The 56,275-nt window shown below is 74.4% G+C and carries 54 protein-coding genes and 2 pseudogenes (2 of these 56 running past the window's edge); 24 read left to right on the top strand and 32 right to left on the bottom strand.

The window, feature by feature from the left end; genetic code table 11:
- Positions 1–758, bottom strand: the 5' portion of a protein-coding gene (gene xylA, locus ACI8AG_RS07980; protein WP_456589437.1) for a xylose isomerase. Its footprint begins 403 nt before the window's first position; the window shows 758 of its 1,161 coding nt (coding positions 1–758); it begins with the start codon at positions 756–758; its stop codon lies off the left edge, out of view.
- Between the two features lie 145 nt (positions 759–903).
- Positions 904–2,187 (bottom strand): ROK family transcriptional regulator, encoded by a 1,284-nt coding sequence (locus ACI8AG_RS07975; protein WP_456596591.1) that lies wholly within the window; start codon positions 2,185–2,187, stop codon positions 904–906.
- A gap of 229 nt (positions 2,188–2,416) precedes the next feature.
- On the opposite strand from ACI8AG_RS07975, the gene ACI8AG_RS07970 reads away from it, so the two are divergent.
- Positions 2,417–3,835 (top strand): xylulokinase, encoded by a 1,419-nt coding sequence (locus ACI8AG_RS07970; RefSeq protein ID WP_456596590.1) that lies wholly within the window; start codon positions 2,417–2,419, stop codon positions 3,833–3,835.
- Between the two features lie 171 nt (positions 3,836–4,006).
- Here the strand turns inward: ACI8AG_RS07970 and ACI8AG_RS07965 are convergent, their stop codons facing one another.
- On the bottom strand, positions 4,007–4,627 hold the full coding sequence (locus ACI8AG_RS07965; protein ID WP_456596589.1) for an alpha/beta fold hydrolase: 621 nt from the start codon (positions 4,625–4,627) through the stop codon (positions 4,007–4,009).
- A 130-nt stretch (positions 4,628–4,757) separates the two neighbouring features.
- Between ACI8AG_RS07965 and ACI8AG_RS07960 the strand changes: the two genes are divergently transcribed.
- Positions 4,758–6,185: an NAD(P)/FAD-dependent oxidoreductase gene (locus ACI8AG_RS07960; protein ID WP_456596588.1), complete on the top strand. Its 1,428-nt coding sequence runs from the start codon at positions 4,758–4,760 to the stop codon at positions 6,183–6,185.
- Between the two features lie 71 nt (positions 6,186–6,256).
- Positions 6,257–7,579 (top strand): DUF2254 domain-containing protein, encoded by a 1,323-nt coding sequence (locus ACI8AG_RS07955; protein WP_456596587.1) that lies wholly within the window; start codon positions 6,257–6,259, stop codon positions 7,577–7,579.
- A 10-nt stretch (positions 7,580–7,589) separates the two neighbouring features.
- On the opposite strand, the gene ACI8AG_RS07950 is transcribed toward ACI8AG_RS07955, so the two are convergent.
- Genes ACI8AG_RS07950 through ACI8AG_RS07940 form a run of 3 tightly spaced genes read right to left on the bottom strand, consistent with a single transcriptional unit; the run spans position 7,590 to position 10,679 of the window.
- Positions 7,590–8,267 carry an alpha/beta hydrolase gene (locus ACI8AG_RS07950; RefSeq protein WP_456596586.1) on the bottom strand — a complete coding sequence of 226 codons (678 nt, stop codon included), beginning with the start codon at positions 8,265–8,267 and terminating at the stop codon, positions 7,590–7,592.
- Positions 8,264–9,559, bottom strand: a complete 1,296-nt coding sequence (locus ACI8AG_RS07945; protein ID WP_456596585.1) for an erythromycin esterase family protein — start codon at positions 9,557–9,559, stop codon at positions 8,264–8,266. The genes ACI8AG_RS07950 and ACI8AG_RS07945 overlap by 4 nt, the downstream gene beginning before the upstream one ends.
- Positions 9,552–10,679, bottom strand: coding sequence for a carboxylate-amine ligase (locus ACI8AG_RS07940; protein ID WP_456596584.1), 1,128 nt, complete (start codon positions 10,677–10,679; stop codon positions 9,552–9,554). The genes ACI8AG_RS07945 and ACI8AG_RS07940 overlap by 8 nt, the downstream gene beginning before the upstream one ends.
- A gap of 224 nt (positions 10,680–10,903) precedes the next feature.
- Here ACI8AG_RS07940 and ACI8AG_RS07935 point away from each other — a divergent pair, with 224 nt between their 5' ends.
- Positions 10,904–11,833, top strand: coding sequence for a GGDEF domain-containing protein (locus tag ACI8AG_RS07935; protein ID WP_456596583.1), 930 nt, complete (start codon positions 10,904–10,906; stop codon positions 11,831–11,833).
- 18 nt (positions 11,834–11,851) lie between these two features.
- On the opposite strand, the gene ACI8AG_RS07930 is transcribed toward ACI8AG_RS07935, so the two are convergent.
- On the bottom strand, positions 11,852–12,658 hold the full coding sequence (locus ACI8AG_RS07930; protein ID WP_456596582.1) for an SDR family oxidoreductase: 807 nt from the start codon (positions 12,656–12,658) through the stop codon (positions 11,852–11,854).
- Positions 12,659–12,733: 75 nt separating this feature from the next.
- Between ACI8AG_RS07930 and ACI8AG_RS07925 the strand changes: the two genes are divergently transcribed.
- The 3 genes and pseudogenes from ACI8AG_RS07925 to ACI8AG_RS07915 form a co-directional block, all read left to right on the top strand.
- The gene (locus ACI8AG_RS07925; protein WP_456596581.1) at positions 12,734–13,363 is read left to right on the top strand and encodes a CAP domain-containing protein; all 630 of its coding nucleotides are present in this window, start codon (positions 12,734–12,736) and stop codon (positions 13,361–13,363) included.
- Positions 13,356–14,312: a YihY/virulence factor BrkB family protein gene (locus ACI8AG_RS07920; protein WP_456596580.1), complete on the top strand. Its 957-nt coding sequence runs from the start codon at positions 13,356–13,358 to the stop codon at positions 14,310–14,312. The genes ACI8AG_RS07925 and ACI8AG_RS07920 overlap by 8 nt, the downstream gene beginning before the upstream one ends.
- A pseudogene (locus ACI8AG_RS07915) lies at positions 14,287–14,598 on the top strand (mycothiol transferase); the annotation flags it as partial. The gene ACI8AG_RS07920 and the pseudogene ACI8AG_RS07915, both read left to right, overlap by 26 nt.
- A gap of 150 nt (positions 14,599–14,748) precedes the next feature.
- On the opposite strand, the gene ACI8AG_RS07910 reads toward ACI8AG_RS07915, so the two are convergent.
- The 6 genes from ACI8AG_RS07910 to ACI8AG_RS07885 all read right to left on the bottom strand — a co-directional run bounded on the left by ACI8AG_RS07910 (position 14,749) and on the right by ACI8AG_RS07885 (position 20,946).
- Positions 14,749–15,678 (bottom strand): ABC transporter permease, encoded by a 930-nt coding sequence (locus ACI8AG_RS07910; protein WP_456596579.1) that lies wholly within the window; start codon positions 15,676–15,678, stop codon positions 14,749–14,751.
- Positions 15,675–16,760: an ABC transporter permease gene (locus ACI8AG_RS07905; RefSeq protein WP_456596578.1), complete on the bottom strand. Its 1,086-nt coding sequence runs from the start codon at positions 16,758–16,760 to the stop codon at positions 15,675–15,677. Before ACI8AG_RS07905 ends, ACI8AG_RS07910 begins: the two co-directional genes overlap by 4 nt.
- Entirely contained in the window at positions 16,757–18,370 is a 1,614-nt protein-coding gene (locus ACI8AG_RS07900; RefSeq protein ID WP_456596577.1) for an ABC transporter ATP-binding protein, read from the bottom strand. Before ACI8AG_RS07900 ends, ACI8AG_RS07905 begins: the two co-directional genes overlap by 4 nt.
- Positions 18,367–19,386 carry a BMP family ABC transporter substrate-binding protein gene (locus ACI8AG_RS07895; RefSeq protein WP_456596576.1) on the bottom strand — a complete coding sequence of 340 codons (1,020 nt, stop codon included), beginning with the start codon at positions 19,384–19,386 and terminating at the stop codon, positions 18,367–18,369. The genes ACI8AG_RS07900 and ACI8AG_RS07895 overlap by 4 nt, the downstream gene beginning before the upstream one ends.
- A gap of 258 nt (positions 19,387–19,644) precedes the next feature.
- The gene (locus tag ACI8AG_RS07890) at positions 19,645–20,562 is read right to left on the bottom strand and encodes a hypothetical protein (protein WP_456596575.1); all 918 of its coding nucleotides are present in this window, start codon (positions 20,560–20,562) and stop codon (positions 19,645–19,647) included.
- Positions 20,563–20,640: 78 nt separating this feature from the next.
- Positions 20,641–20,946 (bottom strand): hypothetical protein, encoded by a 306-nt coding sequence (locus ACI8AG_RS07885; protein WP_456596574.1) that lies wholly within the window; start codon positions 20,944–20,946, stop codon positions 20,641–20,643.
- Between the two features lie 82 nt (positions 20,947–21,028).
- On the opposite strand from ACI8AG_RS07885, the gene ACI8AG_RS07880 reads away from it, so the two are divergent.
- From ACI8AG_RS07880 to ACI8AG_RS07870, 3 genes are read left to right on the top strand one after another with little or no spacing between them, the layout of a single operon-like run.
- Complete coding sequence (locus ACI8AG_RS07880; RefSeq protein WP_456596573.1) at positions 21,029–21,220, top strand: hypothetical protein; 192 nt, start codon at positions 21,029–21,031, stop codon at positions 21,218–21,220.
- Positions 21,217–22,644, top strand: a complete 1,428-nt coding sequence (locus ACI8AG_RS07875; protein WP_456596572.1) for an FAD-dependent oxidoreductase — start codon at positions 21,217–21,219, stop codon at positions 22,642–22,644. The genes ACI8AG_RS07880 and ACI8AG_RS07875 overlap by 4 nt, the downstream gene beginning before the upstream one ends.
- A 14-nt stretch (positions 22,645–22,658) precedes the next feature.
- Positions 22,659–23,072: an arsenate reductase ArsC gene (locus ACI8AG_RS07870; RefSeq protein WP_456589418.1), complete on the top strand. Its 414-nt coding sequence runs from the start codon at positions 22,659–22,661 to the stop codon at positions 23,070–23,072.
- On the opposite strand, the gene ACI8AG_RS07865 is transcribed toward ACI8AG_RS07870, so the two are convergent.
- Positions 23,056–23,610 carry a DUF4334 domain-containing protein gene (locus ACI8AG_RS07865; protein WP_456596571.1) on the bottom strand — a complete coding sequence of 185 codons (555 nt, stop codon included), beginning with the start codon at positions 23,608–23,610 and terminating at the stop codon, positions 23,056–23,058. The genes ACI8AG_RS07870 and ACI8AG_RS07865 overlap by 17 nt on opposite strands.
- Positions 23,607–23,819, bottom strand: a complete 213-nt coding sequence (locus tag ACI8AG_RS07860; protein WP_456589416.1) for a DUF4177 domain-containing protein — start codon at positions 23,817–23,819, stop codon at positions 23,607–23,609. Before ACI8AG_RS07860 ends, ACI8AG_RS07865 begins: the two co-directional genes overlap by 4 nt.
- A gap of 157 nt (positions 23,820–23,976) precedes the next feature.
- Between ACI8AG_RS07860 and ACI8AG_RS07855 the strand changes: the two genes are divergently transcribed.
- Complete coding sequence (locus tag ACI8AG_RS07855; protein ID WP_456596570.1) at positions 23,977–25,446, top strand: hypothetical protein; 1,470 nt, start codon at positions 23,977–23,979, stop codon at positions 25,444–25,446.
- A gap of 25 nt (positions 25,447–25,471) precedes the next feature.
- Here ACI8AG_RS07855 and ACI8AG_RS07850 read toward each other — a convergent pair whose 3' ends face one another.
- From ACI8AG_RS07850 to mgrA, 7 genes are all read right to left on the bottom strand, one after another.
- A complete protein-coding gene (locus ACI8AG_RS07850; protein WP_456596569.1) occupies positions 25,472–26,086 on the bottom strand; it encodes a QsdR family transcriptional regulator in 615 nt (204 codons plus the stop codon).
- Positions 26,087–26,177: 91 nt separating this feature from the next.
- Positions 26,178–28,208 carry a glycosyltransferase gene (locus ACI8AG_RS07845; protein WP_456596568.1) on the bottom strand — a complete coding sequence of 677 codons (2,031 nt, stop codon included), beginning with the start codon at positions 28,206–28,208 and terminating at the stop codon, positions 26,178–26,180.
- A 66-nt stretch (positions 28,209–28,274) separates the two neighbouring features.
- A complete protein-coding gene (locus ACI8AG_RS07840) occupies positions 28,275–28,865 on the bottom strand; it encodes a hypothetical protein (protein ID WP_456596567.1) in 591 nt (196 codons plus the stop codon).
- Positions 28,862–29,446 carry a hypothetical protein gene (locus ACI8AG_RS07835; protein ID WP_456596566.1) on the bottom strand — a complete coding sequence of 195 codons (585 nt, stop codon included), beginning with the start codon at positions 29,444–29,446 and terminating at the stop codon, positions 28,862–28,864. Before ACI8AG_RS07835 ends, ACI8AG_RS07840 begins: the two co-directional genes overlap by 4 nt.
- Positions 29,443–30,711, bottom strand: coding sequence for a hypothetical protein (locus tag ACI8AG_RS07830; RefSeq protein WP_456596565.1), 1,269 nt, complete (start codon positions 30,709–30,711; stop codon positions 29,443–29,445). Before ACI8AG_RS07830 ends, ACI8AG_RS07835 begins: the two co-directional genes overlap by 4 nt.
- Complete coding sequence (locus ACI8AG_RS07825) at positions 30,708–30,998, bottom strand: hypothetical protein (RefSeq protein WP_456596564.1); 291 nt, start codon at positions 30,996–30,998, stop codon at positions 30,708–30,710. Before ACI8AG_RS07825 ends, ACI8AG_RS07830 begins: the two co-directional genes overlap by 4 nt.
- Before the next feature lie 55 nt (positions 30,999–31,053).
- Complete coding sequence (gene mgrA, locus ACI8AG_RS07820) at positions 31,054–32,085, bottom strand: L-glyceraldehyde 3-phosphate reductase (protein ID WP_456589408.1); 1,032 nt, start codon at positions 32,083–32,085, stop codon at positions 31,054–31,056.
- Positions 32,086–32,200: 115 nt separating this feature from the next.
- Here mgrA and ACI8AG_RS07815 point away from each other — a divergent pair, with 115 nt between their 5' ends.
- Entirely contained in the window at positions 32,201–32,359 is a 159-nt protein-coding gene (locus ACI8AG_RS07815) for a hypothetical protein (protein WP_456596563.1), read from the top strand.
- A gap of 9 nt (positions 32,360–32,368) precedes the next feature.
- On the opposite strand, the gene ACI8AG_RS07810 is transcribed toward ACI8AG_RS07815, so the two are convergent.
- From ACI8AG_RS07810 to nagB, 4 genes are all read right to left on the bottom strand, one after another.
- Positions 32,369–32,539, bottom strand: a complete 171-nt coding sequence (locus ACI8AG_RS07810) for a hypothetical protein (RefSeq protein ID WP_456596562.1) — start codon at positions 32,537–32,539, stop codon at positions 32,369–32,371.
- Positions 32,540–32,595: 56 nt separating this feature from the next.
- Positions 32,596–32,952 (bottom strand): LuxR family transcriptional regulator, encoded by a 357-nt coding sequence (locus tag ACI8AG_RS07805; RefSeq protein WP_456596561.1) that lies wholly within the window; start codon positions 32,950–32,952, stop codon positions 32,596–32,598.
- 95 nt (positions 32,953–33,047) lie between these two features.
- On the bottom strand, positions 33,048–34,016 hold the full coding sequence (locus tag ACI8AG_RS07800; protein WP_456596560.1) for an MFS transporter: 969 nt from the start codon (positions 34,014–34,016) through the stop codon (positions 33,048–33,050).
- A gap of 100 nt (positions 34,017–34,116) precedes the next feature.
- A complete protein-coding gene (nagB, locus tag ACI8AG_RS07795; protein ID WP_456596559.1) occupies positions 34,117–34,899 on the bottom strand; it encodes a glucosamine-6-phosphate deaminase in 783 nt (260 codons plus the stop codon).
- 86 nt (positions 34,900–34,985) lie between these two features.
- On the opposite strand from nagB, the gene ACI8AG_RS07790 reads away from it, so the two are divergent.
- Positions 34,986–36,161: a glycoside hydrolase family 26 protein gene (locus ACI8AG_RS07790; protein WP_456596558.1), complete on the top strand. Its 1,176-nt coding sequence runs from the start codon at positions 34,986–34,988 to the stop codon at positions 36,159–36,161.
- Positions 36,162–36,254: 93 nt separating this feature from the next.
- On the opposite strand, the pseudogene ACI8AG_RS07785 reads toward ACI8AG_RS07790, so the two are convergent.
- Positions 36,255–36,797 (bottom strand): annotated as a pseudogene (locus ACI8AG_RS07785) (SemiSWEET transporter); the annotation flags it as partial.
- A gap of 248 nt (positions 36,798–37,045) precedes the next feature.
- On the opposite strand from ACI8AG_RS07785, the gene ACI8AG_RS07780 reads away from it, so the two are divergent.
- Complete coding sequence (locus tag ACI8AG_RS07780; protein WP_456596557.1) at positions 37,046–38,467, top strand: serine hydrolase domain-containing protein; 1,422 nt, start codon at positions 37,046–37,048, stop codon at positions 38,465–38,467.
- On the opposite strand, the gene ACI8AG_RS07775 is transcribed toward ACI8AG_RS07780, so the two are convergent.
- The gene (locus tag ACI8AG_RS07775; protein WP_456589393.1) at positions 38,464–39,039 is read right to left on the bottom strand and encodes a hypothetical protein; all 576 of its coding nucleotides are present in this window, start codon (positions 39,037–39,039) and stop codon (positions 38,464–38,466) included. The two genes, ACI8AG_RS07780 and ACI8AG_RS07775, sit on opposite strands and share 4 nt — an antisense overlap.
- Before the next feature lie 171 nt (positions 39,040–39,210).
- On the opposite strand from ACI8AG_RS07775, the gene ACI8AG_RS07770 reads away from it, so the two are divergent.
- Entirely contained in the window at positions 39,211–40,503 is a 1,293-nt protein-coding gene (locus tag ACI8AG_RS07770) for a HupE/UreJ family protein (protein ID WP_456596556.1), read from the top strand.
- A 9-nt stretch (positions 40,504–40,512) separates the two neighbouring features.
- Here ACI8AG_RS07770 and ACI8AG_RS07765 read toward each other — a convergent pair whose 3' ends face one another.
- Together ACI8AG_RS07765 and ACI8AG_RS07760 are read right to left on the bottom strand one after the other, a co-directional pair.
- A complete protein-coding gene (locus ACI8AG_RS07765; protein WP_456589391.1) occupies positions 40,513–41,370 on the bottom strand; it encodes a DUF817 domain-containing protein in 858 nt (285 codons plus the stop codon).
- A gap of 10 nt (positions 41,371–41,380) precedes the next feature.
- Entirely contained in the window at positions 41,381–41,680 is a 300-nt protein-coding gene (locus tag ACI8AG_RS07760; RefSeq protein WP_456596555.1) for a hypothetical protein, read from the bottom strand.
- A gap of 197 nt (positions 41,681–41,877) precedes the next feature.
- Here ACI8AG_RS07760 and ACI8AG_RS07755 point away from each other — a divergent pair, with 197 nt between their 5' ends.
- The 9 genes from ACI8AG_RS07755 (at position 41,878) to ACI8AG_RS07715 (ending at position 53,996) form a co-directional block, all read left to right on the top strand.
- Positions 41,878–43,860 (top strand): primary-amine oxidase, encoded by a 1,983-nt coding sequence (locus tag ACI8AG_RS07755; protein WP_456596554.1) that lies wholly within the window; start codon positions 41,878–41,880, stop codon positions 43,858–43,860.
- Between the two features lie 47 nt (positions 43,861–43,907).
- Positions 43,908–44,498 carry a TetR/AcrR family transcriptional regulator gene (locus tag ACI8AG_RS07750; protein WP_456596553.1) on the top strand — a complete coding sequence of 197 codons (591 nt, stop codon included), beginning with the start codon at positions 43,908–43,910 and terminating at the stop codon, positions 44,496–44,498.
- A 414-nt stretch (positions 44,499–44,912) separates the two neighbouring features.
- The gene (locus ACI8AG_RS07745; protein ID WP_456589387.1) at positions 44,913–46,403 is read left to right on the top strand and encodes an APC family permease; all 1,491 of its coding nucleotides are present in this window, start codon (positions 44,913–44,915) and stop codon (positions 46,401–46,403) included.
- 169 nt (positions 46,404–46,572) lie between these two features.
- Positions 46,573–47,535, top strand: coding sequence for an MBL fold metallo-hydrolase (locus tag ACI8AG_RS07740; RefSeq protein WP_456589386.1), 963 nt, complete (start codon positions 46,573–46,575; stop codon positions 47,533–47,535).
- A 27-nt stretch (positions 47,536–47,562) separates the two neighbouring features.
- Positions 47,563–49,170 carry an FAD-dependent monooxygenase gene (locus ACI8AG_RS07735; RefSeq protein WP_456596552.1) on the top strand — a complete coding sequence of 536 codons (1,608 nt, stop codon included), beginning with the start codon at positions 47,563–47,565 and terminating at the stop codon, positions 49,168–49,170.
- Positions 49,171–49,188: 18 nt separating this feature from the next.
- On the top strand, positions 49,189–50,394 hold the full coding sequence (locus ACI8AG_RS07730; RefSeq protein WP_456589384.1) for a cupin domain-containing protein: 1,206 nt from the start codon (positions 49,189–49,191) through the stop codon (positions 50,392–50,394).
- Positions 50,391–51,269 (top strand): hypothetical protein, encoded by an 879-nt coding sequence (locus ACI8AG_RS07725; RefSeq protein WP_456596551.1) that lies wholly within the window; start codon positions 50,391–50,393, stop codon positions 51,267–51,269. Before ACI8AG_RS07730 ends, ACI8AG_RS07725 begins: the two co-directional genes overlap by 4 nt.
- Entirely contained in the window at positions 51,266–52,480 is a 1,215-nt protein-coding gene (gene fahA, locus ACI8AG_RS07720; RefSeq protein WP_456596550.1) for a fumarylacetoacetase, read from the top strand. The genes ACI8AG_RS07725 and fahA overlap by 4 nt, the downstream gene beginning before the upstream one ends.
- Positions 52,481–52,547: 67 nt before the next feature.
- Positions 52,548–53,996, top strand: coding sequence for an aldehyde dehydrogenase family protein (locus ACI8AG_RS07715; RefSeq protein ID WP_456589381.1), 1,449 nt, complete (start codon positions 52,548–52,550; stop codon positions 53,994–53,996).
- Positions 53,997–54,072: 76 nt separating this feature from the next.
- Here ACI8AG_RS07715 and ACI8AG_RS07710 read toward each other — a convergent pair whose 3' ends face one another.
- Positions 54,073–54,798 carry an IclR family transcriptional regulator gene (locus tag ACI8AG_RS07710; RefSeq protein ID WP_456596549.1) on the bottom strand — a complete coding sequence of 242 codons (726 nt, stop codon included), beginning with the start codon at positions 54,796–54,798 and terminating at the stop codon, positions 54,073–54,075.
- 276 nt (positions 54,799–55,074) lie between these two features.
- On the bottom strand, positions 55,075–56,275 hold the final stretch of the coding sequence (locus ACI8AG_RS07705; protein ID WP_456596548.1) for a vitamin B12-dependent ribonucleotide reductase. 1,682 nt of this gene lie beyond the right edge of the window; the window shows 1,201 of its 2,883 coding nt (coding positions 1,683–2,883); its start codon lies beyond the right edge, outside the window — the gene reads right to left on this strand; it ends in the stop codon at positions 55,075–55,077.

Here is a 56,275-nt window from a genome sequence, read left to right as displayed (position 1 = left end):
TCGAAGCGCGGGCCGTGCTGGCCGTTGAGGTCGACGTGGAAGAGCTTGTCGTGCCACAGCGCCTGGCCGATGCCCATGGCGAAGTTGAGCCCGGCCATCTCCTCGTGCCCGACCTCGGGGTTCAGCCCGACGCGGGTCGGCTCCTCGAGCTCGTTGATGAAGGCGATCGCGTGGCCGATGGTCGGCAGCAGGATGTCGCCGCGCGGCTCGTTCGGCTTGGGCTCCAGGGCGAACCGGATGTCGTAGCCCTTCTCCCGCACGTAGGAGCAGAGCAGGTCCAGGCCCTCCTTGTAGCGGTCGAGCGCGGCGGCGACGTCCTTGGTGCCACCGGACTCCGCACCCTCACGTCCGCCCCACAGCACGTAGGTCTTCGCGCCCAGCTCGGCGGCCAGGTCGATGTTGCGCAGCACCTTGGCGATGGCGTACCGGCGGACGGCGCGGTCGTTGGCGGTGAAGCCGCCGTCCTTGAACACCGGGGCGCCGAACAGGTTGGTGGTCGCCATCTCCACGCCCATGCCGGTCTCGGCCAGCGCCTTCTTGAACCGCTCGAGAGTGGCGTCGCGGGTGGCGTCGTCGGGCACCAGGTCGTCGTCGTGGAAGGTGACGGCGGCGGCACCGAGCTCGGCGAGCCGGTGCACCGACTCCACCGGGTCCAGCGGGGGCCGGACGGCGCCGCCGAAGACGTCGACGCCCTGCCAGCCCACGGTCCAGAGACCGAAGCTGAACTTGTCGTCCTTGGTCGGGGTGTAGTCGGTCATGCGGGGATCTCCATTCGGGTCGATCGGTTGGCTGCACTGCGCGCGAGGGCCTCCGGCACACGCTGGATCGCGCGGCCCGGGGCGGACGAGGGGGTCGGCTGGTCGCCGGTGGTGGGGTGGGCCGCGGAAGAGGGGCCGGTGGCGGTCATCGGGCCCCGGCGCCTGTCGGCGTGAGCGAGGGCACCGGCACCAGCGTCGGGTCCTCGAGGACGGACTCCAGGGCGACGTGCGCGCCCCCGCGGACGGCGGCGGTGAACCCCAGGGTGGAGAGGACGACGCGCGCACCGGCGATGCCGGGCCCGAGCACGCGGGCCTCCAGCTCGGTGAGCAGCGGCTCCATGAGGTACTCCCCCAGCACCGCGAAGTACCCGCCGAGGATGACCACCCGGGGGTTGAAGAGGTTGATGAGCACGGCGGCGCCGGTCCCGAGGGAGGTGCCGACCTGCCGGAGCGCGGCGAGCGTGCGGGCGTCACCGGCCTCGGCGCGGGCAGCGACCTCCGCCAGCCGCGCCTCCAGGTCACGGCCCGGGTCGGCCACCGGGTCACCGGGATCGGCGGCCGCGCGCAGCAGGGCGGCCAGGCCGACGACGGTCTCCCAGCAGCCGCGCCGCCCGCAGCCGCAGACGGCGTCCGGATCGCCGAGCGAGGTGTGCCCGACCTCGCCGGAGAGCCCACCGGCTCCGCGCAGCAGCCGGCCGCCGACGATCACGCCACCGCCGACACCCACCTCACCGGTCAGGTAGACCAGGTCGGAGGTCCGCGCCTCGGAGCCCATGGCCCACTCGGCGATGGCCGAGAGGTTGGCGTCGTTCTCGACGCGGATCGGGAAGTCGGTGCCCAGGCGGGCGCGCAGCCCGTCGAGGACGGCGACGTCGCGCCAGCCGATGTTCGGCGCCAGCGTCACGACGCCGTCGAGGCTGCGGACCAGGCCGGCGACCGCCACGGTCAGGCCGGCCGGGCTGGCCCCGGTCGCCGCGGCCGCGGCGACCGCGTCGGAGACCAGGCCGGCGACCGCGTCCAGGGTGCGTTCGGCGCCGAGCGCGGGGAGGTCGAGCGCGAGCCGCTGCTCGAAGAGCACCTCGCCCCGCAGGTCGAGCACGAGCGCGGCGGCGTAGTCGACGTTCAGCTCGACGCCGATGCCGCACACGCAGGCGCCGTCCAGGTGCACGGTGAGCCCCGGGCGCCCCACCGAACCGGCGCGGTCGACCTCCCCGGTGGTGACCAGGCGACGGTCGGCGAGCTCGGCCACCAGGCTGGACACCGTGGCCTTGTTCAGGCCGGTCTCCTGGGCGATGCGGGCGCGGGAGCGCGGGCCGTGGTCGCGGAGGTGCCGCAGGACCAGCCCCAGGTTGGTGCGGCGCACCGTCGCCTGGTCGGCCGGAGCGCGCCGTTCGGAGGACCCGTCGTACAGCGGTGGAACCTCGCCCACGTCCACCTCCTCGGGGTCGCCGCCGACATTCGTCGGTTGAGCAAACAAATTAGGGCCCGCCGGTCGGGCGGTCAAGACGGACCGCCGCCACGCCGGGCGCCCCGGGCAGGACCCTCCGCCGGGCGCGACAGGCGGAGGCGGCCTAAGGTCCCCTTCCCATGACCGCCGTGTGCGCTCCGCCACCCGCTCCCCTGCCCCTCCCCGCCGCCCCGGGACGGGAGCACGTCCGATGACGCTCGTGGCGGGCGTCGACACCTCGACGCAGGCGTGCAAGGTCGTCGTCCGGGACTCCGACACCGGCGAGCTGGTCCGGTCGGGGCGGGCGCCGCACCCGCCCGGCACCGAGGTGGACCCCCGTGCCTGGGAGGAGGCGTTCCGGGCCGCGGCCGCGGAGGCGGGCGGCCTCGACGACGTCGCCGCGCTCGCCGTCGGCGGGCAGCAGCACGGCATGGTCTGCCTCGACGAACGGGGCGAGGTGGTCCGCGACGCGCTCCTGTGGAACGACGTGCGGTCGGCCCCGGCGGCGGCGGAGCTGATCCGCGAGCTCGGCGACGACGACGAGCAGGCCGGCCGCCAGGCGTGGGCCGATGCCGTGGGGCTGGTGCCGGTCGCGTCGTTCACCGCGACGAAGCTGCGCTGGCTGGCCGACGCCGAACCCGGCAACGCCGACCGCACCGCCGCCGTCTGCCTCCCCCACGACTGGCTGACGTGGCGGCTCTCGGCCGACCGCGACCTCGGCACCCTGGTCACCGACCGCGGCGACGCCAGCGGCACCGCGTACTGGTCGGCCCGCACCGGCGAGTACCGCCTCGACCTGCTCGAGCGCGCCATGCGCGGGCGGCGCCCGGCGGTCCCGCGCGTGGCCGGGCCGGCCGAGCGGGTGGGCAGCCTCGCCGGCGGCTCCGCCGTCCTGGGCCCCGGCACGGGCGACAACGCCGCGGCCGCACTGGGCCTGGCCGCGCGACCGGGCGACGTCGTCGTCTCGATCGGCACCTCCGGCGTCGTCTCGGCCGTCACCTCCACGGCCGTCGCCGACGTGACCGGCACCGTGGCCGGATTCGCCGACGCCACCGGCAACCACCTCCCGCTGGTGGCGACCCTCAACGCCGCCCGCGTGCTCGACGCCGCCGCCGCGCTGCTCGGCGTCGACCACGCCACCCTGTCGGAGCTGGCGCTCTCGGCTCCCTCGGGCGCCGACGGGCTCGTGCTCGTGCCCTACCTGGAGGGCGAGCGGACGCCGAACCTGCCCGACGCCACCGGCTCGGTGCACGGCCTCACCCTGCGCACCTCCACACCGGCGCACTGGGCCCGCGCGACGATCGAGGGCCTGCTGTGCGGCCTGGCCGACGGCATGGAGGCGGTCATCGCGCAGGGTGTGGACGTCGAGCGGGTGCTGCTGATCGGCGGGGCCGCCCGTTCACCCGCCGTGCAGCAGCTGGCCCCGGGCATCTTCGGCCGCCCCGTCCTCGTACCGGCCCCCGGCGAGTACGTCGCCGACGGTGCCGCGCGACAGGCCGCCTGGGTGCTCTCCGGCGCCGACGCCCCGCCGGAGTGGGCGCAGCCGGGGCTGCAGGAGTTCGACGCGCCGGCAGCCACGCACGTCCGCGAGCGCTACGCCGAGGTGCGGGGCCGCACCGACGGCCAGTAAGAGGACCACCCTTCCCCCCACGCCTCGCTCCGCTCGGCGCGGGTCCCTGAAGGGTGGCCGTTCCAGCACGTCACTCCCACACCACGCTCCGCTCGTGGCGGGGCGACCACGCGGTGCGGCAGCGGTGTGCGGCGCATCCGGCTGCCTCTCCGCGCGGACGAGGCGGGATCGTCAGAACGAGCGGAGCAGGGCGGCGAGCTGGGCCGGGTGCGTCTGCACCGTCATGTGCGCCGCACCCGGCAGCTCGACCAGCCGGCCCCGCGGCGCGGCCTCCGCGACCCGCGCCGCCCAGTCCCCGGGGCAGAGCGCGTCCCGGTCGCCGCGCACGACGAGGACCGGCGCCGTGACCCGAGCCAGGCGCCCCTCGATGCCGTCGGGTGAGGCCGCCCGCCACAAGGCGCTCATGGCCCGCGGCCCGGTGCGCAGCCACTGCCGGAGGATCAGCGGCACCTGCCACCAGGGCTCGGCGAGGGCCGTGCGCACCCAGCGGGCGACCAGCACCCGGAACCGGCGCATCCGCGGATCGGTGGTCGGTCCGCACAGCACGACCCCCGCGACCCGGGGATCGCCCGCGGCCGCGGCCACCACCTGGCAGCTCTGCGAGTGCCCGACCAGGATCACGGGCCCCGCCGGCAGCGCCTCCACCAGGTGCCGCGCCAGGTCGTCGACCGACGGCACCCGCGCGGCGCGGCCCATGCCCGGCAGGACGACGACGTCGACAGGAACTTCTGCCCGCAACCTGCGGGCGGAACGTTCATCCAGCCCGAGACCGGGAACGAGAAGGAACGACACCGATCGTGGCACCCGGATGGTCTACCGGCCCCGGATCCGGCCTGCGAGCCGACCGAGGGGCCCGCGGCGTGACACGCATCTCCCGGGGTGTCCACGACCGGCGTGGGCCGAGGTGGAAGGATGAAACATCATGACGACATCACCAGCGCAGGCGCAGGCCCCGATCGACTCCCCCGGCGGCCGGCCGCGCGTCGTCATCATCGGCTCCGGCTTCGGCGGGCTCTTCGCCGCGCAGGCGCTGAAGAAGGCACCGGTCGACGTCACGCTGATCGGCAAGACCGCCCAGCACCTCTTCCAGCCGCTGCTGTACCAGGTGGCCACCGGCATCCTCTCCGAGGGTGAGATCGCGCCCGCGACCCGGGAGATCCTGCGCCGCCAGGAAAACGCCCAGGTCGTCCTCGGCGAGGTGACCGAGATCGACGTGGCCGCCCGTACGGTGACCTCGGAGATCCTCGGCCGGAAGCTGGTGCACCCGTACGACGAGCTGATCGTCGCGGCGGGCGCAGGGCAGTCGTACTTCGGCAACGACCACTTCGCCGAGTTCGCGCCCGGCATGAAGAGCATCGACGACGCCCTGGAGCTCCGCGGCCGGATCTTCGGCGCCTTCGAGCTGGCCGAGATCGCCAAGGACCCGGCCGAGGTCGACCGGCTGCTCACCTTCGTCGTCGTCGGCGCCGGCCCCACCGGCGTCGAGATGGCCGGGCAGATCGCCGAGCTGGCCCGCCGCACCCTGCGCCGCGACTTCCGGAACATCGACCCCACCAGCGCCCGGATCATCCTGCTCGACGCCGCGCCCGCCGTGCTGCCGTCCTTCGGCAAGAAGCTGGGCGAGCGCGCCCGCCGGCAGCTGAACGAGATCGGCGTCGACGTGCAGCTCGGCGCGATGGTCACCGACGTCGACGCCGACGGCCTCGAGGTCAAGGACAACGAGGGCCAGGTCCGCCGCATCCAGGCGGCCACCAAGATCTGGGCCGCCGGCGTGCAGGCCAGCGAGCTGGGCCGCATGCTCGGCGAGCAGACCGGGGCCGAGGTCGACCGCGCCGGCCGCATCTCCGTCCAGCCCGACCTCACGCTGCCCGGCCACCCCGAGATCCACGTCGTCGGCGACATGATGGCGCTGGGCAAGCTCCCGGGGGTCGCGCAGGTGGCGATCCAGGGTGGGCGGTACGCCGCGGAGGCGATCGAGCGGCGGGCCGCCGGCAAGGCGCCGCAGGGGCCGTTCCGCTACCGCGACAAGGGCTCGATGGCGACCATCAGCCGGTTCTCGGCGGTGGCCGACGTCGCCGGGCTGAAGTTCGAGGGCTTCTTCGCCTGGGTGCTGTGGCTGGTCGTCCACCTGATGTACATCGTCGGCTTCAAGAGCCGCGTGACCACCGTCCTGCACTGGATGGTCAGCTTCCTCGGCCGCGGTCGGTCCGAGCGGGTCGCCACCCAGCAGCAGGTCTACGGCCGGCTGGCCCTCGAGCAGCTCGGCAACGGGTGGGAGGTTTCCAAGACCGGCGGGCCGAAGAACACCGACCCGGCGAACGAGGACATGACCCAGCGGGACTCCGCCTGACCGGTACACCGGCCGGGTGATCCCTCCCCCGCCCGGTGCATATCCGGGTCGGAGAGGGTAGCCGCCCCCTCGTGGCAGGACGACGAGGTCAGGCAAGTGCAGCCCGCTCGCAGGCGCCCCTGTGGCTGTGGCCGGCGATCGCCGGGGTCACCGCGGCCGCCGCGGGCTGGGCCCTCGGCATGGTGGAGCCCCGCGGTGGCGTCCTCGCGGCGCTGTGGCCGGCCGACACCAGCGCCGCCGGCACGCTGCTCCAACTGGTGGCCACCGCCGCGGTCACCATCACCACGCTGACCTTCAGCATCACGATCGTGGCGCTGCAGCTGGCCTCGCAGCAGTTCTCCCCCCGGCTGCTGCGCGACTTCACCCGCGACCCGGTCACCAAGCGGGTCCTGTCGGTGTTCACCGCGACGTTCGTCCTCGCCGTCACCGGGCTGCGCGGGATCAACCAGGACCAGCCGGTGCCCACGCTCGTCTGCCTGGCCGCCGCGCTGCTCGGGATCGCCTGCGTCGGTGCCCTGCTGGCCTTCATCAGCCACATGGTCCGCATGCTCCGCGTCGACACGATGATGACCCGCGTCCACAACGACGCCCGGCGGGCGATCGAGACGTTCTACGGCCCGTACGCCGACCACGGGCAGCGGTCGCCCGACGAGATCGACCTGGAGACGGCCGAGGGACGGCTGGTTCCCGCGGCCGGCAGCGGCTTCGTCGAGGTGGTGGACACCGGGACGCTGGTCGATGCCGCCCGGGCGCACGACACCGTCGTCCGCGTCGAGGTCCGGCCGGGCGACCAGGTCACCATGGGCACGCCCCTGGGCACGGTGTGGGGCGCGTCCGAGGAGCTCGACGACGCCGTCCGGGCCGCCGTGGTGCTCAACAACGAGCGGACCATCGACCAGGACGCCGGCTTCGCGTTCCGCCAGCTGGAGGACATCGCCGTGAAGGCCATGTCCCCGAGCGTGAACGACCCTGTCACCGCCGCGACGGCGATCGGCCACATGGGCGATCTGCTGGTCCGGCTCACCGGCCGCCACCTCGGGCCCACGCTGCACGAGGACGAGGACGGCACCGGCCGGACGATCGTCCCCGACCGGGACCTGCGGTACTACCTCGACCTCGCCTGCGGCCAGGTCGCCCGCTTCGGCGGCAGCGAGCCCACGCTGATCACCGCCCTGCTGCGGATGCTCCGCGACGTGGCCGTCGCCTGCCGGGACGACGAGCAGCGGGCGGAGGTCGCCCGGGCCGCCGACCTGGTCGCCGGGGAGCTTTCGCCGGACTGGAGCCCGACGGACACCGCGACCGTCGAGCTGCACCGCGAGCAGGTCACCGCTGCCCTCGAGGGGCGGACCGTCGACGCGTTCGCCGACCGCTCCGGCGAGACCCGCTCGATGTGAGCGGCGGGGGTCAGACCCGGCCCAGCCACCACTCCAGCGCCGCGGCCACGCCCTCGGGCCGGACCACGTGCCCGCCGTCGAACTCCACGTAGGTGAGGTCCTCGCCCGCGTCGCGGAAGCCGGCCGCCAGGCGCCGGCCGCACCGCGCGACCGGCAGCACCCGGTCCTCCGTGCCGTGGGTGATCCACAGCCGTGGTCGGCCGACGCGCGCCGGCGGGTGCGCAAAGCCCGGCGAGAACGCGAGGACCGCATCGAACAGGTCCCCGTTGGCCGGCCCGATCGACAGCGCGTACGAGGCGCCGTCGGAGAACCCGCCCACCGCGCACCGGGTGACCGGCACCCGGTCGGTCACCCGCGCCAGCGCCGCGTCCAGCACCGCGACGTCCCGGCCGAGCCGGCCGGCGACGAGGTCCCAGGTGGGGGCGCCGGACCGCGGCGCCAGCACCAGCACCCCGTGCGCGGCGGCAGCGGCACCGACCACCGCCAGGCTCTGCGCGGGCTCGCCTCCGGCGCCGTGGAAGAAGACCAGCAGCGGGCGCGGTGCCGGCTCGCCCGCCGGGACGGCCAGCAGCACCTCCGCGCCGCCTCCCAGGTCGAGCGCGTGCACCCCGGGCGGCCAGGGCTCCCCCGTCGGCGCCACGACCGGCCGGCTGACGAGGCGGCCCGCGGCGTGCCCCGCACCGGTCATGCGTCAAACGCCGCGACGGGCACGTGCTCCTCGGCCCGCTCCAGGTGCAGCGGCCGCAGCGGCGTGGTGTCGTCGAGGTAGAGGAAGGCGTCGTAGCGCTCGCCCAGCACGGTGGCCACGTAGTTCCCCCACTTCTCCCGCGAGGACCGGTACACGACGCCGATGGCGCGGTGGTCCAGCCGCCGGCGCAGCCACTCGGGCTGGTCGCCGCGCGGGAAGACGAACAGCGCGTCCTCGCCCAGGGCGTCGTGCAACTGCGCCTCGAGGCTGCCCGACCGCGCCGGCGGGACCTCCATCCGCTCCATCTGCGCGCCCCACTCCCGGCCGGCGATCACCCCGCCGCGGTACCCGCCGAAGCCGACGAGGACGACGTCGTGGGCGCCGTGCCGCTCCCGCAGGAGCTGACCGACGTTCGTCATCCCGGCGGCGGCCATGTCGGTCGCCCGGGCGTCCCCGATGTGGGTGTTGTGCTCCCACACGACCACCTTGCGGCCGGTGTGCGCGAGGAGCCGGTCGAGGGTGTCGACCATGTGCACGTCGCGGACGTTCCACGACTCGGCCGACCCGCGGATCATGGCCCGGTAGTAGCGCTCGGCATCGACCACCACCGCGGCGTTCTGCTCGGCGGAGAACCGCGCCTCGGCGTCGGCCCCGGACTCCGCACGGCCGCGTTCCTCGCACAGCGACCGCAGGAGGTCGACCGCGGCCTGCTCGCAGGAGGAGGGGGTGAACCGGCTGGCGAAGGCGTACTCGGCACCGTCCTCGCCGAAGGGCTCGAAGCAGGCCAGCGCCTGCTTGGCCTGGTCGACGTGCTGGGGCTCGTGCTCGGCCAGCCAGCCGACCAGCGCGTGCATGGACTCCCACAGGCTGTAGACGTCGATGCCGTAGAAGCCGACGCGCGCGTCCTCCGGCAGGCCCGCGTTGTGCTCGCGCAGCCAGCGGCAGAAGTCCACGACGTCGTCGTTGGCCCACATCCACGTGGGCCACCGGGAGAAGGCGTCGAGCGCGTCGCGCGGATCGGCGTCGGCGTCCTCCCGCAGCCGGACGCTGCGGGTGACCCGGTAGCAGTCGGGCCAGTCCCCCTCGACGGCGACCAGGCCGAAACCGTGCTCCTCGACCAGCCGCCGGGTGAGGGCCGCCCGCCAGGCGTAGTACTCGTGGGTGCCGTGGCTGGCCTCGCCGATCGCCACGATCCGCGCGTCGCCGACGCGGTCGAGGAGCGGGTCGAGGTCGGCTTCTGTGCGGAGCGGGCGGGCCAGGTCGCGGATCTGCTCGCCGAGTCGGTCAGCCATCGGGTCTCCCTTCGCGCACGACGGCGGCGGCGACCTCGCGCAGGTCACCGGTGCGCCGCCAGACGGACCGTTGCCGAGCTGCGGAGGTACCCCGGCGGAACAGCCGATGCACCAGTTCGCGGACCTCGGCCTCCTCACCGCAGTCGGCGAGGTCGTCGGCGAGCTCGGCGAGGAGGGCCTCGACGGCGGCGCGGGCGTCGACCAGGACGCCGGCGACCGGGTCGAACAGCTGCCCGCCGATGCCGTCGCGCGCGGCCCGCCAGCGAGCGGCGCGCAGCAGCTCGGTGCGCATCGCGGGCACCGCCTCACCGCGCTGCGCCCGCTCGGCGAGCACCCGGACGAGCGAGCGGACCAGCGCGGCGTGCAGCACGGCGTCGTCCAGGTCGGTGCAGACGTCGGCCAGCCGGAACTCCAGCGTGGGCAGGTGCGACGACGGCCGGACGTCCCAGTACAGGTGCGACGCGTCGCCGATCACGCCGGCGTCGACCAGCCCGGTCACGACCGCCCGGAACCGGTCGGCGGAGCCGAGCGCCTCCGGGATCCCGGCGTGCGGCCACCGCCCCCACAGCAGGGTCCGGTAGCTCTCGTAGCCGGTGTCGGCGCCGTCGTGGAACGGCGAGCTGCCGGTCATGGCCAGCAGCACGGGCAGGTAGGGGCGGACCCGGTCGAGCACGGCCACCGCCGTGTCCAGGTCGGGCACGCCCACGTGCACGTGGCACCCGCAGATGTCCTGCCGCTGCGCGAGGCCTGCCCAGCGCTCGACCATCGCCTCGTAGCGGGGCCCCGGGGTGATCACCTGCTCCTGCCAGCCCGCCGCGGGGTGCGTGGAGGCCGGCAGCAGCGCCACCCCGCCGCCCGCCGCGGCGGCGCGCGCCTGCGCACGGGTGCCGGCGAGCTCGGCGCGCACCTCGTCCAGCGACCGGCACACGCCGGTGGCCGTCTCCAGCTGCGTCGTGGTGATCTCCGGGTGGACCCGCTCCCCGAACTCGTGGCGCAGCGCCGCCGCGGCGAGCCCCGGGCTCTGTGCCAGCCGGTAGGTCTGCGGGTCGACGAGGTGGAACTCCTCCTCCACCCCCACCGTGGCGCCCACGACGCCCGGGGGGCGACCGGAGGACTCCACGCGCGCTCCTGCGGGGCCGCGGCCGGGACGTCCGGCGCTGCCGGGCGCCCGGGCCTGGGGTCGGCTGCTTGCCCAGCCGCAGGGCCACCGTACGGCCGGGCCGGCCCGGCTGCACCCGAGGCGCCCACGCCCCGGGCCCCACCCGGAGTGGTGGTATCCGACCGCCCGGCGTCCCCGGCGGCCCGGTGACCAGCGAGGATGGACCGCAACGGGGAGGGGGCGCGGTGCAGACCGGACGACGGATGCCCGCGGCGCTCCTGGCGGTGGTCTACGCCGTCAGCGGTGCGCTGTGCTGGGTGGGCGCTGCCGCGCCGATGGACGACGCCACCCCCGTGGGCCTGCTGCAGGTGCTGGGCGCCGTCGGGCTGGGCGCTGGCGCCGGGCTCGGCGTCGCCGGGGCCCGGGCGCGACCGTGGGCGCTGCACGGCGCGGTGGCCCTGCTGTCGGTGCTCCTCGGGGTGCTCGCCTGGCGGTCGGCCACGGCCGTCGGTGTGGTCGGCCTGGGCCCGGCGATGATCGGCATCGGGCTGTACGCCGCGCACTTCCTGCCGCTGCCCGCCGCCCGGGTGCACGCCGGCCTGGTCATCCTCTCGGGCAGCATCGGCGCCTGGGCCGCGGCCCCGTCGGGCTTCCTGCCCGCCTGGCTGCCGGTCGTCGCATCGGTCGCCGTGCTGACCGACGTGCAGGGGCGGCTGGCGCGGCAGCTGCGCCGTGCCGCGGGCACCGACCCCCTCACCGGCGTCGCCAACCGCCGCGCGTGGGAGGAGCAGGCCGCCGGGCACCTGTCGCGTGCGGCGCGCACCGGGGAACCGCTCAGCTTCGCGATCCTGGACCTCGACGACTTCAAGGGGGTCAACGACCGGGACGGCCACCGCGCCGGCGACGAGCTCCTGCGCGACCTCACCGCCAGCTGGAGCGGCCGGCTGCGCCGCGCGGATTTGCTGGGCCGCTACGGAGGCGACGAGTTCGTGCTCTGCCTGCCGGCGACCGACGAGGAGGCGACGCGGGAGCTGCTGGAGCAGCTCGATCGCACGCATCCCGCCACGTGGACGGCCGGGGTCGCGCAGGCCCGTCCCGGCGACGACGTGACCGCCGCGCTCGCCCGCGCCGACGAGCAGCTCTACCGGAAGAAGCGCAGCGGCCGCGCCGGGTGACCGGCGTGCGGGCCGGCGTCAGCCGCGGCGCCAGTCGTCGGCCTGGAGGTGCGACCCCGCCATCGGGCCCATCTGCAGCATCCCGCCGTCGACGGCCCAGGACGCCCCGGTGACGTAGCCGGCGGCCGGCGAGGCGAGGAAGGCGATGACGGCCGCCACCTCGCGGGCGTCCCCCGGGCGGCGCAGCGGCACACCGGGCCGCTCGTGGCCGGGAGCGGTGGGGTCCTCGTCCCCCTGGCCGGTCATGGGGGTGGCGATCTCGCCCGGCGCGACGGAGTTCACGGTGATGCCGTGCTCCGCCAACTCAAGGGCGGCCACCTTCGTGAGCAGCCCGAGCCCGCCCTTGGCCGCGCAGTAGCCGGCCGCACCGACCCGGGGGGCGTGCTCGTGCACGCTGGTGACGTTCACGATCCGCCCGCCGCCCCCGGCCGCGACCATCCGGCGCGCGGCGCGCTGGAGGCAGAGGAACGCACCGTCGAGGTCGGTGGCCAGCACCTCGCGCCAGGTATTGAACTCGAGGTCCAGCAGCGGCGTCATGTGACCGGTGCCCGCATCGTTGACCAGCACGTCGAGGCCGCCGAGGGCATCGGCCAGCTCGTCGACGACGTCGGCGGCGCCGGGCAGCCGGGTCAGGTCCAGGTGGCGGACCTCGGCCCGCCGGCCCCGTGCGCGCACCTGCTCGGCGGTCGCCTCGCCGGCCTCGCGGTCGCGGTACCAGGTGATGCCCACGTCGCAGCCCTGCTCGGCCAGGGCCACCGCGACGGCGCGCCCGATGCCGGACTCCGATCCCGTGACGAGCGCAACCCGCCCGCTGCCTGCGGTCATGGCAGCGAGGCTAACGATCCCGGAACAGGCCCGCAGTGCGATGGGTCCCGGCCCCCCGCGGGGTAGGGGCGGAGCATGGACGCCACCCGATCCCTGCTCGCCCGGCTCCTGCTCGCGTTCGCCGCCGTCCTGCTCACCACCACCGGCTGCGTGGTCGTGGACACGTCGTCGCCCGGCACCGGCACCGGCTCCGCGCCCGAACCCGACGAGCCACCGTCGGCCGAGGACGGCGACGTGGAGGACCGGATGGCCCGCGATGTCCTGGACCGGGTGAACGACGAGCGGGCGGCACGGGACCTGCCGCCGCTGGAGTGGGACGAGGAGCTGGCGACCGTCGCGCGCGAGTGGAGCGAGCAGATGGCCGAGAACGACCAGATCGAGCACCAGGACATGCGCGAGGTGCTCGACCGGGAGGAGCTGGACGGCTACGCCGGCATCGGGGAGAACGTGTTCACCGCATCGGCTCCGGTGCCCGCCGGGACGGCGCACGTCGGGTGGATGCGCTCCGACGGCCACCGGGTCAACGTGCTCAACCCGGGCTGGGACCGCATCGGCATCGGCTTCCACTGCGCCCCCGACGGCTCGGTCTGGGGGACCCAGCAGTTCGGGCGCACGGTCGGCTCAGACCGCCCCGAGGTCAGCCGGGAGACGCCACCGGAGGAGCCCATCGCCCGGGCCGAGGAGGACGGCCCGAGCTGTGGTTGAGGCGCGGGAGCGGGTCCGCCGGCTGCTGCGGCGGCTGGGCGAGGGCTACCGGCGGGTGCCCGAGCCGGTCCGGCGCTTCGTCGCCTGGCTGCGCAGCCCGGAGTTCCTCACCACCAGCTCCAGCCTCGCGTTCTACGCGATGGTCTCGCTGCCGCCGATGGTGCTGCTGGGCTTCTGGGGAGCGGGTCTGGTGGTCGACCAGTCCTCGCTGCAGGACCTCGGCACCGAGGTGGACGCCCAGGCGCCCGACCAGCTGCCGGTCGCCGACGTGCTGCGCGCGCTGATCGACGTCGCCGCGCAGACCGGGCCGGTGGCGGCGATCGCAGCGGTCTGGCCGGCCACCACCTACGGGGCCGCCCTCGCCCGGGCGTTGAGCGAGGTGGCGCCGCGATCGGAGCAGCGGATGCGCGGCTGGAAGGGCCGGCTGCTGGCGCTGGCGATCATCGCCGTGCTGCCGGTGGCGGTGTTCTCGGGGCTCGCGGCGCTGTACGTGGTGCCGCGGCTGCTCGGGTCGGGGACGGCGGTGCGCATCGCGATGGGTCTGGGGTCGCTGGCGCTGCTCGGCGTGCTCATCGGGCTCCTCTACGCGCTGTTCCGCCTGTGGGAGACGCGGATCAGCGACGTCGTCGTCGGCGCCGCGACCGCGACCTGCCTGGTCGCCGCCACCACCGGCGGCTACCTCGTCTACCTCGAGTACGCCGACTTCACCGCGCGCTACGGGGCGACGGCGCTGGCGACGGCGGTGCTGCTCGGGCTCTGGCTGCTGCTCGGCAACGCGGCGCTGATCGCCGGGTACCGCGTCATGGCCCGTCGGGTGCACGCCCGCCGTCCCCGGGACCCGGGGCCGGACCACGCCGGGGAGCGAGCCGGGGACCAGGCCGGGGACCAGGCCGGTTCCCGGACCGCGGACCGGGCCGGCACCGGTGACCGGAAGCCGGCGTGGCGGTGAGACCGCCCCAGCTCCCCCGGCGCCGCGGAACGGTCGTAGCCGCGGCCTGGCGTCCCGGGTGACCCCACCGGCCCGGCGCAAGGCGGACGGCCATGACCGGCAGCACCCACACCTCCAGCGGCACCGGTCCCTCCCTGCCGAACGGGCCGATCTGCTCGAGACGCTCTCCACCCACCGGCACTTCCTCGGTTTCACCGTCCGGGGGCTCACCGACGAGCAGGCACGGCCGCGGCCCACGGCCAGCGAGCTGACCCTGGGCGGGCTGATCAAGCACGTCGCCGCCATGCAGGCAGGGCGGGGGCGGTCCGGTGGGGCGGGTGCCACCAGCCCGGTCCGAGGACGCCGACCGCTGCGCTGGGGTGTCACCCCCAGGGAACCGCGACGAGGGGCGGCGCTCGTCTGCTCGCGCCACGAGCACCCCCCCGACCGCAGGCGGTCAGCCGGTCCGGCTCTCCCGGTCGTAGTTGCGGCCGAGGAACTGGGGCACCCGGGCCCACCGGAAGGCAAAGACCATGACGATCAACGTCGCGACGTAGGGAACGACCAGCAGCACCTGTCCCGGGATGTCGGTCCCGGCGATCTCCGTGCGCAGGGCGATCACGTCCATCGCGGCGAAGAACAGCGCTCCGGCCACGATGAACTGCGGGCGCCAGCCGCCGAAGAAGGTGAGTGCGATGGCCAGCCACCCGCGGCCACCGACGATGCCCTCGGTGAAGGTGCCGGTGTAGACCAGCGGCAGGAATGCCCCCGCCATGCCCATCAGGGCGCCGCCGGCGGTCGTCGTCCACAGCCGGGTGCGGACGACCGCGATGCCGAGGCTGTCAGCCGCACGCGGGTTCTCACCGACCGAGCGCAGGTCCAGCCCGGCCCGCGTGCGGTACAGGAAGAAGTAGAGCCCGACCGCGAGCACCCCGGCGAAGTAGACCAGCGCGTTGTGCGAGAAGAACACGCTGCCGAGCACGGGGATCTCGCTGAGCAGCGGGATCTCCAGCCGGGGCAGCGTGTCCGTGCGCGGCGTGGTCGCGGTCTGCCCGATGACCACCCGGTAGAGCAGCCCCGCCAGCCCCGTCGCGGCGAAGAACAGCGCGAGGCCGACCACGAACTGGTCCAACCGCAGGATCGTTGTCGCCCAGCCCAGGGCGAACCCGAACACCGCGCCCACCCCGGCCGCCAGCAGGATGCCGAGGGTGCTGCTGTCGGTGGCGAAGCTGATCAGGAACCCGGCCGAGGCGCCCAGCAGCATGACGCCCTCCTGCGACACGCTGAAGACGCCGGCCAGCCCGCCCAGCATCGTGCCCAGGGACGCCAGCAGGTACGGGACCATCGCGATCACCGTGAGCTGCGCCAGGGACTCGAACTCACTCATGCGGTTTTCCTCGCCAGCCGGGCTGCGATCACGTCGGAGAGCAGCAGGAAGATCAGGATGAGCGCCTCGATGATCAACACCATCTCCGCCGGGACGCCGACGGTGCGCTGCATGGAACTCGCGCCCACCTCGAGGATCGCGATGCCGAAGGCGACCACGGGGACCCAGAGGGCGCTGCCGCGGGCGATCAGCCCGATGATGATCCCGAGGAGCAGGAAGTTGGCCGCCATGCCCTCGATGGCCCGGCCGTGCACGCCGGTGACCTCCAGTGCGCCGGCCAGCCCACCGAGCGCGCCGCCGATGATCAGGGCGACGACCGCGACCTTCTCCACCCGGATGCCGTTGATGCCGGCCGCCCGGGGGTTGGTGCCGGCCGCACGCAGCTCGAAGCCCGCGGCCGTTCCCCGGGTCACCACGATCGTCGCCAGCGCCACCAGCGCTGCCAGCAGAATGCCGGCGTGCACGCCGGGCGGCCCACCGATGTCGGGAAGCACCGCGCCCAGCCCGACCCGCTGGGTGGCCGCCACCCCCGCGGCCGGATCTGACCACACCTCGGTGGCGGCGTAGTCGAGGACCTGGAAGGCCACGAAGTTCAGCAGCACCGTGCTCAGGATCTCGTTGACGCCGAACCGGCCCATGAGGAACGCGGCGATCCCTGCCCAGATCGCGCCGGCCAGCACACCGGCGACGACGACCAGCGGCAGCAGGACGGCGGCGGGGAGGTCCGCGTAGACGATGCCCACGCCGGCCGCCGCGGTCGCGCCGACCAGAAGTTGGCCCTCCCCGCCGATGTTGAACCGGTTGACGGCCAGCGGGATGGTGAAGGCCAGCGCCAGCAGCGTGAGCGGCACCCACTTGGTCAGGGTCTCGGTGAAGCCGAAGCCGGTCCGGAACGACGTGGTGAGGATGGTCCGGAACGCCCCGACGACGTCGTAGCCCAGCGCAGCGATGACGATCCCGGAGACCGCGAAGGCGGCCACCAGGGCCAGGACGTAGGGCAGCAGGCCGCGCACCATGCGGGTGGACAGGCTCGGCGCGGCAGGCGCGACGGCGTCCGGCTCGGTGAGCACAGGGGTAGTCATGCGGTCTCCTGGACGCCGGCCATGAGACGGCCCAGCGCGTATGCGTCGTAGTCGCCGCGCCGGCGTTCGCCGACGATCCGGCCGGAGTAGAGCACCACGATCCGATCGGCCAGCAGGCTGAGCTCGTCGAGGTCCTCGGAGATCAGCACGACCGCGCAGCCGCGATCGCGGGCCTCCTCGACGCGGTCGTAGACGAACCGGGCCGACCGCAGGTCGAGGCCACGGGTGGGGTTCTGCAGCACGAGGACCGACGGCTCCCGGCCGAACGCACGGGCCAGCACCAGCCGCTGGATGTTCCCGCCGGAGAGGTTGCCTGCCGGCGCATCGGGCCCGGGGGTCTTGATGCTGTACCGGTCGATCGTCTCCAGGGCGTGCTCGCGCACCCGCCGCCACTGGATCAGGCCGCCGCGACGGTGTGCCGGGCTGCGCTGCGAGCCCAGCAGCAGGTTGTCGGTGACGGTGGCGGCACCGAGGATGCCGTCGCGGTGCCGATCCTCCGGGACGTACGCAACTCCGGCGTCGAGCCACTGGCGGGTCGGCCGCCCGGCCAGACCGGTGCCGTCGACCCGCACGCCCCCCGCCCGCACCGGTCGGACACCCGCCAGCGCCTCGGCCAGCTCGACCTGCCCGTTGCCGGCCACGCCGGCGACCCCCAGCACCTCGCCGGCGCCCACGGTGAAGTCGATGCCGTGCAGCGCGGGCACGCCCTGGTCGTTGTGCACCACCATGCCCGACACCTCCAGCAGCGAGGCGGTCGGCGCGGACACCGCCGCGGACCGCCGCTCGGCCGGGGACTGCGTCCCTACCGTGCCCAGGCCGAGCGTCGCGGCCAGGTCGGAGGACGGCTCGGCGAGCTCGCCGACCATGAGCGAGGCCAGTCCGGTGGCGTCGGTGTCGGCCCGACGCACCGTGGTCATCCGGCGCCCGTCGCGCATCACCGAAATCCGGTCGCAGATGGCCAGCACCTCGCGGACCTTGTGCGAGATGAACACGATGCTCGTGCCCTCGGCGACGATCTCGCGCAGGGAGGCGAACAGGTCGTCGACCTCCTGCGGCGTGAGGTTCGTCGTCGGCTCGTCGAGGATGAGCACCCGCGCCCCCCGGTAGAGGACCTTGAGGATCTCCACCCGCTGCCGCGCACCGACCGACAGCCGGTCGGTCCGCTCCCGCGGGTCGACCGCGAGGCCGAACCGGTCGGAGAGTTCGGAGACCCGGCGGGCGGCGTTGCGCAGACCGCCGGACTTCCCGCTCGTGCCGAGCACAACGTTCTCGACCACCGAGTAGCTCGACACCTGCAGCAGGTGCTGGTGCACCATGCCGATGCCGAGCTCGATGGCGTCCCGCGGCGAGCGGATCTGCACCGGGCGGCCGTCCACCCGGATCTCACCCGCGTCCGCCCGGTAGAGGCCGTAGAGCACGTTCATCAGCGTGGTCTTGCCGGCGCCGTTGCCCCCGACGAGCCCGTGGACCTCACCGGGCGCCAGCTCGAAGTCGGCGTCGACGAGGGCACGGACCGGCCCGAAGGACTTGCTGATGCCGGTCATCGTGAGCGGCCGGGCCTGGTCGGGGGTCTGCCCCCCGATCGCCCTGGAGTTCGACGAATGGCTCATTCGACCGGCGTCACGTCGCGGTCGACCTCGATCTCGCCGGCGGCGAGCTGCTCGAGGACGGCGTTGACCTGGTCGAGCGCGGCCGGGTCGACGTTCTGCGGGTCCTGCAGCGAGATGCCCTGGTCGTAGGTCATCCCGAGGTAGCCACCGGTCTCGCCGTCCTCCACCGAGGTGAGGATCTCGTCGAGCATGACCTCGAAGTCGTACAGCACCGAGGTCAGGTAGTGGTCGGGGGCGAGGTTGGACTTGTCCGTGTACTTCGCGCTCATCAGCGCCCCGGGCGGGCCGTCGCTGACGGCCTCGAAGGCCCCGACGACACCGAGGTTCAGCGAGGTCAGGACGACGTCGTTGCCGGCACCGAGCAACTGGCTGGTGAACTGCTGCGCCCGTGTCGGGTCGTTGAAGTCCCCCGTCCACACCGCCGTCAGCTCGGCGTCGGATCCGATGTCCTCGATCGCCTGCTCCACGGCGTGGACCTCGGAGTAGGAGAACGGCAGGGTGACCCCGCCCAGGTAGGCGATCTGGCCGGTCTGGGACGCGGCGGCAGCCAGCACGCCGAGCGGGTAAAAGGCCAGGTGGAAGTTCCGGTCGAGGACCCAGACGTTTTCGGGCACGTCGGCGGGCTCGGTGTCCTGCTCGGCGATGAAGGTGACGTCGGGGGCCTCGGCGGCCACGGCGACGGTGGCGTCGTAGAACTGGCTGCCGTGGGTCCAGATGACGGTGTACCCGTCGGCCACGTACTCCCGGAGCACGCGCTCGGCGTCGGGGACCAGGACGCTCTCGGAGTAGGTGATCTCGGCGTCGTGCTCCTCCTCGGCCGCCTCGAGGGCCTGCAGGCCGAGGAAGGTGTAGTCGGCGTCGGTCGTCACGCCGGAGAAGATCGCCGCGATGCGCTGCGCCTCCCCTTCCCCCGTTCCAGTACCGGCGGCGCCTCCGCTCCCCCCGCCGCCGCAGGCGGTGACGGTCAGCAGGAGCGCAGCAGCCAGGCAACTCGTGGAGAGTCGGGCAGATCGCATGGTGGGGACCATCCTCGGGGTCGGCGGTGCTCTCAGTACCTCATCGCTAAACGACTTGGTGCACGCTAGGTGGAGAGTGTTACGAATCCGAGGCGGTGACGTGTCGGACGCTCGCGTGGCACGTCGAACCACGCACCGGCCGGATGGGGCAGACAGGAGAGGCGACCGGCCGTCGCCGCGGCGGTGGCGGCGACACCGGGGTCGGTGGCGGCGACACCGGCGTCGGTGGCTACCCGGTCAGCCGTGTCGACCGGGCTCTCAGTCCGCCTCGGCGAGTGCGTCGGCGTGCGCCGACGCACGGTCGCGGTTCTCGATGGCCTCGTCGGCCTCGCGCTCGGCAGCGCATCGCCAGCGGTGCGCGCGCGCCAGGTCGTCGGCGACTGCACCCGCCTCCTCCTCCACGCGAGCGAGCTCCGCCGCCAGCTCGTCGACCCGGACCTGGAGTTCGGCGCGGCGGGCGTCGAGCCGGTCGGTCGCACGACGCGCCTGCTCGGCCGCGACCACCTTGTCCTCCGCGATCGCCGCCGCCTCCTCCGCGGCGCGACGCGCCTCGGCCACTTGCCACAGCCGGCGCTCCTCGGCCTCCCGCCGCCGCTCCTCCCCCGCCCGCCGGCGCTCGATCGCCGACTCGCGGCGGGAGCGGCGGGCCGGTCCCGGCTCGGCCGCCGGCGGCCTCACCAGCCGCAGCGCCGGGCGCGGTGCGACGGTCCCCAGCCCGCTGTAGGACATCGCCCCGGTGAGCCGGCCGGTGAGCAGCGCCGCCCCGGCCTCGGGATCGGCCATGGCCGCCCGCAGGGTCTCCTCCACCTGACCGGACACCGACGCGCTCACCGGGTGGCCACGCTCGCGGGCGAGGGCGGCGGCCTGCCGGGTGAGCGCGTTCAGCAGTTGGCCGCGCTGGGTGTTCAGCGCCCGGAGCTCGTCCCCGGCCAGGTTCTCCTGGGCGCCGCGGAGCAGGTCGCCCAGCTCGACCAGGCCCTCGATCTCCCCGCGGTGGGCGCGGACGAGCAGGTTGCAGACCCAGGCGGCCGTCGACGGCTTGGGCAGCGCCCCGATCTCCTTGGCCAACGCCTTGTCCCCCGTTGCCTTGGCCTCGTCCTGGCGCTCCTTGCGCAGGGCGACGAACTCCTCGGGGGCGGTCTCGTACAGCTCGTCGGCGACCTCGTCGAACTCCACGCCTCTCCCCGGTGCTACGAACTCGTGGTGATCAGCGCTTGATCACCACGAGTTCGTAGCACTCGCAGCCGGGCGACGTCAGCAGCAGGCCGCGGCGGGCCGGGCGTCGGTGCCGGAGTCCTCGGTCCGGCAGCAGGTGCCGTCTCCGCTGACGGCGGAGAGCTCGGCGGCCGTCTGCCCCTCCAGGTCGGGGCGCGCGTCCGCCTTGACGGCGTAGACCTCCCACGGCTCGCCGCCGGGCCCGGTCACCCAGACCTTGTCCTGGACGGCGTAGCAGCAGGTGGTGTCCCCCTCCGGCCGGGTCGCCAGGCCGGCGTCGGCCAGCCGGTCCGTGGCCGCGGTGACCTCGTCGGTGGAGGCGACCTCCACACCGAGGTGGTCCATGCGGGTGGGCTCTCTGGGCCGCCCGGCGCTGGTTCCCGGGGGATCCGACCGTCCCGGCCCGACTCGACCGACGAGCATCCCGATGACCCAGACCGACCGGCCCACCGGCGTCCCCGGGCTGCTGGACCCGAACGTGGTGCTGCGGCGCCACGTGGAGGACCTGTCCGCGCGCTTCGCGGGGACGGTCGGCCCGGGGTCCGTCGAGCGGATGGGCTCCGAATCCTACGCCGGTCCCGGCCGCGTGCGAGGGCTCCTCGCCGAACTGGGCGCATGAGCCGCCGCCTGGTCGTCGCCGGCGGCAGTGACGCGGGGATCTCCGCCGGGCTGCGCGCCCGCGAACTCGACCCGGGGGCCGAGGTCACCGTCGTGGTGGCCGACGCCTACCCCAACTTCTCCATCTGCGGGATCCCGTACCACGTCTCGGGCGAGGTACCGGACTGGCGGTCGCTGGCCCACCGGACCTCCGCCGACCTGGAGGCGGCCGGGCTGGCCCTGCGGGTCGGCACCCGCGCCACCGGCATCGACGTCGCCGGCCGGCGCGTTTCGGTGACCGACGCGAGCGGGGCCACGGAACTGCTGGCCTACGACGAACTGGTCGTGGGCACCGGCGCACGTCCGGCGCTCCCGGCCATCAGCGGTCTCGGCGGCACCGACGGGCTCGGACCGGCCGACGGCGTGCACGTGGTGCACACCATGGACGACACCCACGGCCTGATGGCCACCCTCACCGGCCGCCCGGTGCGCTCGGCGCTCGTCGTCGGCGCCGGCTACATCGGTGTGGAGATGTCCGAAGCACTCGTCGCCCGAGGCATCGCCACCACGGTGGTCCAGCGGTCCGCGGAGGTGCTCCCCACCGTCGACGCCGAGCTGGGTGCGCTGGTCCGGGCGGAGATGACCCGGCACGGGGTGCAGGTGCTCACCGGGACCACCGTCACGGGGCTGACCCGTGCCGACGGCTCCCGGGTCAGCGCGCTCACGTCGAGGGGTCCGCTGGAGCGCCTTTTCGACCTGGTGGTGGTCGTCGCCGGCGTGCGCCCGTCGGTGGACCTGCTGGTCGGCGCGGGAGCGACCACGGGGGCCGGCGGCGCGGTCGTCGTCGACGAGACCATGGCCACCGGCCTGCCGCACGTCTGGGCGGCAGGCGACTGCGTGGTCACCCACCACCGCCTGCTGGGCGTCACCTACCTCCCGCTCGGCACCACCGCGCACAAGCAGGGCCGCGTAGCCGGCGCCAACGCCGTCGGCGGGCACGCCCGCTTCGCCGGCAGCGTCGGCACCCAGGTGGTCAAGGTCTTCGACCTGGTGGCCGCCCGCACCGGTCTGCTCGAGCACGAGGCTGCCGCCGCGGGCTTCCGTCCGGTCACCACCGCGACCAGCCCGGACGACCACAAGGCCTACTACCCCGGCGCCCGGCCGATCACGATCCACGTGACCGGCGACGCCGACACCGGCCGGCTGCTGGGCGCGCAACTGGTCGGCCGGCTGGGCAGCGAGGTCGCCAAGCGCGCCGACGTCTACGCCACCGCCCTGTTCCACGCCATGACCGTGGACGGCCTGGCCGACCTCGACCTGACCTACACCCCACCGCTCGGGTCGCCCTGGGACGCTGTGCAGATGTCCGCCCAGGCGTGGAGCAAGGAGCACCGACCCACCACCGTCACCGCCCTGCCCGCGGCGATGGCCGAACGAGCCCCGTGACAGAGGAGAACCCCGTGAGTGACCGCCCCAGCGTGCTGTTCGTCTGCGTGCACAACGCCGGCCGCTCCCAGATGGCCGCCGGCTGGCTGCGGCACCTGGCCGGCGACGGCGTCGAGGTGCGGTCGGCCGGCTCGCTGCCCGGCGACCAGGTGAACCCGGCGGCGGTCGAGGCGATGGCCGAGGTCGGCATCGACATCTCCGACCAGCGACCCAAGGTGCTCACCACCGAGGCCGTCGAGGCCTCCGACGTGGTCATCACGATGGGGTGCGGCGACGCCTGCCCGATCTTCCCGGGCAAGCGTTACCTGGACTGGGCGCTGGAGGACCCGGCGGGCAAGGGCGTGGAGTCGGTGCGGCCGATCCGCGACGAGATCGAGCGGCGCATCCGCGGGCTGCTCGCCGAGCTGGGGGTCAGCGCTCCCGCCTGAGCACGAAGAAGAACGGATCGGGCAGGCCGCGCAGGTCCATCATCCCGAGGACCGTGCGGCTGCTCACCCGCTTGAAGACGTCGATGATCGGCAGGCGGTCGTAGACCATCGCGGCGGAGACGACGCCGCGGTGCTCGACCATCCGCAGCCGCGCCTTCGGCCGGGAGGTGGTCAGCAGCGGCCGGACGGCGGTGAACGCGGCCCGGGCAACCCGCGAGTGAGCCAGCCGCGGGGCGGCGCGGAGCGCGCCGACCGGGATCAGCGCGGGGTCGACCGGCCGCGGCCCCGCCGCCGTCCCGAACAGCAGCGGGTGCACCGTCTCGGTGTCGAGGAACTCCTTGCCCCACCAGCCGTAGGCCGCCAGCAGCCCGTCCAGCGGGGAGCCCGTGGGCAGCTCGCTGCCCCGCCACCGGCCGAGCATCTCCTCGACCGGCTGCGGCTCGAACCAGTCGAAGGACGACTGCGCTTCTGCCCGGGAGACACCGTCCCGCTGGGCATCGCGGACCCACGCGTCCGGGCTGGTGAACCGCAGTGTCACCCCACCGGGCGCTCGAAGGTGACCAGCACGCCGTCGACCCCACCCGGGCCGATGCGGCCCTTGACCTCCACCGAGGTGATCGCCTTGAGCTGCCATCCCTCCCGGGCGTGCTGGTTGAGCACCTTCTCCAGCTTGCCGCCGCTCATCTTGCCGCCGATGAGGCCCTCGCGGATCTCCTCGACCTTGTACTCGTAGCGCGCTGCAGCCACGGGTCACCCGTCCTCTCGCCTGGTCCGGCCGGTCGCCCGCCAGCCTGCCGCGCTCCCCCGCCGGCGTCGAGCCGGGCGAGCTGCAACGGCTCTAGTGATACGGATCACTCGTGTGTAACGTCCGCGCGGGGCGCCGCCGGCGCCGGGAGGAGCACGCGTGAGGACCACACCGAGACATGCACGGCGCAGCCGCTGGGCCGCCGTCCTGCTGGGCGCCCTGATGATCACCGCCGTCCCCGGAACGGCGGCTGCCGACCCCGACGAGACGTCGGCCGAACCCCTGCCGGTCGTGTTCGTGCACGGCAACAGCGGCTCGGCCGCCCAGTGGCAGACGCAGTTCCAGCGGTTCACCAGCAACGGCTACCCCCAGGAGCTGCTGTTCGCCTACGAGTACGACACCAGCGGCAGCGACAACACGCAGGCGATCGCGGAGCTCGATCCCTTCCTGGACGCCGTGCTGGCGCAGACCGGCGCCGAGCAGGTGCTGCTCGCCGCGCACTCCCGCGGCACCACGGTGAGCCACGCGTACCTGGCCGAGCCGGCGCAGGCGGCGAAGGTCGCCAAGTACGCCAACCTGGACGGGCGCAGCGCCGAGGCGCCGCCCGGCGGCGTCCCGACGCTGGCGGTCTGGGGTGAGTGGTACTCCCCGCCCGAGCCCCGCCGCGGCAGCGTCGGCGAGATCGAGGGCGCGGTGGCGAACCTCTACAACCCCGACCAGGGCCACACCGAGGCCGCCTCGTCGGCGCGGACCTTCGCCGCCGTCTACGAGTTCTTCACCGGCTCGGCGCCCGCGACCACCGACGTCGTGCCGGAGCCGCCCGCCGAGGTCACCGTCGCCGGACGCGCCGTGCTGTTCCCGCAGAACCTTGGCTTCGAGGGCGCCACCCTCGAGGTGTGGCGAGTGAGCACGCGGACCGGCCGGCACACCTCCGCCCACCCGGTGGCGACGATCCGGATCACCGGTGACGGGTCCTTCGGCCCGCTGGACCTGTACGGCCGGCACAGCTACGAGTTCGCGCTCCACCGGCCCGACGGCTCGGTCCACCACTTCTACCAGTCGCCGTTCGCCCGGTCCGACCACTTCGTCCGCCTCAACAGCGGCATCGCCGGCGAGGGCCTCGAGGCCTTCGTGCCCAAGAGCGAGGAGCACACCAACCTGGCCCTGATCCGGGCGCGGGAGATCTGGGGTGACCAGGGTGCGGACTCCGACGAGATCACCGTCGACGTGATCGGCGACCGCACCGACCCGCTGGACGTGACCACCCCCGCCACCACGCCGCGGAGCAGCACCGAGGGCACGTTCGGGCGGGTCGGTGAGGTGAACGCCCTCTTCCTCACCGACGTCGGCACGCGGACGCCGACCGGGTACACCGCGCCGGACCAGGCCACCGACCTGAGCAAGGGCGACCTGTTCCCGTTCAACACGCTCACGTTCCTCAACGCGGTCGACGCCTACCTGCCGGCGAGCCCGCGCGGGCTGCGCCCGATCCGCATCGAGGTGCGGCCGCGCGGCGGCGGGGAGCCCGAGGTGATCACGGTTCCCGGCTTCCCGTCGGTGAACGACCGCATCTCGGTGACGCTGCGCGACTCGACGCAGGAGGACTACGCGTTCGGAGCCCGTCGCTGATCCGGCGGGTGCGGCCCGGTGGCGCTCAGCCGCCGGGCCGCACCCAGCCGGCCTCGAGCAGCGCCGTCTGCACCCGGTCGGCCGCCTCGACGGCCACCGGACGGCCGGCGACCAGATCGGCGTAGAGGAACGCCTCCGCCAGCTTGACCAGGGCATAGGCCAGGCTCTCCCGGTCGATGATCGGCCGCAGCCGGCCGGCCCGCTCGTCGCTCTCGATCAGCTCCACCGCCACCCGCACCGCGCGGGGCTCCACCGGCCCCGCCGGATCGGTGAGCACGCGCAGGGCCAGATCGGGCTCGTTATCGATGAGGGTCCGGATGCCGGTGCTGCCGACGACCCCGGCGTTGAAGGCCCGGATCACCCGCGCGCTGCGCAGCTCCGGGTCCCCTGGCCTGCGCCGCGCGTCCTCCGCGGCCGTGCACGCCTGCCAGCCCCGCTCGGCGAGGTACCAGACCGCCTCGCCGACCAGTCGCTCGCGGCTGCCGACGTGCCGGTGCAGGGTCATCCGGGAAACCCCGATCTCCTCGCCCAGCGCACCCATGTCGATGCGCCGCCCGGAGTGGATCCACCGGGCCGCCAGCGCGATCACCGTGGCCGCGTCCACCCGCGTGCGCGCGGGACGGTTCCCGGTCCGGTCCACGGTCGGAATGGTCCCAGAGCCGGGCGTGCGGTCGCCGGGACCGCTGCTCATGGACCGTCGGCGCCGGCCAGGGAACGTTCGAGCTCCGGCGTCAGCCGCGGGATCGGTTCGGCCGGGTGTCGTCGTCCACCGGGCGCCGCGTGGCCGCGGAGACGAACGGGCTGCGCACCGCCGCGGCCACCGCGTCCGGGTCGGCGCGGGCGGCGAGAACCCGGCCGCCCGTGTCGACGGGGGCGGCGAGCCCGACGGGGGTGACCTCGACGGCCGCCCAGCGGGCCGCACCGGCGCCGAACGCCGTCGCCGACAGCACGGCCAGCTCGCGCCACTGCCGCCCGACGAACTGCACCCGGTGGACGTCGTCGGTCCGGGACCGGACCACCGCCCGGAAGACGACGTGCTCGGCGCGGTCGGGCACGCGGATGGCCAGCTCCACCTCGGCGCCGACGGCGGCGCCGACGCCGCGGACGCGGAGCTGCGCGCCTCCGAGCGAGACGTCGACGAGCCGCGCGGGCGCCCCGTCGACCACGGCCGGAAGCGCGGCCGGGAAGCGGTGACCGTCCCGGCGCTCGGCGGAGAAGCGCGGATCGCGGATCCGCCGGATGCCGGCCAGCACGAAGCCGAGGGTGACGCTCACCCAGAGGACCGGCACCAGCGTGGTGCCGCCCCAGCGGAGCTCGATCGGGGTCCAGCCGGCCAGGCTCGCGGCCGTGTGCAGCAGGCTGCCGGCGAGCACGGCGGCGAGTGCGAGCAGCAGCGCGGGCACCCGAGCGCGGGTCCGCTCCTCCCCGGTGCGCCCCTTCGCGGTGACCGCGAAGCGGCCCGTGCCGCGCAGCACCAGCGACAGCGTCGCGGCGAGGTTGGAGGGCAGCCGGACGACCTCGAACAGCAGCGAGAAGCGCGCCGGGGCGAACCCGCGCGACAGCAGCGTCAGCGCCGCCTGCTGGAGCAGGAAGGGGACGCCGGCCATCACCGCGAACAACGCGGGCGGTGCATCCACCGGGAAGAGCCCGGTGACCAGCACGGCGACCGGGACCAGGGCCAGCCCCAGCGTCCGCCACGAGTCGAACCACGCCGACAGCGAGTAGAGGTAGCCCAGCCGCTGCCGCAGCGTCAGTCCCGTGGCGGTGAGCGGGTTGTCGTGCCGCAGCACCTGCATCGCCCCCCGGCCCCACCGCCGGCGCTGCGCGTAGAACGCGTCCGGGCTGCCGGCCGCGAGCCCGCGGGCGAGCACCTCGTTGTGGTACGCGCTCCGCCAGCCGGCGCGGTGCAGCTTCATCGTCGTGTGGAAGTCCTCGGTGAGCGACTCCGTCGCCACTCCCCCGATCTCGCGCAGCGCCTCGGCGCGCAGGACCGCGTTCGTGCCGCACCAGAAGGCGGCCCCCGCGTGGTGCTTGCCCGCCTGGATCACCCGGTAGAAGAGCGACTCCTCGTGCAGGTCGGCGCCCGGGCGCAGGTGCTCGAACGAGCCGGTGTTGTAGAAGTGCTGCGGCGTCTGCACAAGCGCCAGCCGCTCGTCGGCGAAGTAGGGCAGCGTGCGGGTGAGGAAGTCCGGATCGGGGACGTGGTCGGCGTCGAACACCGCGACGAGGTCGGTGCGCACCAGCGCCAGCGCGTGGTTGAGGTTGCCCGCCTTGGCGTGGTCGTGCTCGGGGCGGGTGACGTACCGCGCGCCGAGCGCCGTCACCATCTCCTCCACCTCGAGCCGGTCGCCGTCGTCGAGCACCCAGGTCTCGTGCTCGCCCTCCATCGCCAGGCAGGCGGCGACGGTCGGCAGGAGCACGTCCAGGTGCTCGTTGTAGGTGGCGATGAGCACGGTGACCGACGGCGGCGGCCCGGGGCGAGGCGCCGGCACGGTCGCCGGGGCGACGGTCCAGGTGGTCATCACGAACAGCAGCAGGGCGAGGCCGCCGTAGACCTCGAGCGCCAGGAACGGCACCCCCAGCCAGAGCGCCGGCCCCTCGGGCAGCGTGGCCAGCAGCCGCCAGGTGAGGTAGCCGGCGGTCGCCAGGACGGCGGCGACGGCCACGGCGCGCACGCCGAGGAGCCGCAGGGCGCTCTCCGGCGCCGGAACGGCGTCCCGGGTCCCGCTGGGGCGGCCCAGCGCCGCCCGTTCGATGCTCACCCCGGGGGAATCGACATCTCCCCGCGGCGCGCACATCCCCCCGAGGGGTGAGATCGACCCGCGTGCTCAGCCGGAGGTGACGCGGAGCCGGGCAGCGGTCCGATCGGCCATGTCCGCGAACTCGGCCCCCTCGTGCAGCAGCGTCCACGCCAGGACCAGTTCCACCGCCGAGGGCACAGCGGCCACGTCGACGACTGCCGGCGGCGCCACGAGGTGCCGGACGCTCTCGACGAGCAGCCCGTCCCCGGGGCCACCGGCCTGCCGCTCCACCCGCCGGACGCGCAGCGCCGGGCCCGCCGGCAGCGCCACCAGGTCGACCTCGGGAGGGGCCAGCCCACGCCCCACCGTGGCGCGTTCCTGCTCGGCGAGCTCCGGCAGCCCGGTGGTGAGCCGGTACCGGTCCGCGCGCAGCGTGGCGAGGACGCCGTACCGGGGATCGGGGATCCAGAGCGCGCCCAGGTCGGGGGTTCCCTCGCGCAGGGCGGTGGCCAGCGACAGCACCTGTTCGCCGAGCGCTCCCGCCGCGGCGCCGCGGACGCCGAGGTCGTCGCAGACCTCCTGCGTCCAGGCGGCGACGGCCCCGGAGCGTGGCAGCCACTCCCAGCCCGCGCCGGACGGCTCGACCCGGTAGGTCCAGTCCTGGACGGCGCCGGTCACGGGAGCCACCGGAAGGAGCCGGCGACGGCGTCGAACAGCGCGGTCAGCGGCTCGAGCAGCTCCAGCAGCGGCGTCGAGAAGCTCAGCAGCACGTAGCCGCCGCCGGGCATCGGGTGCTGGTACTGCACCACCGCCGTCTCCAGCAGCCGGCCGTCCGGTGCCGGTGCCTGCGTTCGGCGGCGCAGGCGGGCCACGGGGCCGGCCGCGAGCTCCACCACCTCGGCGGCCGCCCCCGCTCCCCCCGCGGCGAGGAAGGCCGCCTCCGCGGCGCCCGGCCGGTCCCCCGCCGGGCGCGGGGGGACCACGCCCACCGCCAGGGCGCACGCGATCGGCGGGGCGCCGTCCTGGAGCACCGGGAGGTGCACCTCGACGGTGTGGCTGTCGCTGCGGGCGGCGGCCGCGCCGTGCAGCGCGCGCGCCACCTGCGGCATCAGCCGGTCGCGGTCGGGCCGGCCCCGGGTGACCGCCCGGGCGATCCGGCGGACGTCCGCGTCCCGCCGCGCCTCGTCCAGGACCCGGATCCGCGCCCAGTCGCCGGGCACCGCGAACGTGAAGTCCCGGGGGCGGAGCGCCGTGGTCACCGCCCGGACCCGACGGGAGTGCGGGGTCCGTGGCCGCGCAGCTCCTCGCCGATCGCGCGGCCGGTGGCAGCGCTCCCGGCACCGGCCGAGGAGAGCACCGCGGCGTCGGCGAGGAACTGGCTGCGCTGCCCCGTCCGGACCACGGGGGCGGCGGTGGTCGCGGGGTGGACCGTCGGGGAGCGACCGGAGGTCACGTCGCGGAACAGCCCCGACGGGCGGTAGGCCTCGGCCCACTCCCCGCGGGTGGGCACCCAGCCGGACGGCCGGCGGGCTCGGGAAGTGAGCGCGCCGGGCACGGACCCGCCGGCCGGGACGCCCTGGTCCCGCACCGCCTGCCGGGCCTGCCGGCGGGTCATCCCCGAGGCGCGCAGGTGCTGCACCAGCGAGGGGCGGGCCAGCCCGCGGGTGCCGGTGGCGACCGCCCGGCCGGCCAGCGCGAAGGCACGGCCCGCCCCGAAGGTGAGCACGCCCACCGCGTCCCACAGCACGTCCGACAGCTTCGCCCGGCCCGCCGCGTGCAGCACGGTGTTCCCCGCCAGGGAGACGGCCCCGGTGACGAACGCGAGCCCCGCGAACGCCGCGGCGAACGGTTGCAGCCCCGGGATGGCGAGCAGGAAGAGCGCGACGAGCCCGAAGACCGCCGAGAGCTTCCCGGCCCAGCCCGTGACGACGGCGACGACGTCCAGCACGTCGTCCCAGAAGCTGTCCGCGAGGTGGTCGCTGGCGCCCAGGACGTCGTCGATGGCGTCGGCTGCGGCGTTCCCCGCCGCCTGCCATTCGGCCTCCAGCGCCGCGAGCTCCTCGTCGGCCGCCCGGATGCCGGCGGTGGCGGCCGCGGCATCGTCGTGCGCCCGGCGTTCGGCGACCGGATCGGGCTCCGGCAGCGTCGCGGCGCGTTCCCTCGCCCGCCAGGCGGCGTCCCGGGCGTCCTCGGCCCGCTGGGCGCGGGCGAGGACCGTGTCGGCGCCCGCTTGGACGTCGTCGAGCGTGCGCGCGTAGGCGGCGAGCGCCTCCGCCGTGCCCTCGTACCGGTCGAGGGCCAGCTCGATCGTCCCGGCCACCTCGGCGGTCCGCTCGCGGAAGGCCCGGCCGGCGTCGGACTCCCAGGTCGTCGCGCTGTCGTGGATGGTGCGGAGCGCCCTGGCCGCCGTGGTGATCGCCGCCGCCGTGTCGGCGTACCGCCGGGCGAGCCGGGCGATCGCCGCGGGGTCGCCGCCGACCGGGTCCGAGGGGCGCAGCGGCGACCAGTCACGCGGGCGGCTCACCGCTCACCGGCCAGGGCGGTGACCAGCTCGGTCTCGATCCGCTCGTACACCTCGGCGGCGTCCTGGGCGGCCTGGCCGAGGCCCTCGACCAGCCCGGCCATCTCCGTCCGCCGATGGTCCCAGTTGCTGCCGAACTCCCGCAGCCGGTCGCGCAGCCGGTCGTGCGCGATGACGTCGCTGCCGACGTCCGCCGTGTCCCGTGCGCCGTCGAACTCCCGGTAGACGACCAGCAGGGCACGACCGGCGTCGCGCAGGACCGGGGTCTCCACCTCGAGGCCGTCAGTCACGACGCGGACCCTAGGCAGATCCGGCTCGGGTCCGGATCCGTTGTCCACAGGCGGCTCAGGCGGTGCGGGGGCCCTCCCAGAGGTCGATGCCGGCGTCCACGGCGTGCCGGTCGATCGCGGCGAGCTCGTCCTCGGTGAACCCGAGGTTCTCCAGCGCGCCGACGTTCTGCTCCAGCTGCGCCACGCTGCTGGCCCCGATCAGCACGGTGGTCATCCGCTGGTCCCGCAGCGCCCAGGCAAGCGCCATCTGGGCCAGCGACTGCCCGCGCTGCTGCGCCATGTCGTCGAGCGCCCGGACGTGGGTGAGCGCCTGCTCGGTGAGCAGGTCCGGCGAGAGCGACTTGCCCTGACTGGCGCGCGATCCCTCCGGGACGCCGCCGAGGTACTTGTCGGTGAGCATGCCCTGCGCCAGCGGCGAGAAGGCGATGCACCCAGCCCCGACGTCGGCGAGGGTGTCGAGCAGGTCCTCCCGCTCGATCCAGCGGTTGAGCATCGAGTAGGACGGCTGGTGGATCAGCAGCGGCGTCCCCAGGTCGGCGAGGATCGCCGCCGCCCGGCGGGTCTGCTCCGGCGAGTACGACGAGATGCCCGCGTAGAGGGCCCTCCCGGAACGGACGGCGGTGTCCAGCGCCCCCATCGTCTCCTCCAGCGGCGTCGTGGGGTCGGGCCGGTGGCTGTAGAAGATGTCGACGTACTCCAGGCCCATCCGCCGCAGCGACTGGTCCAGGCTGCTCAGCACGTACTTCCGCGAGCCGCCGCCCTGGCCGTACGGGCCGGGCCACATGTCGTAGCCGGCCTTCGTGCTGATGACCAGCTCGTCGCGGTAGGGCCGGAAGTCGTCCCGGAGGTGCCGGCCGAAGTTGCTCTCGGCCGAGCCGTAGGGGGGCCCGTAGTTGTTCGCGAGGTCGAAGTGCGTGATGCCCAGGTCGAAGGCCCGGCGGAGGATGGCGCGCTGACGGTCGAACGGGACGTCGTCGCCGAAGTTGTGCCAGAGGCCCAGGCTGATCGAGGGGAGGTCCAGGCCGCTGCGCCCGGTGCGGCGGTAGGGCATGGACTCGTAGCGGTCGTCGGCAGCGGAGTAGGCCATCGCTGCATCCTGTCCGACCGCCCGCTCCCCCGCCCACCGGCCCCGGAGCCTCGTCCGGCGCGGTCGCCGCCGCTAGGCTGGGCGGTGCCGTCCCCGCCTCACCCCAGGAGTGCCCGTGCTGCTGCGCCTGATCGGTCTGCTGCTGGTCGTCTGGCTGGCGCTGTCGATCATCGGGGCGCTGATCGAGGGGCTGTTCTGGCTGCTGCTCGTGGGCGTCGTGCTCTTCCTGGCCACCGCCGCCTACGGCTGGTCGAAGGGCAGCAGCAAGGTCTAACCGGGCCGGTCAGTCCCCGTCTGCGTCGCCGCCGGCTCCGTCGGCGTACGGCAGCTGATCGGTGCGCCGGTCCACTGGTGGCAGTTCCGGCACCGGGTGCCCGGCCACCTGCTCGGCGGGAGCGACGCGGACGCCGGCCTCCAGGTCGTCCAGTCCGATGGCGTAGCGGTTCTCCGTCATGGGCGCACCCTCCACCCCGGCGACCGGATCGTCCAGACCGGCCCGCGCCGCGATGCTCAGGAGGCGGTCGGTGCCCGCTGGGGCACGGCGACGCTGAGGAGGACGACGCTGTCCTCGTCGGCGTGCAGACTGTGCCGGCGGTCGGGGATGGGGCCGATCTCGAGCGCCCCCAGCTCCACGGCGTCCTCCCCTGCGATGAGCCGGACCTTCCCGCGCAGGACCAGCAGGCTGGCCGGGCCGGGGCTCTCGTGCTCGGCGAGCTGCTGGCCCCGCACCAGGGCGATCACGGTCTGCCGCAGCCCGTCGACGGGGTGCGGCAGGGTGCGCGCGGCGCGCTGGGCCTTCCCCGCCGCTGCGTCGGCGACCAGCTCGGCGGCCAGTCGTTCCAGGTCCACGGATCCTCGGTCGTCCACGGCCCCATCGTGCGCCGGCGGTCGAGGACCGGCGACCGCGCTCACCTGGTCGCCCACAGCAGCCGCCTGGCACCGCACCTCATGGCTCGGTACACCTAGGCCGGTGCCTGGGCGGGGCCGTCGGCAGTCACCCGGTCCTCACCGCCCAGGAGTCGGACGCCGGAGGTGCGCTCCCAGGCGTCCACCGCGTCCCAGTCCGCGCCGTCGAGGGTGGCGAGCGCGGCCGGGAAGAGCCCGAAGTCCCCTTTGAACATGTGCTCGTCCAGGTCGTGGAGGGCGCGCAGCACCCCGTCCGCCCACTGGTCGGCCGCCCCGGTGCCGAGGTCGTCGAGCTCCTCCACGGCCTCGAAGAGGTCGGCGTGCTCCCCCTCGAGCACCGCCACGCGGTCGGTCAGCTCGCTTACCTGCGCCAGCCGCGGGAAGAGCGCCTTCTCCTCCTTGGCCACGTGCGGGCCGAGCACCGCCAGCAGCGCCTGGAAGCCCACCCGGGCGGCGGGGAGCGCACCGGCCGACAGCGCCCGCGCGGGGTGCGGCCGGGGGGCGTCGCGCAGGACGAGCGCCGAGACGATCGCGTAGACCGCGAGCAGCGCCGCGACGAGGGTGAACGGGAACGCGAGGCCGACGCCGTCCGCGAGCTGCACGGTCGTGAACGCCGAGATCGCGGTGCCGCCCATGCCGGCCCCGAAGATGCCGAGGGCCGTGCCCCGCTTGGCCGGCGGGAACCACGCGTTGACCAGCGGGACGCCGATGGCGAACGTGGTGCCACCCAGCCGGAGGACGAAACCGCCGAGCAGCATCAGCGCGTAGGAGTCGTTGCCGACGTAGCCGATGAACAGCACCGGCAGGATCGTCAGCGCACTGACCAGCGGGAACATGACCCGGGCGCCGAACCGGTCGGTCAGCGCCCCTACCGGGATGCGGCCCAGCGAGCCGACCACCACGGGCACCGCCACCAGGAGCGACGTCTGCAGCGCACGGAGGTCGAGCCGGCCGGTGAAGAAGGCACCGAGCGGGCTGACCAGCACCCACGCCCAGAAGTTGATGACGAACCCGACCGTCGCCACCGCGAGCATGACCCACGCCTGGCGCGGGACGGGCGGGGCGGCCGGCGCCGGGCCGGCCGAGGGGGTGGGGGTGGGGACCGCGCTGCCTGCGCCCGAGAGCCTAGGACGCCGGGCCCGCCGGCCGGTGGGCGTGCATGTAGCGGTAGTAGTCGGCCAGGCGCAACCGGCCGGCCGCCGCCTCGTCGACGAGGACCGTGGCCCGCGGGTGCAGTTGCAGCACCGAGGCCGGGCACATGCTGGTCAGGGGGCCCTCCACCGCTGCGGCCACGGCGACGGCCTTGGCCTCGCCCTGGGCCACCAGGAGCAGGCGCCGCGCCTCCAGGATGGTCGCCAGCCCCTGCGTCAGGCAGTGCACGGGCACCTCGTCCGGCGTCCCGAAGAACCGGGCGTTGTCCGCGCGCGTGCGGGGTGCCAGCGTGGTCACCCGGGTCCGGGACGCGAACGACGACGTCGGCTCGTTGAACCCGATGTGGCCGTTCGCCCCGATGCCGAGGACCTGCACGTCGATGCCGCCGGCCGCGCCGATCGCCTGTTCGTAGGCGTCCGCGGCGGCGTGCAGGTCCGGTGCCTGTCCGTCCGGGACGTGCACGCGCCCGGGAGCCAGCCCCAGCGGCTCGGTCACCGTCCGGCGGATGACCGACGCGTAGCTCTCCGGGTGCTCCGGCGGGATGCCGACGTACTCGTCCAGCGCGAACCCGCTGACGCCCGACAGGTCCAGCTCCCCCTCGGCCGCCCGCCGGGCGAGCTCCGCGTAGAGCCCCAGCGGCGACGAGCCGGTCGCCAGTCCGATGACGGCGCCCGGGCGCCGGCGCACGACGTCCGCGACCCGCTGGGCTGCGACCCGGGCGACCTCGTCGGGGCCGGGGAGGATGACGATCTCCACGGGGCAGGGTCCCACGCACTGGCCCTCCCGGGTGAGCCGCCGGGCGGCCGGCTGCAGCCGGCCGCCCGGGAGCCGATGGAGCAGGAGTGCGACGACGACTGCTCGCCCTGACGCTCGGCCCACTGCTGGGCACCCTGCTCGGCGCCACGGCCTGCGGCACCGACGGCGGTGGGACCGACCCCGCGGCGGACGCCGGGTGCCCGGCCGCGCAGGTCACCCGTCCCGGCGCCGGCGACGGGGTCTACCTGGGGGTGAACCTCGACTGGGGTGCCGCGACGCTGGCCGAGCACGGCACCACCCTGGGCTCGCGCCCCGCCGTCGCCGTCTCGTTCACCGGCTTCCCCTTCTCCGCCGCCGACGAGCGCAACCTCGACGCCGCCGTCGAGCAGGTGCGGGACGGCGGCGGCCTGCTGCTGCTCACCCTCGAGCCGCACGACGGGCTGGCGGCGGTCACCGACGGCGTGACCGCGGACCTGGCCGAGCGGCTGGCCGGCTACAACGGCCGCGGGGTGCCCGTCGTGGTCCGGTTCGCCCACGAGATGAACGGCTCCTGGTATGCCTGGGGGCAGCAGCCGGCGGCCTACGTCGAGGTGTTCCGGCGGCTCGCCGCCGCCGTCCACGCCGGGGCTCCGGGGTCGGCGGTCATGTGGGCGCCCAACTACGGCGGCGGCTACCCGTTCACCGGGGGCGCCCACGCCGCCACGCCCGATGACGTCGCGGCGCTGGACACCGACGGCGACGGCGTGCTGTCGGCGGCCGACGACCCCTACGCCCCGTACTGGCCGGGCGAGGACGCCGTGGACTGGGTGGGGATGTCGCTCTACCACTGGGGCGACGCCCACCCGTGGGGCGAGAACGAGGTGCCCGAGCCGGGCAAGTTCCTCGCCCAGCTGACCGGCACCTACGTCGGCCGGGGCGGCGACGACCGGGGGCTACCGGACTTCCACGCCGACTACGGCGAGCGGTACGGGAAGCCGGTGGCCGTGCCCGAGACGGCGGCCTTCTTCGCCCCGGGCGGCGGCGGCGCCGACGAGCTGGCCGTCAAGCAGGCCTGGTGGCAGCAGCTGTTCGATCCGCAGCTGGCCGAGCAGCTGCCCCGGCTGGCGATGGTGAACTGGTTCGAGTGGGCCAAGGACGAGCCGGAGGTCGGCGGCCGGGTGGACTGGCGGGCGACCGGCTCGCCGCGGGTCCGCGAGGCATTCCTGGCCGACATCCCCGGCTGGGCCCTGGATGCCACCGACGTCCCCCGCTGCGGCGGCTGATCCGGCAGCCGGCAGCACCGCCCGCCGGGCGCGCAGCATCCCGCACACGACGAGGGCGCAGCACAGCCCGACGCCGGCCGAGAGCCACACCATGGGCTGGTCGAGGCACCAGCCGTAGCCGGCCCACGAGGCGCACGCCCCGGAGCCGAGCCACCACCGCGCGGGCGAGAGGCCGGAGAGGTCCTGGGTACGGTCGCGAAGGAGGCTGAGCGGCTGGGGCAGCGCGGCCGCCGCGCCCACCGCGGAGGCGACCCCGCCGAGCAGCGCCGTGGCCGCCGCCGGATCGGCGCCGAGCAGCACGGTGCCGGCCAGCCCCCCGCCGGCCAGGGCGGCGAGGACGGCGGCGCCGGACGCGGTGCGCGCCAGCGCCCGCCCCGCCCGCAGCCGCGGCTGGGTGACCAGCAGCGCCGCGAGGACCGCGGTGTTGCCGGCGCCGACGACGGCGTTGGACAGGATCTGCACGCGGTCGCCGGTGAGCAGGCCGAACGACAGCCAGCAGAGGTTGAGCGCGACGGCGAGCCAGGCGCTGGTGGGTGAGAGGCCGAGGGTGCGACGGTGCCGGCAGGAGAGCCAGACCTGGGGCCAGACGACGGCGATGCTGAGGGTGGCCGCGAGGATGCCGAGAGCGGCGGACATGGTGGAGCGGGAATCCGTTCGGAGTCGGTGCGAGAAGGTGGCCACCGGCGAGGAGCTGCGCGGGACCCGGCTCGGGGGCGCTCGTCGGTGAGCGGCATCGGCGGGGGCGGGAGGTGGCCGGAGACATCATCGGCGTTATGCGTTCGTGACCCGACCGTGACCGGCCGGTTGCCTTCTGTGACCCTCGTCGCCCCGCCGTCGTCCTCCCGCGCCGCGCGACGGGTTCCGGCTCCCTAGGCTGGGCGGCCGTGACGACGCCGACCGAGACCGTCCGCGCCGCCGCCGGTTACCTGCGGTCGTGGCTGGACGCCCAGGCGCGGCACCGGCGGGTGCCCGGTATGCAGGCGGCCGTCCGCCACGGCGGCGAACTGGTGCTGTCAGCAGCGGTCGGGGTCGCCGACGTCTCCACCGGCGCACCGCTGACCCCGGCACACCTGTTCCGCATCGCCTCCCACTCCAAGACGTTCACCGCGACCCTCGTGCTGCAGCTGGTCGAAGCCGGGCGACTGCGGCTCGACGACCCGATCGGCACGCACGTGCCGGAGCTGGCGGCAGCCGGCTCGCCGGTCGTCCGGGCGACCGTCCGCGAGTTGCTCGGGCACCAGGCCGGGATCACGCGGGACGGCGCCGACGCCGACTTCTGGCAGCTGGAGCAGCCCTTCCCGGACCGGGCGGGGGTGATCGGCGCGGCGCTGCGGGCCGGCCCGGTGCACCGGCGCAACGAGCACTTCAAGTACTCCAACATCGGGTACGCGCTCGTGGGCCTGGCGATCGAGGCCGTCACCGGGACCTCCTACGCCGACGCCGTCCGCACCCGGATCGTGGAGCCGCTCGGCCTGACCCGGACCGGGGCCGACCTCGACGCGGCGCGGACCGGCGAGTACGTCAGCGGGCACACCGGGCTGCTCCTGGGTGAGGACGTCCGCGAGCCCCTCGGCCCCGCCGGCACCGGCGCCATGGCGGCGGCGACCGGGTTCTACTCGACGGCCGAGGACCTCGCCGTCTTCGGGGCGGCGCACGTGCTCGGCGACGAGCGACTGCTGACCGACGACTCGAAGCGGCTGATGCAGCGCCTGGAGTCGGTGGTCACCGCCTACGGGTCCGAGGTGGGCCGGTACGGCGTCGGGATGGTGCTGACCACTGTGGGCGAGCGGCGCCTCGTCGGACACAGCGGCGGCTTCCCCGGGCAGATCACCGTGACCTTCGTCGACCCGGCCGACGGGCTGGTCGTCAGCGTGCTGACGAACGCGATCGACGGACCGGCCGAGGAGCTGGCGACCGGACTGGTGAAGCTGGTGGACGTCGCACTGCGCCCGCGGGCGACGGTGCCCGCACCGCCGCCCGACGCCCCGCCGCCGTCGTCGTTCACCGGCCGGTTCGCCGGCCTCTGGGGAGTGCTCGACGTCGCCGAGCTCGGGGGCCGGCTGGTGCTCGTCCGGCCGACGTCCGCCGACCCCCTGCCGGGGGTCGAGGAGCTGGAGATCGTCGACGCCGACACCCTGCGGGTCGCCGCGCAGCCGGGTTTCGGCGCGGCCGGTGAGCTCGTCCCGCTGGAGCGGGACGCCGACGGCCGGGTGGTGTCGCTGCGGCTCGGCGGGGTGACGAACCGGCCGGTCGAGGAGTTCCGTCGCCGTCGCTCCGCCATGACCGGCCCGGCGTCGGGACCCTAGGCGCTGAGCCCGGAGAACGTCGGCATCGCCTCCTCGCCGTCCCAGGTCACGCGGAAGGTGAAGGCCTCCTCCAGCGCCTCGCGGTACTGCTCGGCCTCGGCCTCGGTGATCTCACCGGCGGCCAGGACGTCGTCGACGGCCGGGCTCCACGACTCCACGAGCGCGTCGATCAGCTCCTGCGGGTCGACGCCGATGTCCTCGGCGACGGCGGCCAGGTTCTGCTCCTGCTCCTCCATCCGCACGTGCAGCTCGTCGTGGCTGATCGCCAGCACCTCGTCGAGCACGTCCTGCACGGGCTGGTGACCGCGGTGCAGGTCGAGGCTCCCGTCGCCGTAGGCCTCCTGGACCAGCGCGATGAGCTCGGCCTCCGTCGTCACGGAGTCGACGTCGACACCTCCCGGGCCACCACCGCCGCCGGGGCCGCCGCCGGCGAAGCCACTGCCGGCGGCTTCCTCGGCCGCGACGGAGGTGCTGGTCTCCGAGCTGGTCGCGGTGCCGGTGCTGCCGCACGCGGCGGCGATCGGGACGACGGTGGCGAGGAGGAGGGTGGCGATCGTCCTGCGGAGCTTCATCGTGGACTTCTCTCGGGTCGGGGAGCCGGTCGTGGACCAGGTTCGACGGCGGAACTCGACCACCCCTGGACGTCCGCTGGGAATGCGCTGGGAGAGGGTCCCGTTACGTTCCGCGACGTCTCCCAGCCGGTTCCGGGGCAGTTCCCAGCTTCGTCTCCGAGCCTCTGGGGCATGGCCCGCCCCCTCCGCCGCCGCACCCTCGCCGCGGCCGCCGCCCTCGCCGGCGGCTCCGTGCTCCTGCTGCCCTCGACCGCCTCCGCGCACAGCCTGGACAGCAGCACGCTGTCCGTGCGGGTCGGGGAGGACCAGGTGGATGCCACGATCAGCATCGCGCTGGAGACCCTCGACGACGCGCTGGGCGCCGACCACGCGGCCGCGACCGACGCCGGCTCCTACGCCGACGTGCTCACCTACCTCGACGAGCACCTGGCCGTGACCGGCGCCGACGGCACCGAGTGGTCCGAGACCTACGCCGAGCCGGTTCGGGAGACGGTCGAGGGCCTCGACTCGATCAGCGTGGACGTCGCCCTCGACCCCGGGGCGGCCGATCCGTCGAGCTTCACGCTGGCCTACGACGCCGTCATCGAGACCGACAGCACCCACGAGGCCGTCGTCGTCCTGACCGACGCCGCCGGCGAGGTCTCCACCGCGGGGGTGCTCGACGCCACCGACGGCACACTGCAGGTCGGGCAGACGGCCGCGACCGGGCTGGCCGACATGGTGGGCTACGGCCTGCACCACGTGCTCGAGGGCGCCGACCACCTGCTGTTCCTGATCACCCTGCTGCTGGTCGCCCCCCTGGTCGCGGGAGCGGGCCGGTGGCGGCGGGCGGACGGCCTGCTGCCCACCGTTCGCCGGGTCGTGGGTGTCGTCACCGCCTTCACCGTCGGGCACTCGCTCACGCTCGTCGCGTCGGCCCTGGGCTGGGTGTCGCTGCCGAGCACACCGGTGGAGGTGCTGATCGCGGTGTCGGTGGGTCTTGCCGCGGTCCACGCGATGCGCCCGCTGGCCCGTCACGGCGAGACCGTCATCGCCGGGCTCTTCGGCCTCGTGCACGGCCTGGCCTTCGCGGGCATCCTCACCGACCTGGGCCTGGAGGGCTCGACCTCGGTGCTCGCCCTGCTGGCGTTCAACGTGGGTGTGGAGCTGGCGCAGCTGCTCACCGTGGCCCTGCTGTTCCCCTCCCTCCACCTCGCCTCGCGCACCCGGTTCTACGGCGGGCTCCGGATCGCCGGCGCCGCCGTCGCGCTGACCGCGGCGGCCGGCTGGGCGCTCGACCCCCTCGGCGTCCTCACCAACCCGCTCTCCGGGGCCGAGGAGGCCGTCATCGCCCACCCGTGGTGGGTGGTCGCCGGGCTGGCCGCGGTGGCCGGGGGCTGCTGGCTGGCCGACCACCGCTCCCCCGCTCCGCGCGCCGCAGCCGAGGTGCCGGTGACCGCCGGCTCGCCTGCCCCGCGGGCGTGACGCGATCCGTCAGGGAGCCGCGCCGCTGGCCACGGTCGCGGCGGGGCGCGCCGCCCGGCCGGGCAGCAGCTCGGGCGGGGCGTCGTAGGCGCGGTGCACGGTCAGGTCGCGGCCGGTTCCGTACAGCCGCCCCTCGTAGGCCTTGACCGCCGCGACCAGGACGATGCTGACCACGACCAGCAGCGACCACGACCCCAGCTTGGCGGCGTGGACCAGGGTCCAGACCGACTCCTGCGACGGGTACTGCCAGGCCCGCAGGAGGGTGGCCGCGTTCTCGGCGACCCAGAGGAAGAAGCCGATGAGGACGAACGAGAGCGCCAGCGGCATGGCGTAGCGGCGCCGGCCGACGGTGAAGTGCACCCACGTGCGCCACGTGGCGGCGAGCAGGGCCACGGCCAGCGGCAGCCGCACGTCCCAGATCGCGTGCGAGGTGAAGAAGTTGAGGTAGACGAGGGCAGCCACGGCCGCCGTCGTGCGGGCCCGGTAGTTGGTGATCCGCAGCTCGAACCGGCGCCAGGCCTGGCAGATGTAGCTGCCGACGGCGGCGTACATGAAGCCGCTGTAGAGCGGCACCCCGCCGATCGTCGCCACGCCGGTGTCGGGGTAGGACCACGACCCCTGGCGCACCTTGTAGAGCTCCAGCGCCAGGCCGACGAGGTGGAACCCGAAGATGACGGCGACCTCCCGGCCGGTCTCCCAGCGCACGAGCCAGAGCACCAGCGTGACGCCGAGCGACCAGATCAGGAGCGCGTCCGCGGGGTCGATCGGCAGCGGCACCAGCCGGACCAACCCCAGCCCGAGGAAGAACAGCACCGCGAACAGGCAGCACTGCGCCTGGACCCAGCCGAACCGGAGCAGCTGCCTCACCCGCGGAAGGCTAGTGAACGACGCCCGCGACCCGGCGCTGCACCGCCGCCCCGGCGAGGGCCAGGCACAACGTCAGCACGGGCCCCAGCACGACGCCCACGTGCGCGACCGCCCACCACCCCGAGACGGGGTGCTGGTGCCCGGCACTGCCGACGAGGCCGGCCAGCAGCCAGTGCGCCAGCAGCATGCCGGCCGACAGCACCCCGGCGTGCAGCCATGTCCGGGCCGACGGAGCGAGGACGAGGTGGGTCGCGCACGGAAGGCAGACGGCGGCCATGCCCAGCATCAGCACCAGGTGGGCGTCCGACACGGGCGGAGAACCCGCTGCCGCGATCAGGTGCAGCACGGCGCAGGCACCCATCACGGCGGCCGTCGTGACCCGTAGCGCCCGCCACCAGGCCCGAGTGCTGCCCGCAAAACGAACACCCTCTTCACATGCCGGTCGCACGGCTGTAACGTACGTCACGCACTGTTTCTACACCCGTAGAACCAAAACTGGGAGACCCCATGACGGCAACCTCGGCCGCCCCTGCCACGACGCACCCGCTCGCCCAGCTGACCGCCGCGGAGGTCACCGCAGCCCGGGAGGTCCTGGCGCAGGCCGGCCTGGTGGTCGAGTCCACCCGCTTCGTCTACGTGGGCCTGGAGGAGCCGGAGAAGAGCGCCCTCTACGCCGAGGGAGCGGGTACGGACCGCAGGCTCCGCGTCCTGCTGCACGACGTCGAGCGCCCGGCTGCCCGCGACGTCGTCGTCTCGGTCACCCGCCGGGAGATCGTCTCGGACCGGATACTGGACACGACGGTCGACGGTCAGCTGCCGGTGCTCGACGAGGAGTTCGCCCTCGTCGAGGAGGTGCTCGCGTCCGACGAGCGCTGGCTGGCTGCGCTGGCCGCCCGCGGGCTGGACGTCGCCGACGTGCGCGTCGCTCCGCTGTCCGCCGGGGTCTTCGAGTACCCCGAGGAGGTGGGGCGCCGCATCCTCCGCGGTCTCGCCTTCCGGCAGGACCACCCCGCCGACCACCCGTGGGCACACCCGATCGACGGCCTCGTCGGCTACGTCGACGTCATGAACAAGACGGTCGACCAGGTGATCGACCTCGGTCCGGTGCCCATCCCCGAAGAGTCGGGGAACTTCGACGACCCGGCGGTCACCGGGCCGATGCGGACCACCCAGAAGCCCATCGAGATCACGCAGCCCGAGGGCCCGAGCTTCACCCTCGACGGCAACCTGCTCACCTGGGAGGGCTGGCAGCTGCGGGTCGGGTTCGACGCCCGCGAGGGGCTCACCCTGCACCAGATCGGCTTCCTCGACGCCGGCCGGCTGCGGCCGATCATCCACCGCGCGTCCATCGCCGAGATGGTCGTGCCCTACGCCGACCCCTCCCCGATCCGCTCCTGGCAGAACTACTTCGACACCGGCGAGTACCTCGTCGGCCGCTACGCCAACGCCCTCGAGCTCGGCTGCGACTGCCTCGGCGACATCACCTACATGGACGCCGTCATCGCCGACGAGCGCGGCAACCCGCAGGTGCTGCGCAACGCGATCTGCATGCACGAGGAGGACTTCGGCGTCCTCTGGAAGCACACCGACCTGTGGGCCGGCTCCGCCGAGACCCGCCGGCAGCGCCGCATGGTGATCAGCTTCTTCACCACCATCGGCAACTACGACTACGGCTTCTACTGGTACCTGTACCTCGACGGCACGATCGGCTTCGAGGTCAAGGCCACCGGGGTCGTGTTCACCTCGGCCTACCCGGGCGCCGGTTACCCGTACGCCTCGCAGCTCGCCCCCGGGCTGGGTGCGCCGTTCCACCAGCACCTGTTCAGCGCGCGGCTGGACATGATGGTCGACGGCCCGACGAACACCGTCGAGGAGCTGGAGTTCGTCCGCGTCCCGATGGGTCCGGACAACCCCCGCGGCAACGCCTTCGCGCAGCGCCGGACGACGCTGCACCGGGAGTCCGAGGCCCAGCGGATGGCCGACCAGGGCGTGGGCCGCATCTGGCACATCACCAACCCGGACAGCCGCAACCGGGTGGGCGAGCCCGTCGCCTACGCGCTGCTGCCCGAGGGCCGGCCGGCGCTGCTGGCCGACCCCGGCAGCTCCGTCCACCGGCGGGCGACCTTCGCCACCAAGCACCTGTGGGTCACCCGCTACGACCCCGCGGAGCGCTACGCCGCCGGCGACTTCGTCAACCAGCACAAGGGCGGCGCCGGGCTGCCGGCATACGTCGTGGCCGACCGCGAGCTGGAGGCGACCGACCTCGTCGTCTGGCACACCTTCGGCCTGACCCACGTCCCGCGGCCCGAAGACTGGCCGGTGATGCCGGTCGACTACACCGGCTTCACGCTCAAGCCGGTCGGGTTCTTCGACCGGAACCCCACGCTCGACGTCCCGCCGAACGCCAGCGCGCACTGCCGGTCGCGGCCGGCGGCGTCGGCGAACGGCACTGCGGGCGGTGCTGCGGCAGACGGCTGCTGCCATGGGTGAGGTCGCCGACGGGGACACTGGGGTCTCCGACGACGAACGGGAGCCCCGTGCCGAAGCTGGTGGACCGCGAGCAGCGACGTCAGGAGATCCTCGAGGTGACCTGGCGGCTGATGGCCTCGCGCGGGGCGGATGCGGCCACCATGCGGGAGATCGCCCGCGCGGCCGGTTACGCCAACGGTGCCCTGGCGCCGTACTTCGCCAGCAAGGACGAGCTCGTCGAGGCGGCCTACGTCTTCGTCTTCGACCGGACGAACGAGCGCATCCGGGCGGCCGTCGCGGGCAAGCGCGGGCTGGCCGCGCTGCGGGCGTTCCTGGTGGAGGTCCTCCCCGCCACCGAGCTCACCCGGCTCGAGGCGCGGATCGTGCTCCCCTTCTGGAGCCGGACGGTCACCGACGAGCGACTCGCCCGGCTCAACGACGAGGCCATGCGGCGGTGGCGGCATGACCTCGGGGGCCTCGTCGCCCAGGCGCGTGCCGACGGTGACGTCGTCGTCGACACGGCCGACGACGTCGTGGTGGAGCAGCTGCTCGCCCTCGCGCTCGGCCTCCAGGTCCTCGCGCTGCTGCCCGACGCGCCGACGACGCCCGAGCTCCAGCTGGCGATGCTCGACGCCACCCTGGCCGCGCTCGCTCGCTGACCGGGCACCTCCTCCCGCGGCCTCCCGGCCGCCACGCGGCGCGTCGCACCACCCGCTAGCCGGGCACCGGGCGCGCAGCGACCACCGCCGCGCACCGGACGGCCGCCCCGCACCCCCTCGGCGCGGCGCTCCCCCGCACTGCCCTCCGGAGGCGGATCCCTCCCGACGGCGGCGCGTGTCCCGACCGGCAGGTGGCGCCCGCACCCGGCCGCCGCACGCCGCTCGGCGGACCACCCCCGGACCGACCCGCCGACCGGTCCCCCCGGCCGGCACCCCCCGGGCCCCGGGTCCGAGCCGTCCCCCCGGACGGGCCTGACCCATGCCTGCCGTCGCCCCGCCCGGGGTGACGCCTCGATCCCGGCGCCACGCCCCCCGGGGCACGGCCGCCGGCACCCACCTTCCTTCGGAGCGATCATGGTCCTACCCACGGAAACCGCCGCGACCAGCCGCGAGCGGACCGGCAACCGGCAGCTCAAGCGCGGCGCCATCGGCGTCGTCGGCATCCTGTTCTTCGTCCTGTCCGCACAGGCGCCCCTGACCGGCATGGGCGGCGCGCTGCCGCTGGCCATCGGGCTGGGCAACGGCGCAGGCGCGCCGGCTGCCTACCTGGTCGTCGGTGCGATCATCGCCGTCTTCGCCGTCGGCTTCATCGCCATGAGCCGCCACGTGACGGACGGGGGCGCGTTCTACGCCTACATCAGCCGCGGTCTCGGCCGGCGCCTGGGCACGGGTTCCGCCCTGGTGGCGCTGTGGGCCTACAGCACCGTGCAGGCCTGCATGTACGGGCTCTACGGCGCGATCGTCTCCTCGCTGGCCGACACCTACCTGGGCTTCGGCCCGCCGTGGTGGCTGTGCGCCGTCGTCACGATGGCGGTGGTCCAGCTGCTCGGCTCGCTCAACGTCGAGCTCGGCGCCCGCTTCCTCGGGGTGATCGTGGCCGCGGAGCTGGCCATCCTGCTCGCCTTCGCGCTGGCCACCCTGCTCGCCGGCGGCGGACCGCAGGGTCTGAACCCCGGGGCCAGCTTCTCCCCGTCCGCGCTCCTCGCCGGCGCGCCGGGCATCGCCCTGACCTTCGGCATCGCGTCGATGTTCGGCTTCGAGTCGACCGCCATCTACTCGACCGAGGCCCGCGACGCGCAGCGCACGGTCCCGCGGGCGACCTACCTCGCCGTCGGCGTCATCTCCCTCTTCTTCGCCTTCGTCTCCTGGATGGTCGTCAGCTACTACGGGGCCGACCAGGTCGTGCCCGCGGCCGGCGCCGCCCTGGAGTCCGGCGACGGCACCGTCCTGCTGTTCGCCGCCATCGAGGACGCCCTGGGCCCGTGGGTCGGCGAGGTGGGCGGCGTGCTGCTCGCGACGTCGTTGCTGGCCGGCATCCTCGCGTTCCACAACGCCTTCACCCGCTACGTGCACTCGCTCGGCCAGACCGGCACGCTGCCGCCGGTGGTCGCCCGGACCACCCGCCAGGGGGCGCCCTTCGTGGCCAGCGCCGTGCAGACGCTGGTCGCGCTGGCCCTGGTGCTGCCGTTCGCCGTGCTGGACAAGGACCCGGTGCTCACGCTGTTCGCCTGGTTCAGCGGCGTCGGGGTCCTCGCCCTGCTGGCGCTCTACCTGATGACCTCGGTCTCGGTGGTGGTCTTCTTCCGGCGCACCCGGCTGGACACGCGACCGTGGCAGACGCTGATCGCCCCCTCGCTCGCGATCGTGCTCGTGGCCGGCCTGACCTGGCTGGTGCTCAGCAACTTCACCCTGCTCATCGATGGCTCGATGGCGACCGCGGTGCCGCTGATCCTCTCGGTCCCCGTGGCCCTGCTCCTGGGCGTCGCGCTGGACGTCTACCGCCGTCCCTCCTGGGCGGCCACGGCCGCAGCAGACCCCACGACGGACCACACCCCCGTCGGCTGAGCAGCCGCGCCCGCGCAGCGACGCCCGGCCCCTCCCCCGGATCCGGGCGTCGCTGCGCGCCGCTTTCCGGCCGCGTCACGCCTTGTGTCGCACGCCACTCGGGCGTAGCGTCTCCGTCAGTAGAAGAACAGCTTATTCGTTTATCGAACGCCCGTGATCTGGAGATCCCATGGCAGCCAAGCCCTTCGCCTCCTCCGCCGACCTGGGCGTCAAGGAGCAGACCCTCGAGGTGCTCGCCGACGGTGTGTACGCGCTGACCGCCGAGGGCGATCCGAACCTCGGCGCCATCGAGGGTGAGGACTTCCTCGTCTGCTTCGAGGCCCTGGCCACGCCGGTGGCCGCCCGGCGGTGGCTGGCCAAGCTGCGGGAGCACACCGACAAGCCGGTCCGGTACCTGGTGCTCAGCCACTACCACGCGGTGCGCGTGCTGGGCGCCAGCGCCTTCGACGCCGAGGTGATCGTCAGCTCCGAGCAGACCAAGCGGCTGATCGAGGAGCGCGGCCAGCAGGACTGGGAGAGCGAGTACGGCCGCATGCCGCGGTTGTTCGAGGAGCCGGAATCCATCCCCGGCCTGACCTGGCCGACGATGACCTTCCGCGACAAGCTCACCATCGAGCTGGGCGGCGACCGCGGCGAGCTGGTCCTGGAGTTCCTCGGCCGGGGCCACACCGAGGGCGACATCGTCGCCTGGCTGCCCAAGCAGGAGATCCTCTTCGCCGGCGACCTGGTCGAGTCACAGGCGGCCCTCTACACGGGCGACGCGTTCCACTTCGACTGGGCCGGCGGCACCCTGGACCGGGTCAAGGCCCTCGGCGCGCGGCAGCTGGTCGGCGGCCGGGGCCGGATCGCCCGTGGCCGCGACGAGGTCGACGCCGCCGTCGAGCAGACCCGCGACTTCCTGCTCACGATGCAGCGCACCGTGGGCGACGTCCACCGCGCCGGCGGCACCCTGAAGCAGGCCTTCGAGGCCACCCACGCGGCGCTGGCCCCCAAGTACGGCCGGTGGCCGATCTTCGAGCACTGCCTGCCCTTCGACGTCTCCCGGCTGTGGGACGAGTTCTCCGGTGTCGAGCGCCCCGTCATCTGGACCGCCGAGCGCGACCGCGCCGTGTGGGACCAGCTCCAGGGCTGACCGGTCCCGGCTCCCGAGGAGATCCCCATGACCACTCCCGTCCCCGGACCGCCGGTGCTGGTGCTGGGCGCCGGCCCGGTCGGCCAGACCGCCGCGCTCCTGCTCGCCCGCTGGGGTCTGCGCGTCGTCGTGCTCGACGCGCGGCCCGAGCGCGACCCGATCGGCAGCAAGGCGATCTGCCAGCAGCGTGACGTGCTCGACGTGTGGGACGCCGTCGGCGTCGGCGCCGAGATCGCCCGCCGGGGGGTGACCTGGACGACCGCCCGGACCTTCCACCGCGACGCCGAGCTGTTCTCCTTCACCTTCGCCGACCGTGGCCGATCCCCCTTCCCCCCGTTCGTCAACGTGTCGCAGTGCGAGACCGAGGCGCTGCTCGACGAGCGCATCGCCGCCTCGCCGCTGATCGACGTCCGGTGGGGTCACCGGGTGACCGGCCTGCACCAGGACGGCACCGGGGTGACGGTGGCCTGCCGGACCGAGGACGGCGAGGTGCTCGTCACCGGCTCGCACGCCGTGGCCTGCCCCGGCCCGCGCGGCGACGCCCTGCGCTCGATGCTCGGGCTCACCTTCCCCGGGGAGTCGTTCGAGGACTCCTTCCTCATCTGCGACATCCGCACCGACCTGCCCGGCTGGGAGACCGAGCGGCGGTTCTACTTCGACCCCGAGTGGAACCCCGGCCGGCAGGTCCTCATCCACCCCTGCCCGGACTCGACGTTCCGCATCGACTGGCAGGTGCCACAGGACTTCGACCTCGCCACCGAGGAGGCCTCGGGCGGCCTCGACCGGCGGATCCGCCAGGTCATCGGGGACCGGCCCTACGAGATCGTGTGGAAGTCGGTCTACCGCTTCCACTCCCGGGTGGTCGACCACATGCGGGTCGGGCGGGTGCTGGTCGCCGGCGACGCGGCGCACCTGGTCTCGCCCTTCGGCGCGCGCGGGCTGAACTCGGGGGTCCTCGACGCCGAGAACGCCGCCTGGAAGATCGCCTTCGTCCGCCGTGGCTGGGCTCCGGAGGGGCTCCTGGAGAGCTATCACGACGAGCGGCACGCCGCGGCGGTGGAGAATATCGACGTCACCACGGCGACGATGCGTTTCCTGGTGCCCCGCGACGAGGCCGAGGCCCGCCACCGGCTCGACGTCCTCGAGCGGGCGGCCGGTGACCCCGCGGCCCGTGCGCAGGTCGACTCCGGCCGGCTGGCCGAGCCCTTCTGGTACGTCGACTCACCGCTCACCACCCCTGACCCGGCGCGCCCGTTCCCCGGCCGGCCCGCGCGCGGCGACGTCCCCGTCCCGGCGCCCGGGGTGCTCGTACCCGACTGCCCGGTGACGGTGGCCGGCCGACCCGACCTGGTCCGGCTCCGCCAGCTCGCCCGGGAAGGCGTCACCGTCCTGCTCGGCGACGACGCAGACGCGCCGGCGCTGCCCGACCTCGGCGACCTGCCGGTGACCGTCCACCGCATGACCGATCTCGACCCCGGCGGCCTGCTGCGCGAGGCCCTCGGTGCACACCCCGGCGAGGTGTGGGTGCTGCGCCCGGACGCCCACGTCGCCGCCGTGCTCACCGACCCGGCCGACCTCGGCACCGCGGTGGCCCGGCTGCTGGCCCGCCCGCTCCCCGCTCCCGTTCCCGCCTGATCCCCGAAGGAGTACCCCATGGCGTTCTACCGGCAGGTGGGCCAGGTCCCACCGAAGCGGCACACCCGGTTCCGCCGTCCCGACGGCGGCCTGTACTACGAGGAGCTGGTCGGCGAGGAGGGCTTCTCCTCCGACTCCTCGCTGCTCTACCACCGCGGCGTCCCGTCGGCCATCGTCGACGCCCGCCCCTGGGAGCTGCCCGACCAGACGCTGACCCCCAACGCCCCCCTGGTGCCCCGCCACCTGAAGCTGCACGACCTCTTCCCCGGCGAGGAGCACAAGGCCACCGACCCGGTCACCGGCCGCCGGCTGGTCCTCGGCAACGGCGACGTGCGGATCTCCTACGCCGTCTCCTCGGCGACCTCGCCGTACTACCGCAACGCCACCGGCGACGAGTGCGTCTACGTCGAGCGCGGCACCGCCACGGTGGAGACGGTGTTCGGCTCCCTCGACGTGGGACCGGGCGACTACGTGGTCCTCCCGCGGACCACCACCCACCGCTGGATCCCGACCGGCGAGGAGCCGGTGCGCACCTATGCGATCGAGGCCAACAGCCACATCGCGCCGCCCAAGCGCTACCTCTCCCGCTACGGCCAGTTCCTCGAGCACGCCCCCTACTGCGAGCGCGACCTGCGCGGCCCCGCCGAGCCGCTGCTGGCCGACGGCAGCGACGTCGAGGTCTACGTCAAGCACCGCGGCGCCGGCCCGGGGGGCCTCGCCGGCACGATCCACGTCGTCCCGGAGCACCCGTTCGACGTCGTGGGCTGGGACGGCTGCCTCTACCCCTACGTCTTCAACGTCGCCGACTTCGAGCCGATCACCGGCCGGGTGCACCAGCCGCCGCCGGTGCACCAGGTGTTCGAGGGTTCCAACTTCGTCATCTGCAACTTCGTGCCGCGGAAGGTGGACTACCACCCCGAGGCGGTGCCGGTGCCCTACTACCACTCCAACGTCGACTCCGACGAGGTCATGTTCTACGTCGACGGCGACTACGAGGCCCGCAAGGGCTCGGGCATCGGCAAGGGTTCGATCAGCCTGCACCCGGGCGGGCACAGCCACGGCCCGCAGCCCGGCGCCGTCGAGCGCTCCCTCGGTGTCGAGTTCTTCGACGAGCTCGCCGTCATGGTCGACACGTTCCGCCCGCTCGACCTCGGCGAGGGCGGCACCGCCGTCGACGACGGCAAGTACGCGTGGTCCTGGTCGGGACGGGGGCCGTCGGCGTGACGGCCCCGGTGCACCCGCCCGCCCCGGCACCGGCGACGACGCCGCTGTTCGACGGCCTGTTCGACGACGCCGCGCTGTTCCCACCCGGGAACGCGCCGATGCCGGCGGCCGTTCCGCAGCACCGCGCGCTGCGCGACCGCCTCGGTGGACTGGTCGGGCCGTTCGTGGTCCCCGCGGCCCGGCTCGACGAGCTGGTGGCCGAGGTCGGCGACGGACCCGCCGTCGACGTCTCGCTGATCGCGGCGGCCGGTGACCTCCCGGCCGCCGCCGCCCGGGTCGCCGCCGAGCCGCGCCTGGCGCTGGCTGCGGTCGAGGTGCCGGTGACGCCCGACGCCGCTGCCGCCGCCGAGGCGCTGCGCGCCCTGGACGACGTCGTCCCCGAGGGGGTGCCCGCGGCGCTGGAGCTGCCGCGGACCGCCGCCCGCGACGCCGTCCTCGACGTGCTGGCCGGCACCCGCTACCGGGCCAAGCTGCGCACCGGTGGCGTGTCGGCGGAGCTGTTCCCCTCCTCCGCCGAGCTGGCCGACAGCCTGCAGGCGTGCATCGCGCGGAGCGTGCCGTTCAAGTGCACCGCCGGCCTGCACCACGCCGTGTGGCACACCGCCCCGGCGACCGGCTTCGCGCACCACGGCTTCCTCAACGTGCTGCTGGCCGTCTCCGCGCTCAGCTCGGGGGCCCCGGCGGCCGTGGCGGCGGACTGGCTCGGCGAGACCGACCCTGGCACGGTCGCCTCGGCCGTGCGCACCTGGCCGGCCGACCGGGTGCACCGGGTGCGGTCGCTGTTCACCTCCTTCGGCACGTGCAGCGTGACCGAGCCCGTCGAGGACCTGGTGGCGCTCGGCCTGCTGGCCGCCCCGGAACGGACCCTGGCATGAGCGCCACCTGGTTGGAGCTCCCCGACGGCACGGGCTTCGGGCCGGAGAACCTGCCCTACGGCGTCTTCTCCACCGAGCCCGACGGCTCCCGCCGGATCGGTGTCGCCATCGGCGACTCCGTGCTCGACGTCTCCCGGCTGGACGTCCCCGCCGCCGACGCGCTCGCCGCGCCGACGCTCAACGCGCTCATGAGCCGGGGGCGGGAGACCTGGAACGCACTGCGCAGCCGGCTGCAGGAGCTGCTTGCGGACCCGGCGCACCGGGCCGCCGTCGAGCCGCACCTGCTGCCGCGCGCGGAGGTGACGCTGCACCTGCCGTTCGACGTCGCCGACTACGTCGACTTCTACAGCTCCCAGCACCACGCGGAGAACCTCGGCCGGATGTTCCGGCCGGACTCGCCGCCGCTGACCCCCAACTGGAAGCACCTGCCCATCGGCTACCACGGCCGCGCCGGGACGGTGCAGGTCTCCGGCACCCCGGTCGTGCGGCCCAGCGGGCAGCGCAAGGCCCCGACCGACGAGGCGCCCACGTTCGGGCCCTCGCAGCGGCTGGACATCGAGGCGGAGGTGGGGTTCGTCGTCGGCGCCCCCTCGTCGCTCGGCCGGCCGGTGCCGCTGGGCGCCTTCCCGGAGCACGTCTTCGGCGTCTGCCTGGTCAACGACTGGTCGGCCCGGGACCTGCAGGCGTGGGAGTACGTGCCCCTGGGGCCGTTCCTCGGCAAGTCCTTCCTCACCTCGGTCTCGCCGTGGGTCGTGCCCCTCGCCGCGCTGGAGGCGGCCCGAATCTCCCCGCCCCCGCGCGAGCCGCGGCCGCTCCCCTACCTGGACGACACCGCCGAGAAGCGCTGGGGACTGGACATCGCCATCGAGGTGCGGCTCAACGGCCAGCTGGTCTCCTGCCCGCCGTTCGGCCTCATGTACTGGACGCCTGCCCAGCAACTGGCGCACATGACGGTCAACGGCGCGAGCCTGCGCACCGGCGACCTGTTCGCCTCGGGCACCGTGTCCGGCCCGGCCGAGGACCAGCGCGGCTCGTTCATCGAGCTGTCCTGGGGCGGGAAGGAGCCGGTGCAGCTGCCCGACGGCACCAGCCGCACCTTCCTCGAGGACGGCGACGTCGTCACCCTCACCGCCACCGCGCCGGGAACCGGCGGTCGCCGGATCTCCTTCGGCGAGGTCACCGGCCGGGTCGAACCCGTGCCCGCGCCGTGAGCACCACCGTCCCGACCGCCGGCGACCCGTTCGGCACCGCCCCAGCCCCCCACCCCGGAGGACGACGATGACCACCCCGACCGTGACCGAGCCCGTGACGACCACGCCGGAGACCCCGACGTGCGAGAGCCTGCTGGCCGCCGTCGTCGATCCCGGTGGCCGGGAGATCCTGGATCCCGCGACCGGCGAGGTCGTCGGCCGCGCCCCGGAGCAGTCCGTCGCGGACCTCGACGACGCCGTCGCCCGTGCCCGCGCCGCCCAGCCGGCGTGGGCGGCCCGCACCGACGCGGAGCGCATCGAGCTGCTGCTGCGTGCCGCGGACGCGGTCGAGGCGTACGCGGAGCCGCTCGCCGAGCTGCTCTCCCGCGAGCAGGGCAAGCCGCTCAACGGTCCCAACGCCCGGTTCGAGGTCGGCGCCTGCGCCGCCTGGCTGCGCGCCACCGCTGCCACCGAGCTGCCGGTCGAGACAGTGGTCGACGACGGCGAGGTGCACGCGGAGCTGCACTACCGCCCGGTCGGTGTCGTCGGCGCCATCGGACCGTGGAACTGGCCGATGATGATCACCGTCTGGCAGGTCGCGCCCGCCCTGCGGATGGGCAACACGGTGGTGGTCAAGCCCTCGGAGTACACGCCGCTGAGCGTGCTGGCCCTCGTCCACGTGCTCAGCGGGGTGCTGCCCGCCGACGTGCTCTCCGTCGTGGCCGGGGGGCGGGAGATCGGGGCCCGCCTGTCCAGCCACCCCGACGTCGACAAGCTGATGTTCACCGGCTCGACCGCCACCGGGCAGGCGATCATCAAGAGCTCGGCGGACACGGTGAAGCGGCTGACCCTCGAGCTCGGCGGCAACGACGCCGGCATCGTGCTGCCCGACGTCGACCCCCGCGCCATCGCCGAGGGCCTGTTCTGGGGCGCGTTCATCAACACCGGGCAGACCTGCGCCGCGCTCAAGCGGCTCTACGTGCACACCGACGTCTACGACGAGGTCGTCGCCGCGCTGGTCGACGTGGCGAAGGCGATGCCCATGGGCCGGGGCCTGGACGAGCAGAACGTGCTGGGCCCGCTGCAGAACCGCGCGCAGTTCGACATCGTCGCCCGGCTGGTCGAGGCGGCGCGGGACTCCGGCGCGACGGTGCTCCTCGGTGGGGACCCCGACCCCGACGCGGCCGGGTACTTCTACCCGACCACGATCGTCACCGACGTGGCCGACGACAACCCGCTGGTGGCGGAGGAGCAGTTCGGCCCGGCGCTGCCGATCATCCGGTACGAGGACGTCGACCAGGCGGTGGCGATGGCCAACCGGCTCGACGTCGGCCTGGGCGCCTCGGTGTGGAGCAGTGACCGGGCAGCGGCGCGCGCCGTGGCGGCGCGGCTGCAGGCCGGCACCGTCTGGATCAACTCGCACGGCACCGTGCACCCGATGATCCCCTTCGGCGGGGTCAAGAAGTCCGGCTACGGGCTCGAGTTCGGGGTGGAGGGGCTGAAGGCGGTCGCGGTTCCGCAGGTCATCAACGGCTGAGCCCGGGTCCCGGTTCGCGCCGCCGCTGCCCCGGCATCCCCCACGGGTGCCGGGGCAGCGGCGTCTTGCGCGCGGGTCAGCGGAGCGCGGCGCCGACCTTCTCGGCCGCCTCGACGACGGCGCGCCCGATCCGGGCCACGTCGGCGGTGTCGTCGACGAAGACCACGGCGAGCGCCGCTCGCTGCCCGCCGTCGGGGCCCACCACGGGCGCGGCGATCGATCGCAGGCCGGGGATGACCTCGCCGTGCGAGGAGGCCCAGCCGACCCGTCGGGCCTCCCGCAGCGTGTCGCGGTCGTCGGGGGTGGGGGGCTCGGGCATGAGCAGCGCCAGCCCGGGCGCTCCCCGGCCGACGGGGTGGCGGGTGCCGGGCCGGTACACCACGTGCGCGGACGCGTCCTGCGGCTCGACGGTGGCCACCGTGACCGCCTCGTCGCCGGTCCGGACGACGAGGAAGGCGGTCATGGCCAGTTCCGTCACGAGCGCGTTGAGCCGCGGCAGGGCGGCGGTCTGGAGGTCGCTGCGCACACCGCGCGCCAGGCCGGCCATCCCCAGCCCCAGCCAGTACCGGCCGACCGCGTCGCGCTCGACGAGCTGGTGGTCCTCGAGCGTCCGGAGCAGGCGGTAGGTGATGGACCGGTGCAGACCGAGCGCCTGCCCGATGTCGGCGATCGGCTGGGGACTGCCGGTGGCAGCCAGGTGCTCGAGGATGCGGATGCCGCGGTCGAGCGTCTGTGACTGCGGCGCGCTCGCGCCCTCGCCGTCCGACATCGTCGTCCTTCCGAGCGTGATCGGTACCGCCACCAGCCTACGGTCACCCGCCGCGGGCACCCGCACCCCGGCTGAGTCGCCGCTCCGTCAGCACGGCCGCCGACCGTCCGCCGGTGGCGTCGTTCCGGCCGTGGACCTGCCACCGGCCCGGCTCTGCCGAGCAGAGCCGGCCCGGCTCTGCCGAGCAGAGCCGGGCCGGTGGGCGAGCCGTGCTGGCCGAGGAGGTCTCCCGCCGGCCGGGATCGGGCGCTCCTGCCCTCAGGCGGGAGAAGGCGTCCGATTCAGCGGAAGTCCTCCTGGCCGTTCACCTCAGCTGCAGCCGCTGGTGGAGCCGCAGCCCTCGCAGACGTAGCAGCTGCCGGCCGGGCGCATCTTCGTGCCGCAGGTCATGCACAGCGGCGCGTCGGTGGCGGTGCCGGTGACCAGCTCGAGGAGCTCGGCCGAGGAGTGCGCCTCCTTGACCGACTTCGGACCCTCCGGGGTCACCTTCTCCTTGGCCGGAGCGCTCTCGATCGGCGCGGAGCCGCGCAGCTGCTCCAGGTCGACCTCCTCCTCCTCGACGACCGCGGCGGTCGAGGCAGAGGTGTCGTACCCGGCCACCTGGGCCGCGCGCTCCTCGGCCGTGAAGATGCCGAGCCCGGCCCGCTTCTCGACCGGCAGGTGGTCCAGCGCCAGGCGACGGAAGATGTAGTCCATCACCGACTGGGCGATCCGGATGTCCGGGTCGTCGGTCATGCCGGCCGGCTCGAAGCGCATGTTGGTGAACTTCTGGATGTAGGTCTCCAGCGGAACACCGTGCTGCAGCGCGATGGACAGCGAGATGGAGAAGGCGTCCATCACGCCGGCGAGGGTCGACCCCTGCTTGCCGAGCTTCAGGAAGACCTCACCGAGGCTGCCGTCCTCGTACATCCCGGCGGTCATGTAGCCCTCGGCCCCGGCGACGCTGAACGAGGTGGTGACGCTCGTCCGCTTCTTCGGCAGCCGCTTGCGCACCGGGTGCGCCAGCGCGGCCGGCGCCGCCGCCTCGGCCTTCACCTCGTCCTTGGTGCCGTCGTTCTTGCCCTTGCCGCCGGACAGCGGCTGGCCGACCTTGCAGTTGTCGCGGTAGATCGCCAGCGCCTTGAGGCCCATCTTCCAGCCCTGGAAGTAGATCGTCTCGACGTCCTCGACGGTCGCCGTCTCGGGCATGTTGACCGTCTTGCTGATCGCGCCGGAGATGAAAGGCTGGACGGCGGCCATCATGCGGACGTGGCCCATCGGGGAGATGGCCCGCTCGCCCATGGCGCAGTCGAAGACCTCGTAGTGCTCCGGGCGCAGGCTCGGGGCGTCGACGACGTGGCCGTGCTCGGCGATGTACTCGACGATCGCCTCGATCTGCTCCTCCTGGTAGCCCAGGCTGCGCAGCGCCCGCGGCACCGTCTGGTTGACGATCTGCATGGAGCCGCCGCCGACCAGCTTCTTGAACTTGACCAGCGAGAAGTCCGGCTCGATGCCGGTCGTGTCGCAGTCC

It is taken from the genome of Blastococcus sp. SYSU DS0552, from assembly GCF_054050815.1.
Note: the sequence above shows the minus strand (reverse complement) of the source record. Positions and strands in the feature narration are given on the sequence as shown.

Coding starts and splice junctions, on each gene's coding strand:
- ACI8AG_RS07735 (WP_456596552.1), top strand. CDS start 47,563: ATGACCACTCCCGTCCCCGGACCGCCGGTGCTGGTGCTGGGCGCCGGC.
- ACI8AG_RS07900 (WP_456596577.1), bottom strand. CDS start 18,370: ATGAGCCATTCGTCGAACTCCAGGGCGATCGGGGGGCAGACCCCCGAC.
- ACI8AG_RS07960 (WP_456596588.1), top strand. CDS start 4,758: ATGACGACATCACCAGCGCAGGCGCAGGCCCCGATCGACTCCCCCGGC.
- ACI8AG_RS07730 (WP_456589384.1), top strand. CDS start 49,189: ATGGCGTTCTACCGGCAGGTGGGCCAGGTCCCACCGAAGCGGCACACC.
- ACI8AG_RS07770 (WP_456596556.1), top strand. CDS start 39,211: ATGGCCCGCCCCCTCCGCCGCCGCACCCTCGCCGCGGCCGCCGCCCTC.
- ACI8AG_RS07930 (WP_456596582.1), bottom strand. CDS start 12,658: ATGACCGCAGGCAGCGGGCGGGTTGCGCTCGTCACGGGATCGGAGTCC.
- ACI8AG_RS07945 (WP_456596585.1), bottom strand. CDS start 9,559: ATGGCTGACCGACTCGGCGAGCAGATCCGCGACCTGGCCCGCCCGCTC.
- ACI8AG_RS07885 (WP_456596574.1), bottom strand. CDS start 20,946: ATGGACCACCTCGGTGTGGAGGTCGCCTCCACCGACGAGGTCACCGCG.
- ACI8AG_RS07775 (WP_456589393.1), bottom strand. CDS start 39,039: ATGAAGCTCCGCAGGACGATCGCCACCCTCCTCCTCGCCACCGTCGTC.
- fahA (WP_456596550.1), top strand. CDS start 51,266: ATGAGCGCCACCTGGTTGGAGCTCCCCGACGGCACGGGCTTCGGGCCG.
- ACI8AG_RS07925 (WP_456596581.1), top strand. CDS start 12,734: ATGGACGCCACCCGATCCCTGCTCGCCCGGCTCCTGCTCGCGTTCGCC.
- ACI8AG_RS07905 (WP_456596578.1), bottom strand. CDS start 16,760: ATGACTACCCCTGTGCTCACCGAGCCGGACGCCGTCGCGCCTGCCGCG.
- mgrA (WP_456589408.1), bottom strand. CDS start 32,085: ATGGCCTACTCCGCTGCCGACGACCGCTACGAGTCCATGCCCTACCGC.
- ACI8AG_RS07895 (WP_456596576.1), bottom strand. CDS start 19,386: ATGCGATCTGCCCGACTCTCCACGAGTTGCCTGGCTGCTGCGCTCCTG.
- ACI8AG_RS07970 (WP_456596590.1), top strand. CDS start 2,417: ATGACGCTCGTGGCGGGCGTCGACACCTCGACGCAGGCGTGCAAGGTC.
- ACI8AG_RS07755 (WP_456596554.1), top strand. CDS start 41,878: ATGACGGCAACCTCGGCCGCCCCTGCCACGACGCACCCGCTCGCCCAG.
- ACI8AG_RS07810 (WP_456596562.1), bottom strand. CDS start 32,539: ATGACGGAGAACCGCTACGCCATCGGACTGGACGACCTGGAGGCCGGC.
- ACI8AG_RS07875 (WP_456596572.1), top strand. CDS start 21,217: ATGAGCCGCCGCCTGGTCGTCGCCGGCGGCAGTGACGCGGGGATCTCC.
- ACI8AG_RS07880 (WP_456596573.1), top strand. CDS start 21,029: ATGACCCAGACCGACCGGCCCACCGGCGTCCCCGGGCTGCTGGACCCG.
- ACI8AG_RS07950 (WP_456596586.1), bottom strand. CDS start 8,267: ATGACCGGTGCGGGGCACGCCGCGGGCCGCCTCGTCAGCCGGCCGGTC.
- ACI8AG_RS07910 (WP_456596579.1), bottom strand. CDS start 15,678: ATGAGTGAGTTCGAGTCCCTGGCGCAGCTCACGGTGATCGCGATGGTC.
- ACI8AG_RS07715 (WP_456589381.1), top strand. CDS start 52,548: ATGACCACCCCGACCGTGACCGAGCCCGTGACGACCACGCCGGAGACC.
- ACI8AG_RS07745 (WP_456589387.1), top strand. CDS start 44,913: ATGGTCCTACCCACGGAAACCGCCGCGACCAGCCGCGAGCGGACCGGC.
- ACI8AG_RS07740 (WP_456589386.1), top strand. CDS start 46,573: ATGGCAGCCAAGCCCTTCGCCTCCTCCGCCGACCTGGGCGTCAAGGAG.